At 36.1% G+C, this 54,867-nt stretch carries 72 protein-coding genes, 1 pseudogene and 2 riboswitches (2 of these 75 only partly in view); of the genes and pseudogenes, 60 read left to right on the plus strand and 13 right to left on the minus strand.

Translation table 11 applies throughout. From position 1 onward, the window contains the following. The 5 genes from trmL to yhbH form a co-directional block, all read left to right on the plus strand. Positions 1-308: the 3' portion of a tRNA (uridine(34)/cytosine(34)/5-carboxymethylaminomethyluridine(34)-2'-O)-methyltransferase TrmL gene (gene trmL, locus MHH73_RS06820; RefSeq protein WP_191814573.1), read on the plus strand. The gene continues 166 nt to the left of window position 1, outside the view; only the last 308 of its 474 coding nucleotides appear in the window; its start codon lies off the left edge, out of view; it ends in the stop codon at positions 306-308. A 76-nt stretch (positions 309-384) separates the two neighbouring features. Further along, complete coding sequence (gene nfsA / locus MHH73_RS06825; protein ID WP_191814576.1) at positions 385-1,134, plus strand: oxygen-insensitive NADPH nitroreductase; 750 nt, start codon at positions 385-387, stop codon at positions 1,132-1,134. Between the two features lie 455 nt (positions 1,135-1,589). Next, entirely contained in the window at positions 1,590-3,485 is a 1,896-nt protein-coding gene (locus MHH73_RS06830) for a PrkA family serine protein kinase (protein WP_191814578.1), read from the plus strand. 64 nt (positions 3,486-3,549) lie between these two features. After that, entirely contained in the window at positions 3,550-3,714 is a 165-nt protein-coding gene (locus MHH73_RS06835; protein WP_191814581.1) for a hypothetical protein, read from the plus strand. Positions 3,715-4,026: 312 nt separating this feature from the next. Further along, complete coding sequence (gene yhbH / locus MHH73_RS06840; RefSeq protein ID WP_341065688.1) at positions 4,027-5,205, plus strand: sporulation protein YhbH; 1,179 nt, start codon at positions 4,027-4,029, stop codon at positions 5,203-5,205. A gap of 6 nt (positions 5,206-5,211) precedes the next feature. Here the strand turns inward: yhbH and MHH73_RS06845 are convergent, their stop codons facing one another. Genes MHH73_RS06845 through MHH73_RS06855 form a run of 3 tightly spaced genes read right to left on the minus strand, consistent with a single transcriptional unit; the run spans position 5,212 to position 7,619 of the window. Then, positions 5,212-6,756, minus strand: coding sequence for a recombinase family protein (locus MHH73_RS06845; protein WP_341065690.1), 1,545 nt, complete (start codon positions 6,754-6,756; stop codon positions 5,212-5,214). Next, on the minus strand, positions 6,749-7,216 hold the full coding sequence (locus tag MHH73_RS06850; RefSeq protein ID WP_341065693.1) for an ImmA/IrrE family metallo-endopeptidase: 468 nt from the start codon (positions 7,214-7,216) through the stop codon (positions 6,749-6,751). The genes MHH73_RS06845 and MHH73_RS06850 overlap by 8 nt, the downstream gene beginning before the upstream one ends. Before the next feature lie 22 nt (positions 7,217-7,238). Further along, the gene (locus MHH73_RS06855) at positions 7,239-7,619 is read right to left on the minus strand and encodes a helix-turn-helix domain-containing protein (RefSeq protein ID WP_341065695.1); all 381 of its coding nucleotides are present in this window, start codon (positions 7,617-7,619) and stop codon (positions 7,239-7,241) included. Between the two features lie 167 nt (positions 7,620-7,786). Between MHH73_RS06855 and MHH73_RS06860 the strand changes: the two genes are divergently transcribed. From MHH73_RS06860 to MHH73_RS06925, 14 genes are all read left to right on the plus strand, one after another. Further along, positions 7,787-8,014, plus strand: coding sequence for a helix-turn-helix transcriptional regulator (locus MHH73_RS06860; protein ID WP_341065697.1), 228 nt, complete (start codon positions 7,787-7,789; stop codon positions 8,012-8,014). A gap of 71 nt (positions 8,015-8,085) precedes the next feature. After that, positions 8,086-8,256 carry a hypothetical protein gene (locus MHH73_RS06865; protein WP_341065698.1) on the plus strand — a complete coding sequence of 57 codons (171 nt, stop codon included), beginning with the start codon at positions 8,086-8,088 and terminating at the stop codon, positions 8,254-8,256. Positions 8,257-8,427: 171 nt separating this feature from the next. Further along, a complete protein-coding gene (locus MHH73_RS06870) occupies positions 8,428-8,568 on the plus strand; it encodes a hypothetical protein (protein WP_341065700.1) in 141 nt (46 codons plus the stop codon). 2 nt (positions 8,569-8,570) lie between these two features. Continuing rightward, positions 8,571-9,188 carry a sigma-70 family RNA polymerase sigma factor gene (locus tag MHH73_RS06875; protein WP_341065701.1) on the plus strand — a complete coding sequence of 206 codons (618 nt, stop codon included), beginning with the start codon at positions 8,571-8,573 and terminating at the stop codon, positions 9,186-9,188. Beyond that, positions 9,163-9,333: a YqaI family protein gene (locus MHH73_RS06880; protein WP_341065702.1), complete on the plus strand. Its 171-nt coding sequence runs from the start codon at positions 9,163-9,165 to the stop codon at positions 9,331-9,333. Before MHH73_RS06875 ends, MHH73_RS06880 begins: the two co-directional genes overlap by 26 nt. Positions 9,334-9,342: 9 nt before the next feature. Beyond that, on the plus strand, positions 9,343-9,633 hold the full coding sequence (locus tag MHH73_RS06885; RefSeq protein ID WP_341065704.1) for a hypothetical protein: 291 nt from the start codon (positions 9,343-9,345) through the stop codon (positions 9,631-9,633). A gap of 42 nt (positions 9,634-9,675) precedes the next feature. After that, positions 9,676-10,098, plus strand: a complete 423-nt coding sequence (locus tag MHH73_RS06890) for a replication terminator protein (protein WP_341065706.1) — start codon at positions 9,676-9,678, stop codon at positions 10,096-10,098. A 7-nt stretch (positions 10,099-10,105) separates the two neighbouring features. Continuing rightward, positions 10,106-10,858: a hypothetical protein gene (locus tag MHH73_RS06895; RefSeq protein ID WP_341065707.1), complete on the plus strand. Its 753-nt coding sequence runs from the start codon at positions 10,106-10,108 to the stop codon at positions 10,856-10,858. 14 nt (positions 10,859-10,872) lie between these two features. Next, positions 10,873-12,171, plus strand: a complete 1,299-nt coding sequence (locus MHH73_RS06900) for an AAA family ATPase (protein ID WP_341065709.1) — start codon at positions 10,873-10,875, stop codon at positions 12,169-12,171. Then, the gene (locus MHH73_RS06905; RefSeq protein ID WP_341065711.1) at positions 12,171-13,259 is read left to right on the plus strand and encodes an ATP-binding protein; all 1,089 of its coding nucleotides are present in this window, start codon (positions 12,171-12,173) and stop codon (positions 13,257-13,259) included. The genes MHH73_RS06900 and MHH73_RS06905 overlap by 1 nt, the downstream gene beginning before the upstream one ends. Positions 13,260-13,279: 20 nt before the next feature. Then, positions 13,280-13,870: a hypothetical protein gene (locus tag MHH73_RS06910; protein WP_341065713.1), complete on the plus strand. Its 591-nt coding sequence runs from the start codon at positions 13,280-13,282 to the stop codon at positions 13,868-13,870. Positions 13,871-13,880: 10 nt separating this feature from the next. After that, positions 13,881-15,464, plus strand: coding sequence for a DEAD/DEAH box helicase (locus tag MHH73_RS06915; RefSeq protein ID WP_341065716.1), 1,584 nt, complete (start codon positions 13,881-13,883; stop codon positions 15,462-15,464). Between the two features lie 34 nt (positions 15,465-15,498). Continuing rightward, positions 15,499-15,687 (plus strand): hypothetical protein, encoded by a 189-nt coding sequence (locus MHH73_RS06920; RefSeq protein ID WP_341069695.1) that lies wholly within the window; start codon positions 15,499-15,501, stop codon positions 15,685-15,687. 21 nt (positions 15,688-15,708) lie between these two features. Next, positions 15,709-17,922, plus strand: coding sequence for an AAA family ATPase (locus tag MHH73_RS06925; protein WP_341065717.1), 2,214 nt, complete (start codon positions 15,709-15,711; stop codon positions 17,920-17,922). Positions 17,923-18,410: 488 nt separating this feature from the next. On the opposite strand, the gene MHH73_RS06930 is transcribed toward MHH73_RS06925, so the two are convergent. Beyond that, on the minus strand, positions 18,411-18,602 hold the full coding sequence (locus MHH73_RS06930) for a hypothetical protein (protein ID WP_341065720.1): 192 nt from the start codon (positions 18,600-18,602) through the stop codon (positions 18,411-18,413). A 124-nt stretch (positions 18,603-18,726) separates the two neighbouring features. Between MHH73_RS06930 and MHH73_RS06935 the strand changes: the two genes are divergently transcribed. Together MHH73_RS06935 and MHH73_RS06940 are read left to right on the plus strand one after the other, a co-directional pair. Further along, positions 18,727-18,906, plus strand: coding sequence for a hypothetical protein (locus tag MHH73_RS06935; RefSeq protein ID WP_341065723.1), 180 nt, complete (start codon positions 18,727-18,729; stop codon positions 18,904-18,906). Between the two features lie 45 nt (positions 18,907-18,951). After that, positions 18,952-19,341, plus strand: a complete 390-nt coding sequence (locus MHH73_RS06940) for a hypothetical protein (protein WP_341065725.1) — start codon at positions 18,952-18,954, stop codon at positions 19,339-19,341. Positions 19,342-19,353: 12 nt separating this feature from the next. Here the strand turns inward: MHH73_RS06940 and MHH73_RS06945 are convergent, their stop codons facing one another. Beyond that, complete coding sequence (locus MHH73_RS06945; protein WP_341065728.1) at positions 19,354-19,527, minus strand: hypothetical protein; 174 nt, start codon at positions 19,525-19,527, stop codon at positions 19,354-19,356. A 157-nt stretch (positions 19,528-19,684) separates the two neighbouring features. Further along, positions 19,685-19,834 (minus strand): hypothetical protein, encoded by a 150-nt coding sequence (locus MHH73_RS06950; RefSeq protein WP_251163169.1) that lies wholly within the window; start codon positions 19,832-19,834, stop codon positions 19,685-19,687. A 227-nt stretch (positions 19,835-20,061) separates the two neighbouring features. Here MHH73_RS06950 and MHH73_RS06955 point away from each other — a divergent pair, with 227 nt between their 5' ends. From MHH73_RS06955 to MHH73_RS07065, 23 genes are all read left to right on the plus strand, one after another. After that, the gene (locus tag MHH73_RS06955) at positions 20,062-20,319 is read left to right on the plus strand and encodes a hypothetical protein (RefSeq protein WP_341065733.1); all 258 of its coding nucleotides are present in this window, start codon (positions 20,062-20,064) and stop codon (positions 20,317-20,319) included. Between the two features lie 1,230 nt (positions 20,320-21,549). Further along, positions 21,550-21,831 (plus strand): hypothetical protein, encoded by a 282-nt coding sequence (locus tag MHH73_RS06960; RefSeq protein ID WP_341065736.1) that lies wholly within the window; start codon positions 21,550-21,552, stop codon positions 21,829-21,831. Next, entirely contained in the window at positions 21,819-22,217 is a 399-nt protein-coding gene (locus MHH73_RS06965) for a RusA family crossover junction endodeoxyribonuclease (RefSeq protein ID WP_341065738.1), read from the plus strand. Before MHH73_RS06960 ends, MHH73_RS06965 begins: the two co-directional genes overlap by 13 nt. After that, on the plus strand, positions 22,217-22,444 hold the full coding sequence (locus MHH73_RS06970; protein WP_341065740.1) for a hypothetical protein: 228 nt from the start codon (positions 22,217-22,219) through the stop codon (positions 22,442-22,444). Before MHH73_RS06965 ends, MHH73_RS06970 begins: the two co-directional genes overlap by 1 nt. A gap of 13 nt (positions 22,445-22,457) precedes the next feature. After that, positions 22,458-22,985, plus strand: coding sequence for a hypothetical protein (locus tag MHH73_RS06975; protein WP_341065742.1), 528 nt, complete (start codon positions 22,458-22,460; stop codon positions 22,983-22,985). A 550-nt stretch (positions 22,986-23,535) separates the two neighbouring features. Continuing rightward, positions 23,536-23,916, plus strand: coding sequence for an HNH endonuclease signature motif containing protein (locus MHH73_RS06980; protein WP_341065744.1), 381 nt, complete (start codon positions 23,536-23,538; stop codon positions 23,914-23,916). Between the two features lie 91 nt (positions 23,917-24,007). Further along, the gene (locus MHH73_RS06985) at positions 24,008-24,514 is read left to right on the plus strand and encodes a phage terminase small subunit P27 family (protein ID WP_341065748.1); all 507 of its coding nucleotides are present in this window, start codon (positions 24,008-24,010) and stop codon (positions 24,512-24,514) included. Then, the gene (locus tag MHH73_RS06990) at positions 24,511-26,205 is read left to right on the plus strand and encodes a terminase large subunit (protein ID WP_341065751.1); all 1,695 of its coding nucleotides are present in this window, start codon (positions 24,511-24,513) and stop codon (positions 26,203-26,205) included. The genes MHH73_RS06985 and MHH73_RS06990 overlap by 4 nt, the downstream gene beginning before the upstream one ends. Next, positions 26,206-26,412: a hypothetical protein gene (locus MHH73_RS06995; protein ID WP_341065754.1), complete on the plus strand. Its 207-nt coding sequence runs from the start codon at positions 26,206-26,208 to the stop codon at positions 26,410-26,412. Positions 26,413-26,427: 15 nt separating this feature from the next. Further along, a complete protein-coding gene (locus MHH73_RS07000; RefSeq protein ID WP_341065756.1) occupies positions 26,428-27,675 on the plus strand; it encodes a phage portal protein in 1,248 nt (415 codons plus the stop codon). Beyond that, positions 27,665-28,378 (plus strand): head maturation protease, ClpP-related, encoded by a 714-nt coding sequence (locus MHH73_RS07005; protein WP_341065759.1) that lies wholly within the window; start codon positions 27,665-27,667, stop codon positions 28,376-28,378. Before MHH73_RS07000 ends, MHH73_RS07005 begins: the two co-directional genes overlap by 11 nt. A gap of 109 nt (positions 28,379-28,487) precedes the next feature. Continuing rightward, positions 28,488-29,681 carry a phage major capsid protein gene (locus MHH73_RS07010; protein ID WP_341069698.1) on the plus strand — a complete coding sequence of 398 codons (1,194 nt, stop codon included), beginning with the start codon at positions 28,488-28,490 and terminating at the stop codon, positions 29,679-29,681. A gap of 10 nt (positions 29,682-29,691) precedes the next feature. Continuing rightward, on the plus strand, positions 29,692-30,039 hold the full coding sequence (locus tag MHH73_RS07015) for a hypothetical protein (protein ID WP_341065761.1): 348 nt from the start codon (positions 29,692-29,694) through the stop codon (positions 30,037-30,039). A 26-nt stretch (positions 30,040-30,065) separates the two neighbouring features. Then, on the plus strand, positions 30,066-30,368 hold the full coding sequence (locus MHH73_RS07020) for a head-tail connector protein (protein WP_341065763.1): 303 nt from the start codon (positions 30,066-30,068) through the stop codon (positions 30,366-30,368). Continuing rightward, a complete protein-coding gene (locus MHH73_RS07025) occupies positions 30,365-30,694 on the plus strand; it encodes a phage head closure protein (protein ID WP_341065765.1) in 330 nt (109 codons plus the stop codon). Before MHH73_RS07020 ends, MHH73_RS07025 begins: the two co-directional genes overlap by 4 nt. Next, positions 30,694-31,050 carry an HK97-gp10 family putative phage morphogenesis protein gene (locus MHH73_RS07030; protein WP_341065767.1) on the plus strand — a complete coding sequence of 119 codons (357 nt, stop codon included), beginning with the start codon at positions 30,694-30,696 and terminating at the stop codon, positions 31,048-31,050. Before MHH73_RS07025 ends, MHH73_RS07030 begins: the two co-directional genes overlap by 1 nt. A 6-nt stretch (positions 31,051-31,056) precedes the next feature. Next, positions 31,057-31,395, plus strand: coding sequence for a hypothetical protein (locus MHH73_RS07035; protein WP_341065770.1), 339 nt, complete (start codon positions 31,057-31,059; stop codon positions 31,393-31,395). Continuing rightward, positions 31,396-31,965 carry a major tail protein gene (locus MHH73_RS07040; RefSeq protein WP_341065773.1) on the plus strand — a complete coding sequence of 190 codons (570 nt, stop codon included), beginning with the start codon at positions 31,396-31,398 and terminating at the stop codon, positions 31,963-31,965. 3 nt (positions 31,966-31,968) lie between these two features. Beyond that, the gene (gene gpG, locus MHH73_RS07045) at positions 31,969-32,304 is read left to right on the plus strand and encodes a phage tail assembly chaperone G (protein WP_341065775.1); all 336 of its coding nucleotides are present in this window, start codon (positions 31,969-31,971) and stop codon (positions 32,302-32,304) included. 47 nt (positions 32,305-32,351) lie between these two features. Then, positions 32,352-32,498, plus strand: a complete 147-nt coding sequence (locus MHH73_RS07050; RefSeq protein ID WP_341065777.1) for a hypothetical protein — start codon at positions 32,352-32,354, stop codon at positions 32,496-32,498. An 11-nt stretch (positions 32,499-32,509) separates the two neighbouring features. After that, positions 32,510-35,923 (plus strand): phage tail tape measure protein, encoded by a 3,414-nt coding sequence (locus MHH73_RS07055; RefSeq protein WP_341065779.1) that lies wholly within the window; start codon positions 32,510-32,512, stop codon positions 35,921-35,923. Beyond that, a complete protein-coding gene (locus MHH73_RS07060; protein WP_341065782.1) occupies positions 35,916-36,632 on the plus strand; it encodes a distal tail protein Dit in 717 nt (238 codons plus the stop codon). Before MHH73_RS07055 ends, MHH73_RS07060 begins: the two co-directional genes overlap by 8 nt. An 11-nt stretch (positions 36,633-36,643) precedes the next feature. Next, a complete protein-coding gene (locus MHH73_RS07065) occupies positions 36,644-36,913 on the plus strand; it encodes a hypothetical protein (RefSeq protein ID WP_341065784.1) in 270 nt (89 codons plus the stop codon). Here MHH73_RS07065 and MHH73_RS07070 read toward each other — a convergent pair. Then, positions 36,897-37,073 carry a hypothetical protein gene (locus tag MHH73_RS07070; protein WP_341065787.1) on the minus strand — a complete coding sequence of 59 codons (177 nt, stop codon included), beginning with the start codon at positions 37,071-37,073 and terminating at the stop codon, positions 36,897-36,899. The genes MHH73_RS07065 and MHH73_RS07070 overlap by 17 nt on opposite strands. 71 nt (positions 37,074-37,144) lie before the next feature. Here MHH73_RS07070 and MHH73_RS07075 point away from each other — a divergent pair, with 71 nt between their 5' ends. The 6 genes from MHH73_RS07075 to MHH73_RS07100 all read left to right on the plus strand — a co-directional run bounded on the left by MHH73_RS07075 (position 37,145) and on the right by MHH73_RS07100 (position 43,996). After that, on the plus strand, positions 37,145-41,755 hold the full coding sequence (locus tag MHH73_RS07075; protein WP_341065789.1) for a phage tail spike protein: 4,611 nt from the start codon (positions 37,145-37,147) through the stop codon (positions 41,753-41,755). Between the two features lie 11 nt (positions 41,756-41,766). Beyond that, positions 41,767-42,198 carry a hypothetical protein gene (locus tag MHH73_RS07080; RefSeq protein WP_341065792.1) on the plus strand — a complete coding sequence of 144 codons (432 nt, stop codon included), beginning with the start codon at positions 41,767-41,769 and terminating at the stop codon, positions 42,196-42,198. Then, positions 42,198-42,419, plus strand: a complete 222-nt coding sequence (locus tag MHH73_RS07085; RefSeq protein WP_341065795.1) for a hypothetical protein — start codon at positions 42,198-42,200, stop codon at positions 42,417-42,419. Before MHH73_RS07080 ends, MHH73_RS07085 begins: the two co-directional genes overlap by 1 nt. Before the next feature lie 32 nt (positions 42,420-42,451). Continuing rightward, positions 42,452-42,718 (plus strand): hemolysin XhlA family protein, encoded by a 267-nt coding sequence (locus MHH73_RS07090; protein ID WP_341065797.1) that lies wholly within the window; start codon positions 42,452-42,454, stop codon positions 42,716-42,718. After that, complete coding sequence (locus tag MHH73_RS07095; RefSeq protein WP_445662516.1) at positions 42,715-42,963, plus strand: phage holin; 249 nt, start codon at positions 42,715-42,717, stop codon at positions 42,961-42,963. The genes MHH73_RS07090 and MHH73_RS07095 overlap by 4 nt, the downstream gene beginning before the upstream one ends. Positions 42,964-43,024: 61 nt before the next feature. Continuing rightward, positions 43,025-43,996, plus strand: a complete 972-nt coding sequence (locus MHH73_RS07100) for an N-acetylmuramoyl-L-alanine amidase (protein WP_341065800.1) — start codon at positions 43,025-43,027, stop codon at positions 43,994-43,996. A gap of 12 nt (positions 43,997-44,008) precedes the next feature. On the opposite strand, the gene MHH73_RS07105 is transcribed toward MHH73_RS07100, so the two are convergent. From MHH73_RS07105 to MHH73_RS07115, 3 genes are read right to left on the minus strand one after another with little or no spacing between them, the layout of a single operon-like run. Continuing rightward, positions 44,009-44,536, minus strand: coding sequence for a hypothetical protein (locus MHH73_RS07105; RefSeq protein WP_341065802.1), 528 nt, complete (start codon positions 44,534-44,536; stop codon positions 44,009-44,011). A 35-nt stretch (positions 44,537-44,571) separates the two neighbouring features. After that, complete coding sequence (locus MHH73_RS07110; protein ID WP_341065804.1) at positions 44,572-44,955, minus strand: hypothetical protein; 384 nt, start codon at positions 44,953-44,955, stop codon at positions 44,572-44,574. Between the two features lie 4 nt (positions 44,956-44,959). After that, on the minus strand, positions 44,960-45,289 hold the full coding sequence (locus MHH73_RS07115) for a YolD-like family protein (RefSeq protein ID WP_341065806.1): 330 nt from the start codon (positions 45,287-45,289) through the stop codon (positions 44,960-44,962). A 124-nt stretch (positions 45,290-45,413) separates the two neighbouring features. Here MHH73_RS07115 and MHH73_RS07120 point away from each other — a divergent pair, with 124 nt between their 5' ends. Beyond that, on the plus strand, positions 45,414-45,635 hold the full coding sequence (locus tag MHH73_RS07120; protein WP_341065808.1) for a LexA family protein: 222 nt from the start codon (positions 45,414-45,416) through the stop codon (positions 45,633-45,635). Between the two features lie 8 nt (positions 45,636-45,643). On the opposite strand, the gene MHH73_RS07125 is transcribed toward MHH73_RS07120, so the two are convergent. Both MHH73_RS07125 and MHH73_RS07130 read right to left on the minus strand, forming a co-directional pair. After that, positions 45,644-46,189 carry a hypothetical protein gene (locus MHH73_RS07125; RefSeq protein ID WP_341065810.1) on the minus strand — a complete coding sequence of 182 codons (546 nt, stop codon included), beginning with the start codon at positions 46,187-46,189 and terminating at the stop codon, positions 45,644-45,646. Further along, a complete protein-coding gene (locus tag MHH73_RS07130; RefSeq protein ID WP_341065812.1) occupies positions 46,186-46,392 on the minus strand; it encodes a helix-turn-helix domain-containing protein in 207 nt (68 codons plus the stop codon). Before MHH73_RS07130 ends, MHH73_RS07125 begins: the two co-directional genes overlap by 4 nt. A 157-nt stretch (positions 46,393-46,549) precedes the next feature. Between MHH73_RS07130 and MHH73_RS07135 the strand changes: the two genes are divergently transcribed. From MHH73_RS07135 to MHH73_RS07145, 3 genes are all read left to right on the plus strand, one after another. Continuing rightward, positions 46,550-46,732, plus strand: a complete 183-nt coding sequence (locus MHH73_RS07135; RefSeq protein WP_341065815.1) for a hypothetical protein — start codon at positions 46,550-46,552, stop codon at positions 46,730-46,732. Between the two features lie 174 nt (positions 46,733-46,906). Beyond that, positions 46,907-47,773, plus strand: coding sequence for an FtsK/SpoIIIE domain-containing protein (locus tag MHH73_RS07140; protein ID WP_341065818.1), 867 nt, complete (start codon positions 46,907-46,909; stop codon positions 47,771-47,773). Beyond that, positions 47,733-48,362: a replication-relaxation family protein gene (locus MHH73_RS07145; protein WP_341065821.1), complete on the plus strand. Its 630-nt coding sequence runs from the start codon at positions 47,733-47,735 to the stop codon at positions 48,360-48,362. Before MHH73_RS07140 ends, MHH73_RS07145 begins: the two co-directional genes overlap by 41 nt. Here the strand turns inward: MHH73_RS07145 and MHH73_RS07150 are convergent. After that, a complete protein-coding gene (locus tag MHH73_RS07150) occupies positions 48,349-49,155 on the minus strand; it encodes a helix-turn-helix domain-containing protein (RefSeq protein WP_341065823.1) in 807 nt (268 codons plus the stop codon). The genes MHH73_RS07145 and MHH73_RS07150 overlap by 14 nt on opposite strands. A 190-nt stretch (positions 49,156-49,345) precedes the next feature. Here MHH73_RS07150 and MHH73_RS07155 point away from each other — a divergent pair. From MHH73_RS07155 to MHH73_RS07180, 6 genes and pseudogenes are all read left to right on the plus strand, one after another. After that, positions 49,346-49,504: pseudogene (locus MHH73_RS07155) on the plus strand (sporulation protein YhbH); the annotation flags it as partial. Positions 49,505-49,755: 251 nt separating this feature from the next. Further along, positions 49,756-50,706: an MBL fold metallo-hydrolase gene (locus tag MHH73_RS07160; RefSeq protein ID WP_191814585.1), complete on the plus strand. Its 951-nt coding sequence runs from the start codon at positions 49,756-49,758 to the stop codon at positions 50,704-50,706. A gap of 32 nt (positions 50,707-50,738) precedes the next feature. Next, the gene (locus tag MHH73_RS07165; protein WP_341065828.1) at positions 50,739-51,365 is read left to right on the plus strand and encodes an NUDIX hydrolase; all 627 of its coding nucleotides are present in this window, start codon (positions 50,739-50,741) and stop codon (positions 51,363-51,365) included. Between the two features lie 66 nt (positions 51,366-51,431). Continuing rightward, a riboswitch (SAM riboswitch) is annotated at positions 51,432-51,532 on the plus strand. 180 nt (positions 51,533-51,712) lie between these two features. After that, positions 51,713-51,823, plus strand: a riboswitch (SAM riboswitch). A 77-nt stretch (positions 51,824-51,900) separates the two neighbouring features. Continuing rightward, on the plus strand, positions 51,901-53,700 hold the full coding sequence (locus MHH73_RS07170; protein ID WP_341065830.1) for a PLP-dependent aspartate aminotransferase family protein: 1,800 nt from the start codon (positions 51,901-51,903) through the stop codon (positions 53,698-53,700). A gap of 25 nt (positions 53,701-53,725) precedes the next feature. Then, positions 53,726-54,721 carry an aliphatic sulfonate ABC transporter substrate-binding protein gene (locus MHH73_RS07175; RefSeq protein ID WP_341065832.1) on the plus strand — a complete coding sequence of 332 codons (996 nt, stop codon included), beginning with the start codon at positions 53,726-53,728 and terminating at the stop codon, positions 54,719-54,721. 21 nt (positions 54,722-54,742) lie between these two features. Next, positions 54,743-54,867, plus strand: the beginning of a protein-coding gene (locus tag MHH73_RS07180; protein ID WP_225230628.1) for an ABC transporter permease. Its footprint extends 703 nt past the window's final position; only the first 125 of its 828 coding nucleotides appear in the window; the start codon lies at positions 54,743-54,745; the stop codon falls past the right edge of the window.

The following is a 54,867-nucleotide window of genomic DNA, read 5'->3' on the forward strand; positions in this document are numbered from 1 at the left end:
TAGATATTGTTTATTATGATTCGTTAGAAGAATTTTTAGAGAAAAATAAAGACGGCGAATTTTTCTTGTTAACAAAACATGGAAAACAACCGCATACGACTTTTGATTATAGTGATCAATCAAAAAATTATTTCTTTATCTTTGGAAGAGAAACAACGGGGTTACCAGATGAATTTATTCAAGCGAATCTGGAGCGCGCTTTAAGAATTCCAATGAATGAGCATATGCGCTCACTAAATTTATCAAACACAGCAGCTATTTTGATTTATGAAGCTCTGCGTCAGCAAGGATATCCACGAATGAACTAGCATGAATAAGAAGGTCTGCTCTAAATATGGCAAGATCTTCTTTTTAATAATGTTTTTACATAGGGGAGATGAGAAGATGAATGAAATGATTCAATTGATGAAAGACCATCGTTCAGTGCGCCATTTTGAGGATAAACGTTTAACGAAAGAGCAAATTGAGGAGATTGTGACAGCCGCTCAGTCTGCTTCTACTTCAAGTTTTGTACAAGCGTATTCTATTATAGGTGTTTCCGATCAACAGAAGAAGGAAAAGTTGGCCGAATTGGCAGGGAACCAAGGGTTTGTGGCAGACAGTGGCCATTTCTTTGTGTTTTGTGCAGACCTTCATCGACATGAAGTCATTGCAGAACTAGAGGGGGTAGATTTAACCGAGTCCATTGAAAGTACGGAAAAGTTTATGGTCGCTTTAATCGATGCAGCCTTAGCGGCAGAAAACGCAAGCTTAGCAGCTGAATCCATGGGTCTTGGCATTTGTTATGTTGGTGGATTACGGAATCAACTTCAAGATGTAAGCGAAGTATTAAAGACACCGAATCATGTGATACCACTATTTGGGCTAGCAGTAGGGTACCCATCAAAAAGAAATGCGCAAAAGCCGCGACTACCAATGAACCATATCTATCATGAAAATGAATATGAACAAGATAGGGACCTATATATTCAAGAGTTACAAGCGTACAATGAGGTGATCTCCGCTTATTATAAAGAGCGAACAGCAGGTAAGCGTGATGATACTTGGACAAGTCAGATTGCCGGTATGTTTGAGCGGAAAAAGAGAATGTACATGAAGCAATTTGTTCAAGAAAAAGGATTAGATAAACGATGAAAAAAACTGCGGGAGTTAGACTCTCGCAGTTTTTTTGTCTTAGCCTATTACTTAATGTGCTTACCAGGCTTATCATCATAGCCCGCTGTGAAAATAGAAACTAAAAATGCCACCATCACACCTAAAATTAGGACTGTACCCATTATGTATGGCCTCCTTTTTCCTAAAAATAGAAACACAACAATAACTTTATTATATCCTAATAAATTTAAATAGTGAATGCAAATCATGGATATTATTGGACAGTTCTGCATAGGAATGTGTATTAGATATTAGCGTTATTCAAGACCCTCTTTTTACAGTTCTTTGGGGATGGATAATCTAATGTTGTTTTTATTTGTAAAAGTTCTTAAACAACCAAATTTTTTGTCATTTGTTTTCGGTAAGCATGTTTGTTTTTCTTCAAGCATAGATTGTAATAATCGTCTCTGATAATGTGACAGGGGGAGGTCCATATGGATATTCTAAAAAAAGTGGAGTTGTATAGACGAGAAGAGGAAAAGTTGAAATGGGAAGGGACTTTTGGAGAGTACTTAGAAATCATAAAAGAAAAGCCATGGGTTGCCCAGTCCGCACATTCACGGGTTTATAATATGATCAAAGACGCTGGTGTTAATGATGTGAAAGGGCAGAAAACATATGAATTCTTTAGCAATCAATTATTTGGCCTAGAAGAGTCATTAGAACGACTTGTGGAAGAATATTTTCATCCGTCGGCAAAAAGATTAGATGTTAGAAAGCGGATATTATTATTAATGGGGCCGGTAAGCGGCGGGAAATCAACCCTTGTGACGATGTTAAAGAGAGGATTAGAAGCCTATTCATTAACAGATAGAGGAGCGGTATATGCCATTAAAGGCTGTCCGATGCATGAAGACCCACTTCATCTTATCCCTCATCATTTGCGCAAAGATTTCTTGGATGAATATGGCATTAGAATTGAAGGGAATTTATCACCACTTAATATGATGAGGCTTGAACAAGAATATAATGGGAAAATTGAAGATGTAATAGTCGAAAGAGTCATGTTTTCTGAAGATAAACGGGTAGGGATTGGTACATTTAGCCCTTCTGACCCTAAATCACAAGATATCGCTGATTTAACAGGAAGTATAGACTTTTCCACAATCGCCGAATATGGTTCCGAATCTGATCCGAGAGCTTATCGATTTGATGGGGAACTGAATAAGGCCAATCGGGGTATGATGGAATTCCAAGAAATGCTTAAATGCGACGAAAAATTCCTATGGCATCTCTTATCATTAACCCAAGAAGGAAATTTCAAAGCAGGCCGGTTTGCTTTGATATCAGCGGATGAATTAATTGTTGCTCATACAAACGAAACAGAATATCGTTCGTTTATAAGTAATAAGAAAAATGAGGCATTGCATTCACGGATTATTGTGATGCCAATTCCATATAATTTGAAGGTGACAGAGGAAGAGAAAATTTATGAGAAAATGATTTTTGAAAGTGATGTGTCAGATGTTCATATTGCTCCGCATACATTAAAAGTCGCTGCTATGTTTACAATTTTAACGAGAATGAAGGATCCGAAAAAAGGGGATATCGATTTAGTCAAGAAGATGCGTTTATACGATGGTGAAAGTGTAGAAGGTTTTAATCGGGCAGACGTAGAAGAAATGAAAAAAGAACATGCGGATGAGGGAATGAGCGGTATTGACCCACGTTACGTAATCAATCGTATTTCCTCTACCATCATTCGTAAAGAGATGACGTCAATCAATGCCTTAGATGTATTAAGGTCATTAAAAGAGGGATTAGATCAACATCCATCCATTACTGCTGAACTGAAAGAGCGTTATTTGAACTTTATTTCACTTGCTCGAAAAGAATACGATGAAATTGCGAAGAAAGAAGTGCAAAAGGCATTTGTCTACTCTTATGAAGAATCAGCGAAAACATTAATGGAGAACTACCTTGATAATGTTGAGGCTTATTGCAATAAGGCTAAACTTAGAGATCCACTTACTGGAGAAGAAATCAATCCAGATGAGAAACTAATGCGTTCGATTGAAGAGCAAATTGGGATCTCAGAAAATGCTAAAAAAGCGTTTCGTGAAGAAATTCTCATTCGTATTAGTGCTTATGCTAGAAAAGGTAAACGATTTGATTATAATTCTCATGATCGTCTGCGTGAAGCTATTCAAAAGAAATTATTCGCTGACTTAAAGGATGTAGTCAAAATTACGACTTCCTCAAAAACACCAGATGAACAACAATTGAAGAAAATTAATGAAGTTGTCGCACGTCTTATTGATGAACATGGCTATAATTCAACATCTGCGAATGAATTACTTCGTTATGTAGGTAGTCTATTAAATCGGTAAATCTCCTTAGTCTATTGTTTAAAAAAGACAGAAATAGGGTATTTAAACAATAGAGGTGACGCATATGTCAAATGAAGAAAAAGTACCGGAAAATAGCTCAATGGCAAGCAATGAAGCAGAAATAGAAACACTAGGAAAAGAAATGGAACAAATGAAATCGAAAGAAGAATTAAAAGAAATGCAGAAAACACCTGATCCAAAACAGGAAGTAGGTAAGCGAAAATCATAAAACTACGAACGATGAAAAAAGCGATGGAGATTGACCCCATTGCTTTTTTCATTCTATTCACTTCTTTATTGGTTGAACGATGTATTCTAAAGAGTAATTGCCCAACTTTACTAATTGTCTAAATAATGTGTAAATAATTCGGTTTTATAGCATAGGATAGAGTAATCAACATTTTTTGAACCTAGCTATAAGTAAACATTTATAGGTTGTGATGGATACTCGTCATATTGTATGTCTTTGGGTGAAATATGTGAATGAATTTTGTAAAATCCTTCAAGTTTTTTTATAAACAATAAAGGAGGGCAAATGAGAATGACCGAAAAAAATCAAAACCATCAGTTTGTCGTGTCACAGGAAGATTGGTCCCTCCATCGTAAAGGGCATGATGATCAACAACGCCATCAAGAAAAAGTACAGGATGCCATCAGAAACAATTTACCTGACCTGATTACAGAAGAAAACATTGTCATGTCCAATGGTCGTGACGTCGTTAAAATACCGATTCGTTCCTTAGATGAATATAAAATTCGCTATAATTATGATAAGAATAAGCATGTGGGTCAAGGGGATGGCGACAGCCAAGTTGGCGATGTTGTAGCGCGTGACGGATCAGGTCAAAAAGGTCAAGGAAAAGGTCAAGGTGCTGGTGACCAAGCGGGCGAAGATTACTTTGAAGCAGAAGTATCATTGATGGAAATTGAGGAAGCCCTTTTCAAGCAATTGGAGCTACCAAACTTAAAGAAAAAAGAACAAGATCAAATTGTTGTTGAAAATATCGAATTCAATGATATTCGGAAGACGGGTCTAATGGGAAACATAGACAAAAAAAGAACAATGATGTCAGCATTTAAACGGAATGCGATGCACGGGAAAGCAGCCTTTCACCCGATCTATCAGGAAGATTTAAAATTTAAAACATGGAATGAAGTCATTAAGCCTGAATCGAAAGCAGTTGTTTTGGCGATGATGGATACAAGCGGTTCGATGGGAATTTGGGAAAAATATATGGCAAGAAGTTTCTTTTTCTGGATGACTCGGTTTTTACGTACAAAATATGAAACGGTCGAAATCGAATTCATTGCCCATCATACAGAAGCAAAGGTTGTATCTGAAGAAGATTTCTTTTCAAAAGGGGAAAGTGGAGGGACAATCTGCTCGTCTGCTTATCGTAAGGCATTAGAATTAATTGATCAAAAATATAACCCTACAAGATATAATATATATCCCTTTCATTTTTCAGATGGAGATAATTTAACTTCAGATAATGCGAGATGTGTGAAGCTTGTCGAAGAGTTAATGAAAGTATCAAGTATGTTTGGTTATGGTGAAGTGAATCAATATAACCGTTCACCCTCTACACTTAATCGTGGATTTTCTAGTATAAGAAATCCACTATTCAAACACTATATACTAAAAGAAAAAATTGATGTCTTTAAATCTCTACAATATTTCTTTAAAAAAGAACGTGAGACCAACCATGCAGCAGTCTGATGGTGGTCATATTTTTAAATATACATTTAAAATAAACTCGTCTTTCTTTGTCATTTCAAGTGTTCTAATATATGTCACCTTTTCAAGAACTGACTTTAAGAGTTGGTTCTTTTTTTCTGCGTTATCTAATTCATAATACGTATCAATCAGATTGATTAATTTAGGAATAACTTTTTCTTTTTTATCGTGTTGTTGTTTCAATACTTGTATTTCAGAACAAATTACCTGTTTTTCTGTTTCTATTGTTTTAATTTTTTTACTTAAATGATTTTGTCTTTCTATAAAAGTATCAATCGAGTAAATTCCTTTTTCAAGAAGATCATGTTGATTGTTTTTTTGTTGTATAAGATTATCATGTTCTTTTGATTTACTAGTCAAGGCTTTTTCATATTCTTTAATTAACTCTAATGATAAAATGTCCTCTTTTTTATCTTCGAGCACATTGAAGTCCTTTAAATATTGTTTTAGAATTTCTAGCAAGTTTTTTTCAACTAAGTTAAAGCTTGCCCCTTTTTGCACACCTTTACATGATGGAGATGCGCACCGCAAGGAAGAACTTGGTCTGTTTTTACGCGGTTGATTCCACATAGTTTTACCACAAACACCGCACTTTAAAATTCCTGCTAAAGGATTGGATAATTTCCTTGAAGATACTGTTGATGGCCTGTACCTTCCAGTGTGGGCTATATTGGCTTTTTCAAAAACCTCTTGTGTTATTAATGGCTCGTGAGCATTGTAGGTTATATTCCATTCTTCTCTGGGTAATTTCTTTTTTTGATACTTGCCGTTTTTTTTCTTGTACTTTACTTTCCCCCAAATTATATGGCCAAGATATACCTCATTTTTAACTATTGCGGTTATAGTAGATGGAGACCAAAAATTACGATCTTTATTGGGTGGAGATACACCAATTTTATCTAGTTCCTCAGCGATAAAGTTTCTACCATGTCCATTGCACATCATATGGAAGATTTTTTTCACTACCCATTCAGTTTCTGGATCTGGGTATAATCTTAATTTATCATCTCTCAAATATCCGTAAGGTGGTTTTTTGGTAATGGATTTACCTTCTTTTGTTGAGTTAACTCTTCCATTTTGTAGTCTGCGTGTAATGGCTTTTAATTCTTGTCTAGCAACTAGTGACTTGATACTAAAAACGAGTTCCCATGATTCATCATCTGGATCATAGTAGTCATTTAAAGTAATTAATTTTGTACCCGAGTATCTAAAGGCCCTATCTAACAATCCTTGATCCAGCATATCACCACGACCTAAACGATCCATATCAATAACAACCACAGCTTCTATCATTCCATTTTCAATACGCCTTAATAAATTTTGTATTTTAGGTCTTTCAGATATATTTTCACCTGTGACAATTTCCTCGTGAATTTCTTGTATTTTATGTTGTTCATTTTTACATAGAGCAAGTAATTGGTTTCTATGCTTTGATAACGTATCATTTGAACCTGGATTATTTCTTTCTTCTTCAATATCTTTTCGGCTCTTTCTTAAATAAATATCAACATCAAGCCCAAACGGTCTACCCATTTATATCACGATTTCTTACAATATTTAATGGTTCAAAATAAATAGTATGATTATCAGTATGAACATATTTACCATATTTATTAAAATAAAATTGAATGGTTTCTTCATAGAATTCTTCAGTGATATTAAGAAAGTCAATTACTTCATATTTGGTTAAACACCCTGCTTCTTTTGCTTCTATAAGTTGTTCTAAAGAGAAAATTTTATTGTATCCCCATTCTCTTCCTCTGTTCTCTTGCTTGATATCATTTAATGTATTTTGCTTTACAATAACCCCAACTGTTTTAAAATGATGACCAATTTCTTCAGCTAGAATACAGTATTTGTTTACTTCAGTAATACTTTTATCAATTAAAATCTTCCCATCGTGATATAGTCCTTTTAAATCGTAATCAAGGTTTGTTTCCTTTATATGAATACTTTGTTCATACTCACTAAGAAGAATTTCGTAAGGTGACATTTATTAACCTCCTATAAACAAATTAAAATTCTTTTTTAAATACATCGTCAATGTATTTTAATATTTCATCCATTTTTTTGTCAGAAATTTCTCCTTGTTTTTCTAAGTGAGCTGCTATAGTACGTGCTTTTAAATCGTTTTCATTTTTATTACTCTCTATATCCTCATCCTTAATAATATCTCCAGACTCAATTTTTTGAGCTACAGTAAACAATGTTTGAGGGGTTACATTTAATGCGTTAGCATAATTATTTATGTCAATTTCATCTAATGATCTAATTTGATTTTCATGACCAGAAATAGAATTTTGTTTTAATCCTGTTTTTTTACTCAATTCAGTTTGGGTTAAGCGCCTATATTTTCTAATGTATTTAATTGCTGGACCAAGAATGTTATGGTTCATTTTTTTATATCCTCCTAAACATTGGTATCATGGGCTTATTGTATAATAAAATATCTCATACTGCAATCTTTTTATTGCACAGTGAGATATTTTTGTGGTTAATTGCTTGTTTAATATCTCACGGCGTGATATTATCATGTCATACAAACCAACGGAGGTGATAGAACATGACAAAAACGGAACTTAAAAAAATTCATCTTAAACCTAAAAAAATTCTTAAAAAGGAACGTCTCGCAAAAGATTATTCTGTTACTTCTATGGCCTTATTAATCGGCGTAAATCGAAATCAGTATAGAGCAAAGGAGTTAGGGGAAGTTCCTTTTACTGATTATGAAATAAAGATAATTTCAACCGAATTAGGCTTGCCAATAGAGTATCTTTTTTTTATAGACTAATATCTCGCAATGAGATAGTTATACTTTACCTGCACTAGAAAGCATATACATTTAACAAGGAGGTTGAATTAATGGATACACCTAAGAAAGAGCATAAGGTTAATAATTGCACAGTGATTATCCATTCGCCACTTGTTGAAATGAGTGATAAAGAGAGAAAAAATTGGTTTCAGAATGAACTAGAAAGAAAGGGTTCACTAGTAAATCAAATAATGGATACATTGCAAAGTGTAGCTCCATAAAAGCCAGATAGGCTTTCTCTTTTTACCCATTATGCGAAATTTGATGAACGAAATGAGTTCTAACTTAAAGGAGGTGAGCATAGTGAAAATTCAGCCTAAGCACTGGTTATCAATGTCGCCAGCTGATCGTTACATTGCCATCTGGATTAAAGCTAAAAGGAGCTGAAAGCATTGAGCATTCACAAAGCATTAATAGGTTCGGTTGTAGATGGGGATTTTCATACTACCCAAGATGGAATCGAGTATTCCACTAATATTCGTGAAATCGTCACAGTTGGTTACATGCTAGAAAATTGTATTGAGGAGGAATAAAAATGAGTGCAGTAGCTGTTCAGTTGTTCGAGGAAAATCAAGAGCTTATCTTTACAGCTATTAGAGTGAATTTTAAGGATTTTGGAAAGGCTCATAGAATTGCTGGTATTAACAATATGGAATTAGATGATCTTATTCAAGTCGGACAAGAGACCTTATGGAAGTTGTGCCTAAAAGAAGATGAAACGATGAAGGAAAAATTTAAAGGTTATGCCTATAAATCCATTCGTTGGATGATCTTCAATGAACTTCGTATTAGAGGACTTCCTATTAAAACTAATCTAAGAGTTTCAGTAGAAGATAGAAATAAGCTACAGTTTCATTCTATTGATCTCTACGTGAAAAAGGAATCAAAAGTAATAAACGATTACTTCGCTAATGATTATGCTACTGACGTTGAATATGAAGTGATGAACAGACTTGCCATAAAAGATTTACTAATATATCTAAGCGATTTAGAAAAGTTCATTTTTATCCACATAGCAGAAGGATATTCGGAACGTGAAATTGGCGAAAAGATTGGGAGAAGTACGACTTGGGTCAATAAGAAGAAGCGTGCTGCCATAGCAAAATTAAAAGAAAGGAGACATAAAAATGCCTACTGTGAAAAAAGTTACTGATTATCCACTTGAAGATGCTTATGGGTTGGAAATTCAAGAAGGTGATGTATATTGGCTCTTTGGAAAGACAATCGTCAGTGATTTGAATCTTAAAACTTACTTAATTGAAGAACACAATATGGAGTGCTTCCGTGCAATGGAATAGGAGGTTTTTATGAATCGAGAATTAGTTATGCCCAAGGATTTTGAACAAGCTTCAGCTCTAAATGAATGCTGCTTGAGTTGTTTAAGCAGAGCACGCTTAGAACTATCTAGAGATAACATCGTTGATGCTGAACGCTGGGTAACTGAATATCATCGCTGTAAAAGGGACTTGGATAAATTAATAGACAAAAGAAAGCACTATAACAAAATGAAAATTTTATCTGAGGACCTGAAGAGAAAAGGTATAAAAGTAGAAGTCATAAAAAAACTCACTGCTACCAACAGTGAGAAGAAAAAATAATAGATTCACATTTTACTATAACATGTTTTGGGGGTTAAGGGAATGCCAAACAAAAACATTGATTTTCCATTATCTGAATTAGCTAACGGTGCTATTCAAGAAAAGTTAGATCATGAATTAGAAAAAGTATTTAAAAATATTCATGACCTGAATACGAAAGCAGAGGACAAGCGCACTATCACGATAAAAATAGAGTTTGTTCCTGATGAAAACCGTCAAACAGTGAAAGTAAGTTCAAATATTTCTTTGAAGCTTGCAAATGTTAAAGATGTTTCGACTACTGTTCTTACTGGTGTAGACATCTCGAATGGAAAAATAGAAGCCAGAGAGCTTAAATCAGGTACACCTGGTCAAATGTACTTTGATGATGATTTAACTCAGAAAACAGATGTGGGCGTTCCCGTTGATGTTATTGAGCGCGAAGAAAATAGAAAAATCATTAACCTACAAAATAACAGGGGGTAAGTAAATCATGATTAAAGAAGCACTTCAATTTTTAGTGAATTTGTCCATTAAACCAAGTTCTCGTGTGGTAAACATTGTTGATTCCAACGGTAATGATCGTAAGTTTGTTATTGATAGTGAGGGTATATCTAGGGAAGTTAAGCCAGTAATTTCCCGTACAGATGAAGCATTGGAGATTAATACACTGACGGGTTTAATTGGTTATATCAAAGCGAATCTTGAAAGAAGCACTTCTAAATTTTATTTACAAGTTTTTGATGAGAAAAATGTCTTTCTAAAAGGAGTACTGGATAGCGAAGGTGAGAGAGAGACATTAGTACATGTAAGTGCAATTGTTCCAAAATTTTCTTATGGTTCATTCCATGACGCTGAAGAACTCATTATTGCATTTCAGTCTAAATTTACACAAACAGATGACAGAGATATTTTACTGAAAGTAATAGGTAATGTAAAAGAAGAAAATGTTCGTACTACTGGTGACACTGGTATTGCACAAGCAGTCACTATTAAAACCGGTGTTGCTTCTGCAAATGATGTAATCGTGCCAAACCCTGTTGGGTTAGCTCCATATCGAACGTTCTTAGAAGTAGAACAACCAACAAGTAGTTTTATATTCCGCATGAAAGATGGACCAAGAGGTGCAATCTTTGAAGCTGATGGAGGAGCGTGGAGAAATGCTGCCATCCATAATATTTGCGAGTTTTTAGCAGAGGAATTAGCAACCGAAATCGACAGTGGAAGAATCACAATAATTGCGTGATTGGGGATATGATGATGATAAAAATTAATAAACTCGAAATAGAAAATGTAAAGCGTGTCAAGGCAGTAAAGATTGAGCCGACTGCCAACGGACTTACTGTTATAGGCGGTAATAATGGACAGGGAAAAACAAGTGTACTAGATTCGATTGCTTGGGCATTGGGTGGTAATAAACACCGCCCTAGCCAAGCAGAACGGGAAGGAAGTGCTGTTCCTCCATATCTACACATTGTTTTATCCAATGGACTAGTTGTTGAAAGGAAGGGAAAGAATAGCGATTTAAAGGTCATTGATCCGAATGGTGAAAAGGGCGGGCAGCAATTATTGAATAGTTTTGTCGAAGAGCTTGCTATTGATTTACCTAAATTTATGAACTCTACAAGCACTGAAAAAGCAAAAATATTGCTTCAAATTATTGGTGTGGGTGACAAATTACATGAGTTAGAAAAGAACGAACAGGAAATTTACAACCGTCGTCATACTATTGGGCAGATTGCAGATCAAAAAAAGAAATATGCCAAAGAACAACCTTACTTTCCTGATGCACCAAAAGAACTTATATCTGCTTCAGATATGATTCGCCAACAACAGGAAATACTGGCAAGGAATGGTGAAAATCAACGTAAACGTGAACAGCTAACAAGCCTCGAATATAGATACACTCAACAAGCAGCTGAAATCGAGCGTATGAAGAAGCAACTGGCAAATGCTGAAATGGAACTTTCTAAAACAGCAAATGATCTAGAGATTGCTAAAAAATCTGCTTTAGATTTACATGATGAATCTACTGAAGAACTTGAAGCAAATATTCAACATATTGATGAAATCAATCGCAAGGTAAGAGCGAATCTTGATAAAGATAAAGCTGAATCAGATGCAAGTGATTACCGTATGCAGTATGAAAAGTTAACTAATGAGATTAATGAGGTAAGGAAGCAAAAATCTGATTTACTGCAAAAATCTAATTTACCATTAGAAGGCTTATCAGTTGCAGAAGGTGAGCTTATCTACAATGGTCAGAAATGGGACAACATGAGTGGTGCTGATCAGTTGCGTGTATCTACTGCAATTGTTCGTAAGTTAAAGCCTTCGTGTGGATTCATCCTTTTAGATAAGTTAGAACAAATGGATATGGTGACGTTGAATGAGTTTGGTCAATGGCTTGAGCAAGAAGGATTACAAGCTATTGCTACAAGAGTTTCAACGGGTGAAGAATGCAGTATCATCATTGAAGATGGCTATGTAGCAGGTCAAGAGAGGATCGCTTCACCTCCAGTTGAAACACCGAAAACTTGGAAAGCAGGTGAATTTTAATGGAAGTCATTAGTGGAAAGATTGAGAAAAAGAAAAAGGTTGTTCTATATGGACCAGAAGGAATAGGTAAGTCGTCATTGGCTTCCCAATTCCCTAAACCAATCTTTATAGATACAGAAGGTTCAACAACTGAACTCACTGTTGACCGGTTGCCTAAGCCAAATAGTTGGACAATGCTCAATCAGCAAGTAGATTGGGTGAAGCAACAAGTAGGGCGATTTGAAACGTTAATCATCGATACAGTCGATTGGGCAGAAATGCTGTGTATTGAATCCGTATGCTCTACCCATAACAAAAAGGGGATTGAGGATTTTGGTTATGGTAACGGTTATGTTTATGTAAAAGAAGAATTTGGTAGATTCCTAAATAAATTGAGTGATGTAATTGATATGGGTATTAACGTTGTTTTAACAGCTCATTCACAGATTGTGAAATTTGAGCAGCCTGATGAAATGGGTTCGTATGATCGGTATCAGTTGAAACTTGGTAAAAAGACAAGCTCGCAAACAGCTCCATTAGTAAAGGAATGGGCTGATATGGTTTTATTCATTAACTACAAAACTTATAGTGTTGCGACTGACGATAAAGGCAAAAAACATAAGGCGCAGGGTGGAGTTAGAACAATATTTACCACTCATCATCCTGCATGGGATGCAAAAAACAGACATGATCTACCTGAAGAAATGTCGTTGGATTATGCCAATATTGCTCATATTTTTAACTCTATGCAACAGCCGCAAGTTCAACAACAAACTGCACCTACAAGCCAATCTCAGCAACAGTCGCAACCGCAACAGGAACAGGCGTCACAAATTCCAGATCCATTAAGCGCAGCAATGCCGCCTGTTGTTGATACTTCTGGAACTACTATAGATCAAGCTATACCGCAAAGTTTAAGAGATTTAATGACAATGCATGGAGTATCTGAAGAAGAAATTCAGATTGTAGTTAGCCAAAAAGGATATTATCCGATGGGTACCCCTATCGCTAATTATGACCCGGGCTTTGTTAATGGTGTTCTTGTAGGTGCGTGGGAGCAAGTGCATGGCATGGTGCAAAATTTTAGAAATAGTATTCCATTTTCGTAATTTACTAGGAGGTTACAAACATGAATAACGAGAGAGAATTAGGTTGGGATGATGAAATAGAAAAGGATGGTAGTGATTTTATTTTACTACCTGAAGGTGATTACGATTTTACAGTTAAGAAATTTGAACGTGCTAGGTTCCAAGGTAGTGAAAAAATGCCTGCATGTAATCAAGCAAAGTTAGAATTAACAATACACTCGCCAGAGCATGGAGACGTAACTATATTTCATAATTTATTTCTTCATACCAAGACAGAAGGTTTACTTTCAAATTTCTTTGCCGGCATTGGTCAAAAGAAAAAAGGTGAAAGATTGCGTATGAACTGGAACGCTGTTATTGGTGCAAAGGGGCAGTGCTTTATTGAACATAACAAATATATGGTCAAAGGTGAGGAAAGAATAAATAACCAAGTGAAAAAGTTCTATCCATATGAAGAAGTGACGGGGCAACCGCAGCAAAATAATCTGCAACAACAAGGATACCAGCAACAGCAGCAAAACCAAGGATATCAGCAACAACAAAATTATCAACAACAGAGTACACAACAGCAACAGACACCATTTCCTATGAATAATCAACAACAGGGTAATTTTACACCCGGACAGTTTTAGGAGGTAGCTTATGAAATTAAGGGATTACCAACAGGAAGCAAGAGATGCAATCCAAGGTGAGTGGAAAAGTGGTGTAAAAAAGACTTTGTTAGTACTTCCTACAGGCTGTGGTAAAACCATCGTATTTTCAAAAGTAATTGAAGATCGTGTAAAAAAGGGCGAGAGAGTTCTCGTCCTTGCCCACAGGGGTGAACTGTTGGAACAAGCAGCTGATAAGTTAGAAAAGTCTACAGGACTTAAATGCGCTACGGAAAAAGCTGAACAAACTTCAATAGGTAGCTGGTACCGTGTTGTAGTTGGAAGCGTTCAAACGATGATGCGAGAAAAACGGCTAGAGAAATTTGATAAGGATTTCTTTGACACCATCATTATTGACGAAGCCCACCATTGTATTTCAGACAGTTATCAAAAGGTACTTAATTATTTTGAATCAGCAAATGTCCTTGGTGTTACAGCTACCCCAGATCGCGGAGATATGAAAAATTTAGGTTCATATTTTGAAAGTTTATCATTTGAATATACTCTACCTAAAGCAATTAAATCTGGTTATTTAAGTCCAATTAAAGCTTTAACAATCCCATTAGAATTAGACTTATCGACTGTTAGTCAACAGGCAGGGGATTTTAAGGCAAGTGATTTAGGTTCTGCATTGGACCCCTATCTTGAGTCAATAGCTGAGGAAATGTGGAAGAACGCGAAGGATAGAAAAATAGTTGTATTCCTTCCATTAGTAAAAACCAGTCAGAAGTTTACTGAGATACTTAATAAAAAAGGTTTTAAAGCAGCAGAAGTAAACGGAGAGTCAAACGACCGTGCAGAAGTGTTGGAAGATTTCGATAAGGACAAATACAATGTTTTGTGTAATTCCATGTTATTAACTGAAGGTTGGGATTGCCCTAGTGTAGATTGTGTAGTCGTTTTAAGACCTACAAAGGTAAGAAGTTTATATAGTCAGATGGTTGGGCGTGGTACCCGACTGCATCCCGGAAAAACTGAATTATTATTACTTGATTTCCTCTGGCATACAGAAAGGCATGAGTTGTGTCATCCTGCTCATTTAATTGCTGAAAATGAAGAAGTTGCCAAAGCGATGACCAAACAAATTGAAGAATCAGGAATCGCTATGGATTTAGAAGTAGTGGAAAAGCAAGCAGCTGAAGATGTCATTGCTGAAAGAGAAGAAGCCTTAGCTAAACAACTAGCTGAAATGAAAAAGCGCAAAAGAAAGCTAGTAGATCCACTTCAGTTTGAAATGAGCATACAGGCTGAGGATTTATCAAGTTATGTTCCTTCGTTTGGTTGGGAAATGGGACCGCTAAGTGAAAAACAGATAAATCATCTTGAGAAACTTGGGATTCTTCCTGATGAAATAGACAATGCTGGTAAAGCTACCAAACTTTTAGAACGATTAGACAGAAGACGAGAACAGGGGCTAACGACTCCAAAACAAATCCGTTTCCTTGAAAGTAAAGGATTCAAGCATGTTGGAACTTGGTCTTTTGAAGTTGGTAAAAAAATGATTGATCGAATTGCTGCAAATGGATGGAAAATCCCAACAGGTGTTAACCCTAAAGAATATAAGCCAGATTCATAAAAAGGAGGAAACATAATTGGCTGATTACAATGATATTTACAAGCCTATTGTTCCTAAATGGGTTGCAGAAATACTAGAGTTAGATAAGTTAAGACGACAAAACCAGTATAGTGGTTCCTTATGTAGTGGTCAGACTCGAAAGGATTGGGATGAATGGAAACGTCGATATTCAAGGAAATTAAAATACGCAAGAATGAATGGTTGGTTATTGGAGAAGGATTGAAGTTCAAAGTAGGTGAGATATTTGGAGAGAAAAATAGATTTAATTTTCTTACTAGATTATATTGATCCGTCATCACTAGATTATCAAGAGTGGTTAAATGTAGGAATGGCATTAAGACAAGAAGGATATACGGCAAGTGATTGGGATGATTGGAGTAAAGGTGATGGTCAACGATATCATCCAGGTGAATGTTTTAAGAAATGGACCACATTTGAAGGTAGTGGTATTACTGGTGCTACTATCACACAAATGGCAAAAGAAAACGGATGGATGCCAAAAGGAGGCAATACAGATCATCACGAGCTAGGATGGGAAGATGAGATTTCTGGTAATGATGATTACGTTGTTATTGATAAAAACTGGATTGAAGGAATGGAGATAAAAGAACCATCTAATTGGAATCCTGTGAGAGAAATAACCACTTATTTAGAAACTTTATTTGAAGCATCTGAAAATGTCGGCTATGTTGTTTCAACTTGGCAAAATGATGAAGGGAAACATTTGCCAACTAAGGGGAATTGGGATAGAACAGCCGGAGAACTAATCCAGTTGTTGAATGAATCGAATGGTGATATTGGTTCAATCCTTGGTGATTATAATCCTGAAGCTGGCGCTTGGATACGTTTTAACCCTCTTGATGGTAAGGGTGTAAAGAATGAGAATGTCACAGAATATAAATATGCCTTAGTTGAATCTGACACAATGGATTTAGAAAAACAAAATGCCATCATGCGTGAGCTTGATTTACCTATCGCTGCTCTTGTATACAGTGGTAAAAAATCTATTCATGCAATCGTTAAAGTAGATGCCGCCAATTATGAAGAATACCGAAAACGTGTAGATTACCTATATACCGTTTGTAAAAAGAATGGTCTAACTGTAGATAATCAAAATAGGAATCCATCCAGATTATCGAGGTTGCCGGGAGTAGAACGGAACGGAAAAAAACAGTTTCTAATTGACGTAAACATTGGAAAAAGCAGCTGGGAAGAATGGGAAAACTGGATTGAAGATGTAAATGATGATTTGCCGGATCCTGAAAGCTTAACCGACTATTGGGATAACATGCCGACTCTTGCACCACCATTAATTGAGGGTGTACTGAGACAAGGGCATAAAATGTTGATGGCTGGACCCTCAAAAGCTGGTAAATCGTTTGCCTTAATAGAATTAACTATAGCATTAGCTGAAGGTACAAAGTGGCTAGGTTGGCAGTGTGCAAGAGGACAGGTTTTATATGTCAATTTAGAGTTAGATAGACCTAGTGCTTTACACAGATTCAAAGATGTTTATCAGGCTCTTGGAATAGAGCCAAAGAACATTAATAACATAGATATTTGGAACTTGCGTGGTAAGTCTGTACCAATGGACAAACTAGCACCTAAATTAATTAGACGTGCTCAAAAGAAAGGTTATATTGCAGTTATCATTGACCCTATTTATAAAGTACTTACTGGTGATGAAAATAGCGCAGATCAGATGGCTCACTTTACAAATCAATTTGACAAAATTGCAACTGAATTGGGTTCTAGCGTTATCTACTGCCATCACCATTCAAAGGGAACACAGGGCGGTAAGAAGTCAATGGACCGCGCGAGTGGTTCAGGGGTATTTGCTAGGGATCCTGATGCACTTATTGATTTAGTTGAATTAGATATCACGGATACCTTGATTAAACAACAGGAAGCCGCTGCGGCATCAAAAATTTATTGTGATGCTATCAAACAAGTAAATTTCGACTTTTTCGATGAACATATAGGGCTTGATGATCAACAGAGTATTGCTCAGATGAGTAATCATGCGAAGCGTGTATTAAGCCCAGAACATCAAGCTCAAATAGAAAGAGAGATTAGTAGGGTAATCAAAGGCATTCGCATTAGATCAGCATGGCGAGTAGAAGGAACACTTCGAGAATATCCAAAGTTCAAACCGGTTAATATGTGGTTCCAATATCCAGTACACAAAATAGATGATGTTGGCGTATTAAAGGATATTCAACCTGAAGGTGATGGTCCAGCGTGGAAAAAGAATTTTGATAAGAAAAAGTCTCCTGAAGAATCGAAGAAAAAGAGAGCAGAAGCATTAGATACCGCTTTTGATGCATGCGGCATTGATGAAAAAGTTACAGTAGCAGCGATTGCTGAATACATGGGCATATCAGAAAAAACAGTACGAAATCGTGTGAAAGAGCATGGCGGTTATTGGGTTGCTGATGGTGAAATAGGGAGGAAATAAGAGTTAGTTGAATTTTGGATTAATTAATCAAGGAAAACAACAAAAAATGAAGAGCCCAGGCAGTGGCTCTTCGAAGAAATGATAAAAAAAGAGAAATCCATCGTATCCATTATATACTATGTGAATTTCGGTTTAATGATTGGGTGTTTTAATCACCTTTTGAATTAATTAAGAAAAAACAGTTAGAGGTTTACAAGAAATCCAAAAATAAACATTATAAAAATAATATTTACGTACATGGTTGCTATGACTACGCCATAATGAATTTTTTTAAAAAAGAATAGTGAAAACGGAGCTGAAAATAATACGAGAACCAACAATACAATAATAGCTTCATTTAAGTAAAGTAAGATAAGCACCACCTACAAACAAACAGTGTTTATAGTTTTTCCCAATAATTAGAGGTTATGCAACAAAAGAATTATTAAGTTTACTAGGATGGGTATGGACTTTTGAAAAAAGGAGCGCAAAGGCTCCAACGTTCATTTTTAACTTAGAAACTTTGATCCAAAGAGAAAATAAAGAATCATTGAAGCACCTAAGAAGGAAGAGAAAAATAAAATTTGCTGTGGTTTAGATTGGTTTTTAAGCCATTTCCATCTTTTGCTCTCCATATCCAGCCAAAGGAAATCGACAATTAGTGCTACAAAAATAATTACAAGGAATGTAATCAAATTCATGAATTGCTTTCTCCTTTCTTGTACAAGTAGATTATAACATATTATGGAAAAACAGAAGAGTTATGACAAGTTTAAATTATAAATAAACACAAGAGTAAAGGAATTTCCTAAGGGGGGATAGCAAATGAAAGTGAAAGAGTTAATTGAAGAGCTGCAAAAACTTCCTGAATATGCAACAGTTCGTGTCCTTAAGAAAGATGAGAAGGAAGTTCATTTTTTTTACAAAGGATCAGCAACTGAAGTTGTTTTGCAACCTTTTGACGATGATGACGATTACCTTGAAAGATACGTTGATATTAAATAAACAGGATAAGCAGGGAGTTTAATAAATATAAGGGAGGAAATGAACGTGGGAAAATTAAAATTATCACAATTAAATGATGATGTTGAGGTATCTATTGAAGAATCAAGCACTGTTTACACGGTTGCAGAACTTAAAGCAGAAATTCTTGACGGAGAACCACATCATGAATCGCCAAAATGGTACACGATAAAAAGGCGGAAATGGAGTCCAAATGCTCGATGGATGATAGAGAACTATATTGATAACGAACATGAAGATATGTATGAGGATTGGGATGAAAGAGCATGGGATTGTATAGAAAAGGAATCAGCAGTTACCAAGGTTCAAAAGGTCTTGGATGAGGTATTCAAAGGGGAATACGCCACTGCTTATTGGACGTATGAGGAGCCAGTTGAGATTGATATCTTACCAAACGTTGTTAACGAAACAAAATGATAGAAACGTTAATTAATTATTATCTTTCTTTTTAGTTTTATAGGCGAGAAAATTAGCTACTAATACACCTATAAGAATGGCAACTAAAGATTTCCAGTCAAAGTTATTACCAGAAAAAATGTAATAAAGTAATGATCCAGTTAGTGCACCTAGCATTGAGAATGATAAAAGTTTAAAAAATTCCATATGTAACACCACCAAGAAATATTTAACAATAACAATGCTAATATAAAATGGTTTTTTTGTAAACAAAAGGTAGATCAGTTTAGCAATTGAAAGGAGTAGGACAATATAGAAAGCCTACTTTTGTATAAAGAAGGCTTTTAGAACAACTAATTAGTGTTTATTCTGTATTACTTAATTTGCCTTTATAGTACAGGTAATCAACTTTGTTTTTTGTAGCCGTTAATTGGGAAGCTAATATTGCAGTATATATTGTTGTTAGAAGGACAGCTAATACACCAAGTCCTAATACAGAATCATTTTTTAACATAAAGTTACACCTCCTTCTAAATTTATCTTTTCTAAATAAGAAGAATTTATACGAAGGATAATTAGTTGATTAGGAGGGAAAGAGGATGCATTGGGAATGTCGATATTGTTATTTTCCAACTACAGTGGAAGGCGATAGGGTTTGTTCATCATGTGGCGCAGAATGGGAAGCAGCAAAAATTCTAGTTGAAGATGATGATTAAGAAACAAAAGGTAGGAGGAGTTAATTTGGAGGAAATAGATAACTTAATTTTAAGGCTTAGAGGAGAAATGTCCACTCGAATGTATGATGGGGATGTAGTAGAAATTTTAGAGGTTTTAGAAAGTGCTAACGAATATTTTGAGGCAATTTCTGAAACAGCAATTATCAATGGGAAGCTAGTTGTGCAACAGCAGCAGGAAATTGAAGAGTTGAAGAGAGAAAATACCAGCTCATATCATCATGGCTATAAGATAGGGCGCTATGATGAATTGATGGAAAAGTGACTTACGAAACACAAGATAGATTAAATAAAAAAGAGCCGGTTGGCTCTGAAGAATTCTATACACCTTCTCATTTATACGGATCGATATACTGCCACTTTTGAAATAAGTAAATTAACGAAGCGCAGATAATACAATTAATAAAAATTACAATATGAAAGTGATCATTCATTTTATAAATCCCGAAATATTCATAAAGGTTCATTATTCCAAAAGAAAAGATTGCATCGCTTATAGTGTTAAAGGTGAAATAAAGCCAAAAGTTCCCGAATGTAAAGTATAAAAATATTGTAGGTAAGACTATGTATATTCCATAGACGAAAGGAGTTGTATTAGTTAAAGGGAAAATTGTTTCAACAACTTCAACCAGATTATATCTTTGATATAACTGAAATAATATTGTCAGAAGCAAGGCACTCACTAATCCACCTGGAATGAAGGACTTCACTCTTTTAGTATCTAACAAAAGGAGAATAAACCAAGGTAAAATTAACATGGACCATAAAAGAATATGAGTTAGCATATAGACTATACCTCCTATAAAGGATAATAATAATCTAACCTATAGCTCTTTGGCCTATTCATAAAAAAGCTAGGAAGTTAAAATTCCTTGAGAGTCATTCGTCTGATAAGAAAACATTTATTGAAATTAGAAAAGAGCCCATTCAGGCTCTAATCTAATCGAGTTGCAATATTATGGGTTTTGGTAAGGAAATACATCTAAGTAGGTGATACGGAAGAATATGTAATTCCTTACCTAATAGTAATTTATCCATAATTAATAAAATATATGCAAATTGTTGGTAAATGAAAAATCTCTTACACATCTACAAATACAGTATGATGATGAAATGTAATTTAAATGACAAAAACAATAAAACACTTTAAAAATTATAAAGGGAAATTCTCGAAGGGAAAAACTTTCCCTCAGAGGGGAAAAACTCGAAAACTTTCCCTTCCTTCACTAGGGAAAAACTCGAAAACTTTCCCTTCCTTCACTAGGGAAAATCTCGAACAATTTCCCTAGTTTCCCTCAGAGGGAAAAACTCGAGGATTTTCGAGAATTTCCGAGGGAAGGAAAACCCATATATAAATATAACATTTCCGTTTCCCTCCCTGTCGGTCATAGAGAAAAAAGTGGTGGGCTCTGCTACGCCCGCCACACACCTTTCTCTTACTATGACAATGCAAAATTTCAAGAATTAAAAAGTAAAATTATGGAAGGTGTAGTAAATGCCAAAAAAGAAAAATAAACCAAAATTAAGGGTTGCTGCAAATATGCCACCTCTTTACCACACGTTACCAGGAGAATCTTATCACTATAAAAAAAGCGAAGTTTTGAAATGGTTAGCTGAACGACCTGCATTGCTTGAACAGATTTTTGCAGATGTTTCAGGAACTAAAGATATTATTTATAACCCTGTAACAGGTAAATGGCAGGGTGCTAACTTTGAAGAAGAAGATATATGCCCTCACGAGAATGAATGGGAGGGTTGTCCAGTATGCAGACATTAGAATTTTATATGCCAATGATTCCACCCACTACAACACACCAACAAAAACAAGTAACTGTACGAAACGGCAAACCTGTCTTTTATGAACCAGAGGAATTAAAGGCTGCACGATCTAAACTTACTGCACATCTGAGCAGGCACATACCAGAAGTTAAATATAAAAAGACTATCCGATTAATGACTAAATGGTGTTTCCCCATTACAGGTAAGCATCAACATGGTGAATATAAGTATACAAAGCCTGATACTGACAATCTTCAAAAGTTACTTAAAGATTGCATGACCGACTGTGGGTATTGGAAAGATGACGCTTTAGTAGCTTCAGAGATTGTTGAGAAGTTTTGGGCAAGTAATCCAGGCATCTATATTAGAATTGAGGAGATCTGATGGATTATAAAGCTTTCTTTGCAGAAGTAGCTGATTGGATTATACAAGCAAATCATATGGCTCTTAATTTTGGAATGGAGAGTGAGCCATTCTGGAAGTGGGTTATGGATTCTACTGCTGCTATTTGTGAAAAGTACGGTAATAATCAATTGGTGTTAAATCAGATGGTTATGTTATTTCATTGGCTTGAGGGATTTTATGCAGAGAGTGTAAAGAGAAGTAATTAAAGGGGGCTAACAGATGCAGCTTACAGAGCAACAGTTGAAAATAATTACCGATGTAGCTTCTCAGAATGCTATTAAAGCCTATCTTGAGTATTCGGAAAAACAAGTGCAAGAAAAACATGATAGACGATTACGAAATATAAAGCTACTTCTAAGAAATTACCGTAAATTTGTTAAGCATTGTGAAGACGTAAAAACGGATATAACAGAGCTTAAAGAAAAATTTGAAATAGATTACCTTGATACGGATGGATTTAAAATACAATCTGTATTGAGAAGCAAGAAACGCACACTCACAATGGTTGAATACATCAATAAATCGTTAAAGGTTTATAAGACTATGTGTGATGAATCAGATGATCCAGAGGACATAAGGAGATATAAGGTAGTATACGATTTATACATTTCAAAAGAAAAGATATTAGCAAAAGACATAGCCGCAAGGCACTCTGTACATCATCGAACGATTTATAAAGACATTGATAGTGCATGCAAAACCTTGGCAGTATTGATGTTTGGCGTTGATGGGGTTGAGTTTAAGTGAAGGCATAAATCGGGCAGTTCACGTGCACTTTAAATGTGGTATTATGATAGCATAAAATAATTGTGAACGTGCAAAGCATCCAAATCAGTTGGGTGCTTTTTATTATGTATAAAGGGTGATGCTAAATGAAATACATTAACATTATATTCCTGTCGTTCATCATAGCTTTATTCAACACACAACCAGGAATAGAGAATGACCCAATAAGAACAAGAGATTGGAAGTATATGTGTTAGAAAGGAGAACCATATGAATATCCAATGTGACAAATGCAATAAAGAGTTCCCAATATCCTCTATCGATACTGAGGACAAACAACTATTATCCAATAACGTAACGCGCCACTATATCACTTGCCCATCATGTGGTGAGCAATACACATCCTATTTCCTTGATGATTCAATGAGAGAAATCCAGGAGGAAATCAGGCGTATAAAAAACAAGCAACAATTAACAACTAAACAAAAGAACAAACTCATGCGACTTACTCAATCAATCTCATCCATGAACATAGAGTACATGAATACCTATAAGGATATCCTCCAAGACAATGCCTAAGAAACCACTCAGACCATGTGCTGAAATATCCTGTGGTAATCTCACAGAGAAAGCCTACTGTAAAACGCATGAGAAAATAGGTGAGGAAAACCGTAGAGATTTCACACGCAAGTACAATCGATATGGTCGCGATCCTGAGATCAATAGATTCTATCAATCATCAGCATGGAAGCAACTCAGATCATTGGCTTATAACCGAGACAATGGCTTATGTCAACGTTGCTTAAAGCAAGAAGTTATCCAACAAGCTCACATTGTCCATCATATTGTGGAGGTAAAGGAGGACTGGAACAGGCGATTAGACATAGACAATCTCGAGTCTGTCTGCCACGTCTGCCACAACCGAGAGCACAAGGGTACCCCCCGGGGCTGATAATTTATTTTTCTTTCTACCCAGAAGCGACCCGCCCTCTCGCGTGCACAAAAATCCGTTTATTCATATTTTTTAAAGGAGGTGAATGGACATGGCAGGGAGACCAAGACAACCATTAGAGGTTATAAAAGGTAAAGGGCGTTCTAATCACCTTACAAAGGCTGAAATGAAGACTCGTGAAGAACAAGAAAATGCTATTCGAGGAAGTACAGATAATATTGAAGCGCCATCTTATTTAACTAAAAAACAAAAAGATGAGTTTTATAAAATATCAAGCGAATTAGTTAAATTGAAAATATTTAGCAACCTTGATGTGGATGGACTTGCTCGCTACATCGACAGTAGGGATGAGTACATCAAAATAGTAAAGTTATTGAGGTCCATGAAACCAATTGTAATCGTAGATGGTATGAAATTGTTGGATGAAGGATATACAAAACTTCAAAAAACAAAGAATTTACTTTTTAACGAATGTAAAGCAGCAGCAAGCGAGCTTGGCTTGTCCATTACATCACGCCTTAAACTTGTGATACCAAAAGCAGAAGATGACAGAAAACCAAAAACTGAAGCTGAAAAACGGTTCGGTGGTAGGCTATGAGTTTATTAGAAAGAGTCTTTAAGTATTGTGAAGATATTATTGAAGGTGAAATAAAAGCGTGTCAGAAACATAAATGGTCAGTTCAACGATTCTTAAGCGATTATGAAGAATGTCATAAAGAAGACAGTCCTTATTATTTTGAAGAAGATGTTCTTGAAGATTTTTATTGGTTTGCGAAAGAGTTTAGGCACGTTGAGGGTATTTTAGCAGGAGAACCAATTGAATTAACCGATTTTCAACTTTATTTAGCAGTAAACATTTTGTGCTTCAAAAAGAAACGTAACGGTGCACGTAAAATTAGAAAAATTTACATTCAACTTGCTCGTAAAAATGCAAAGTCTCAATTCCTCGCTATTATTTCAGGATTCATTACATTCTTCGGAGATGAAAAGCAACGTGTTTTTATAGCTGGGTGGTTAAAAGAACAATCAGAAGAGGTTTATGAAGCAGTTCGTACTGGAATCGAATCAAGCGAGTTGTTAGAAGGGAAGTGGAAAGAAGCTTATCACAAAATTGAAATTAAACGAAATCGATCAGTAATTATACCTTTATCAAAAGAAGCACGTAAAAGTGGAGATGGAAAAAACCCATCTGTAGGAATAGTTGATGAATATCATAGACATGATACAAGTGAAATTTACGATGTTATCGCATCTGGAATGGTTGCTCGAAAAGAGCCTTTGATGTTTGTAATTACAACAGCAGGCTTTAACCTCTCTTCCCCTTGTTTTAAAGAGTACGAATATGTCAGCAAGATTTTAAACCCAGACATGCCTCAAGAAAACGATGAGTACTTCGCGATTATATGTGAGCTAGAAAAGGACGACGAAGGAAATCTTATCGATGATATCAAAGATGAATCAAATTGGGTAAAAGCTAATCCTATCGTAGCAACTTATGATGAGGGTATAGAAGCAATTCGTTCGGATTTAAAAGTAGCCTTGGAGCAACCGGAAAAAATGCGAAGCTTTATGACCAAAAACATGGATGTATGGTTAGACTCTAAACCACAAGGTTACATGAAAATGGATAAGTGGAAAGCAAGCATTGTAAAACCATATGAGTTAATACAATATCCTTTATATTTAGGTTTAGATTTATCTAGTACAACGGATTTAACAAGTGTGGGTGAAGTGTTTAAACTATCAGAGAAATACGCACTGAGACAACATTCGTTTATGCCTGAAGATAAGCTCCAGGAGAGGATGAATACAGATAATGTCCCTTTTGATTTATGGGAAAGACAGGGTTATGTGACAACAACACCTGGAAGTGTAGTTGATTATAGTTATGTCGAACGTTACATTCTTGATTTGAGAGATGCAGGATATAACATAGTTGAAATAGCTTATGATAAGTGGAATGCTACCCATTTGGTCCAAATCTTAGAGAATCATGGTTTTAAAATGGTCGAAATGCCTCAATTATTAAGGCATTTATCTTTTCCTACAAAAGAGTTACGAAGCGGAATATATAGAAAAACAGTAGAACATTTTGGAGATCCATTACTTTACTGGGCTATGAGTAATGCTGTTACTCGATTGGATGCAAACGAGAATATTATGTTGGATAAAGAGAAATCCACTGAACGAATTGATCCAGCTGCAGCAACTATTAATGGATTTGCTAGGGCGATAGTTGGTCAATCACAAGATTTAAGCAGTCACTTTTTGAATAATTGGAGGATGTAAATGGCTAAAACAATCAAAAATTTCATCATATCGTTTTTTACAGCATTCTTCACCAAATGGTTGGAGGATTTTTTTATTTTTGTTGGTGTTGCGGTGATTGTAATAAATACTTATTTGATAACAACTGTGGAAGTAAACATAATTGCTGGTAATTACTTATTGGGTTTAATTTTAATCATTCTAGGTGTAGTGTTGGCCAAGCAATAGAAAGGAGGTGATAAAGTGATTTTCAAAAATGCACTATCTCCTAGGGCTGAAACAACTGATTTGAAAAACCCCGCCCCATGGTTCTTGAAAGCTTTTGGGCACCAAGCATCAAGCGGTGAGACTGTTACTGTTAATTCAGCATTAGGCGTGCCAGCAGTTTATGCTTGTATTAACATTTTGGCTAATAGTATTGCAACCTTACCTTTTCAAGTATTTAGAAAAACTTCGACTGGGAGATCAAAAGAAAAAAATCATATTGTTGCTATGCTTTTAGAGAAGAGACCAAACCCCTATCAAAGCCCTTTTAAATTTAAGCATTTAATTGAAACGCATCGTAATTTGTGGGGGAATGCTTACATCAACATTGAGTGGGGGTTAGATGGAAGGCCAAAAGGTTATTGGTTGTTAGACCCATCAAAAACAGAGCCAATAATTGATAATACAACAAATGAACTTTGGTATCATACAGTTTTGCCTAATGGCGCTAACGTTAGGATATGGCATGAAGATATTATTCATTTAACTTCTTTATCTACTGACGGTATTAAAGGTAAATCACCTATTCAAGTAATTCGTGAGACCATAGGTAGTTCTCAGGCATCTCAAAAGTTTAAAGGTAAATTCTTTAAGAATGGTGTTTCTACAAATGGATTTTTAAAGATTCCTGGTATGCTTAACGCTGATGCAAAAGAAGTTGTTAGAAGTGAATGGGAAAAAGCTAACACTGGTATTGATAATGCTCAAAGAATAGCTATATTAGATGCTGGTCTTGAGTATCAAAGTATATCAATGCCCTTAAAAGACGCGCAATTTGTAGAAAGTATGAAGTTTGATAAGACTGAAATTGCTACGTTTTATAATATTCCAATGCACATGGTAAATGAGTTAGATAGGTCCACACATTCAAATATAGAACAACAAGCAATTGACTATATTCGAAACACTTTGAGTCCCATCTACACTCAGTATCAAGAAGAGTTTACTTATAAGTCTTTTTCATTTAAAGAACAAGCTAAACTTTACATTAAGGTAAATCTAGAAGCACTACTTCGAGCTGATAAGAAGACTCAAGCTGAGTTTTATGGAATTATGCTGGATAAAGGTGTGTTTAATATAAATAAGGTATTGGAGCTAGAAGATATGGATGCAATCGAGGGCGGGGAAAAACATCGTGTGGACCTTAATCATGTTTCCCTAGATATCGCTGATGAATATCAGCTTGCAAAAGCTGGTTTGAAAGGAGGTGAGGAGAATGAAGAATAAGAAGAAACAGTCATTTCTTACGGTGAAGAACCTCACCTCTACATCTGCTGATCTATACATTTATGGAGAAATTGTAAATAACACAGATTGGAAATGGGATGAATCCGAGGTAATGCCGGATGACGTGCTTAATACGCTTAATCAAGTAAATAATCTAAGTGAATTGAATATTTACGTTAATAGTCCGGGTGGATCAGTCTTTGCAGGTTTAGCTATTTACAACATGCTAATCCGTAACAAGGCAAGGAAAATTGTACATGTGGATGGCGTAGCTGCTTCAATCGCTTCAATTATTGCATTAGCTGGTGATGAAATTCATATTCCATCAAATGCCTTTATGATGATTCATAAGCCACTAGTTGTCACGTATGGAAATGCTACTGAATTGAGGAAGGCAGCTGATGATCTTGATGTATTAGAAGAAGGATTGATGAATGTCTACACAGAGAATCTTGTGGAAGGCATAGAAGCGGAAACTATTCGTGATATGCTCCAAAATGAAACTTGGCTTAATGGGAATGAGGTAGCAAAGTATTTTAATGTGACCGTTACAGAAGCCAAAAACTATGCTGCTTCTGCGGTAGATTTCTTAAACAGGTATGAAAAGACACCTAAATCACTGGTTAAACAAGAAGAGCAAGAAGAAAATGAAACTCTCGACAAAATAAAATTTCAAAATGAGCTGACCCTACTAGAATTGTAGAGTCTTTTTTTATGCTCAATAGGAGGAAACTATGAAAACATTATTTACAAACGCGTTATTAGCATTAATGCTTAACAAAAACATTTATTCTGTGCAAATGAATGGTGGCATGACGAAGCGAGAGCAGGAGTTGCGTCAATCTGTAGCTGATTTGAAGGATGAAGCAAAGGCTTTAATGGATGAAGGGAAAAATGAAGAAGCACAAACGAAATTGAAAGAAGCTAAGGCTGCTAAAACAAATCTTGATAATTTCTTGGCATTACAGAAAGACTTCGAAGGGTTGAACGTACCTTCTCCACAAAATAGTGGGGCAAAATTACAGCCACCTTCGCCAAAAGATGAAGAAAAACCAGAATACAAAGCATTATTCTTCAAAGCCTTAAAGGGGCAAAGCTTAACTTCTGAAGAATCGGAAGTAATTGGTGAATATTATGCTCGACTTTCTAAAGATAACGGAGAAGATGGCGGTTATATTATTCCTGAAGACATTTCCACACAAATCAATGAGTTAGTTCAAACGTCGGATGATCTTCGTCAATATGTAACTGTTGAGCCTGTGTCAACAAACAAAGGAGCACGTACACTTGAACGCCGTGCAGATCACACTCCACTTGCTCCTTTATCTGAATATGGAAATCCAAACGCAATGCAAGAAATTGCATCTCCTAAGTTCGATCGTCTACCTTATGAAATTGAAGATTATGCAGGGTTTTTACCGGTAGCAAATACTGTATTAGCTGATACAGACCAAGCTCTTTCATCTTATCTTGTGAAATGGATTGCGAAAAAGTCACGCGCTACAAGTAACCATTTAATTCTTCAAGTATTAGATGGGTTTAATAAAGTGGATTTAGTAGATTACAAAGGTATTAAAACTACCCTTAATGTAACACTTGATCCTGCATTTGCGGAGGGCGCGATTATCATCACAAATCAAGATGGTTTTAATTATCTTGACCAGCTTTATGACAAAAACGGACGGCCACTTCTTCAGCCGGATCCACAAGATGCAACGAAAAAGCTTTTATTCGGTCGTAGAATTGTCGTGTTATCAAATAAAACAATTGCTACATCAAGTGGAAAAGCGCCGTTTATCATTGGTGATTTGAAGGAAGCAATTGTGTATTGGGATCGTCAGCAAATGCTTCTTGATATGACAAAAGAAGGTGGAAATGCTTGGAGAACTAACACGACTGAATTCCGTGTTATCGAGCGTGAGGACGTTACGAAGTGGGATGAAGAAGCAGTTGTCTATGGTCAAATTAATATCACAGTGCAACCGGAAGTAATCCCAGAAGGGTAAGGTGATATAAATGAAAGCTAAAGTAATTATTAACCGTTTCCGTGATAAGCATACGAAAAAGGTCTATATATCAGGTAATATTTATGAAGGTTCAAAAGAACGTATAGAAGAACTCCAAGCGAAAAAATGGCTTGGAGAGGTGGAAGAGAGTCCATCAGAAGTTGATAAATATATACAAAAGTTAAACGGTACTGTGGAGGAGGTAAAAGCTTCTGTAGATGCGTTAAACACATCAGAATTTGATAAATTAATCTCATTAGAAAAAGAAGGTAAGAATCGTAGAAGCCTGGTTAAGTTCCTAGAAGAACAATCTAAGCTTGCAGGCTTAGCAGAAACACCAGCTGAAGAGGGCGAGTAATCGTCCTCCTTTTTTGAGGTGATGAAATGGAAATTGCCGAATTAAAAAGGTATTTGAGGATGGATTATCCTATGGAGCCTGAAGAAGAACAGGATCTCATGAAATTCTATTCGCGTGCTAAGATATACATTAAAAATCAAGGCGTCTATCTAGATGTGGAGAATGCGGATATGGTTGAACAATATAATCAGTCATGTGCTATGCTCACTCAACACTGGTTTGATAATCGTGAATCATTTCGTATCGGTAATCAATCATATGAAATTCCCTACTCCTTGGATAGTATTGTTAGACAATTAAAGTATTGTTATGGCGGTGTTAAAGAATGAATCCAGGTAAGTTTGACCAAAAATTATTGTTCCAAACATCAGCAGGGATTGACGATGATGGCTTTCCAACTGATTCGCCCTCCACAATTACAACAGCATGGGCAGAGTTGAAGACATTAAGAGGAAAAACTTTTTATTCTGCTGCTCAATCAAATATGGCCCATAATCGTATGTTTACTATTAGATATCAAAAAAGATTAATGGATGGATTCCGCCCACACGATCTAATCGTGGTTTGGAGAGGTATCCAGCATGACATAGTCTCTATTGAAAATGATGATGGACAAAATGCGACTATGACTGTTGTAGTAAAGGGGGTGTCATAATGGATTTTCAGATGGATGGTTTATCGGAAATGATGAATCGATTAGCATCACTAGAAAATATGGACGAAATAAAGAATGAAGCATTAAAAGAAGGTGCAAAGGCTCTTAAGGAAGAGACTGAGAGGACAGTTGTCAAACGAACTGGCAATCTTTCTAGAAATATCTTAGTCTCAGACATAAACAACGATGAAATATTTGTTCATGTAGATAATCAGGGAAAAGCATATTATGGCCATATGTTAGAGTTTGGTACATCTAAAATGTCTGCTCAACCATTCATGGGTCCTGCTTTCAACAGAAGTAAAATGAGTATTAACAATGCAATGGCTGAGAAAATAAGGCAGCATTTAAGGTGATAAATAATGAATTTAAACTCATTAATAATTGAATCCCTAAGTGATTTAAATGTACCTGTCGCATTTTTAAATTACACAGGAGACAAGAAAATCTATATTCGTTTTTTTGAGTATGATCAGGGTGCTGAATTGTCTGCTGATAACGAAGAATTATATATAGGGCATTATATTCAAGTAGATATTTTTTCCCCTTCAAACTATCTAGAGATTGTGGAAGGAGTTAAAAGGAATCTAAAAAGTGTAGGTTTTAGAAAGAATTTTGAGACAGAATTATATGAAGATGACACGAAGCTCTATCACAAGGTGCTTCGTTTTTATTTTATATCCGAAACGGAGGAAGATTAAATGGCAACTATTGGTTTAAGAGATGTGTATTTTGCACCTATTATTGAAGATACAGAAGCAACGACAACATATGATATACCATTTAGAGTAGGGAAAGCAATTACTGCAAATGTTCAACCTCAATATAACACTGGAGAATTGAGAGCTGATGATGGGGTTGCTGAGACAGCTGAATCTAGAGGGGTAACAAATGTTGCTCTAAATACTGACGATTTATCACCTACTGTCCAATCAAAATTGCTTGGGAAAAAAATTAATAGTGATGGAGTTTTAATGGATAGTGAGGATGATAGACCACCTTATGGAGCATTAATGTTTAGGTCGGAAAAAGCAAATGGAGCGTATCGATATACAGTTTTATATAAAGGGAAATTCACACCTCCAGAAACAAATTATGAAACAAAACAAGAAACACCGACATTCCAAACACCAACTGTTAATGGTCGTTTCTTACGCAGACAATCTGATAATCAAATTGGTGGACAGGTAGATGAAGATGGAGAAGGTGTATCTGCAGCTATTATCGATAATTGGTTTAAGTCAGTGTATGAAGAAACACCGGAGGGATAAAACATGGAGCTAGTTTTGCAAAGAATTACTGAAGAAAATGGAAGTCTTAGAGTTTCTGAGAATGTTTATACTATTCCTCACGCAACTGCCCAACATTACAGGCAATTAGTCAAATTTGACGAGGTTATCAATTACTCAGAAATGAGTGTGGAGGAATACGACAAAGTTGTTGGTTTTGTTTGTGATGTATTCCGAAATCAGTTTACTGTTGATGATTTCTATGAAGGGGTACCTTCCCACAAACTCATAGAAACAATTGTAGACGTATTTTCCTTTGTTCGTACTGGTAAAACTCCAGAAGAAATCAAATCATTGGAGAATAACGAGGGAAAGATATAACTCCTGAGGAAGCCTATCTTTCTCAGGTTAGACACGCAAGAAAACAGATGAATATGATCAAGCAAATGTATAGAAATTTATTAAAAAATGGATGGACACTCAATCAAATTGATGAGATGGACATCCATTTTTACTTTTCTTTAGAAGGTACTAATCAAGAAGAAACGTTTATCGATGAAATCAAATTATTCTAGGAGGTGGTAGCATGGCTGATGTCGGTACTTTAAGAACGAGAATATCCCTGGATTCTGCTCAGTTCGAGCAAGGAATGGCAGGGATAAATCGTCAATTGCGATCACTACAATACGAACAAAGAGCTGCCACCTCATCTGGAACTGGCTTTGCTCGTGGTATTACTGAATTACGCGCTAAATCGGAGATATTACAGAGAACCTTTGATGTGCAACAGGCGAAAGTAAGAGAACTCGCTAGGCGGTATGAAGAAGCTAGGCGATCTACATCAGAAAATTCTAGGGAAACTCAAAACGCTCAAATAGCATACCAACGAGCAGTTGCAGAAATGCGAAGCACTGAAAATGCACTGCGAGGTGTGACACAAGAGATTGAGAGACAAACAAATCCTTGGAATGTATTAAGTCGCAATATGAATACTGTCGGATCTCGAATGCAAGAAGTTGGTCGCACTATGGCTAGTACTGGTCGTACTATGACTATGTCAGTCACACTCCCAATCCTTGGTGTTGGAGGTGCGGCACTTAAGGCAGGCATGGATTTCGAAGCTGGTATGTCCAAGGTTGAAGCACTAACACAAGCTAGTAAATCCGATATGAAATTGTTAGAAGATCAAGCGAAAGAATTAGGTGCAACAACTAAGTTTAGTGCTACTCAGGCAGCTGAAGGTATGGCCTTTCTCGGTATGGCAGGATGGAAGACAAATGAAATTTTAGCTGGTATGCCTGGTTTGTTAAGTTTAGCAGCAGCGGAAAATATGGAGTTAGGTAGAGCGGCAGATATCACATCAAATATTATGTCTGCTTTTAGTATTGAAGCCTCAAAAGCTGGACATGTAGCAGATGTTCTTGCAATGGCCGCAACAAACTCTAATACCAATGTTGAACAGTTAGGGCAAGCCATGACTTATGTAGCTCCAGTTGCAAATACACTCGGGTGGAATATTGAAGAAACAGCTGCGGCAATTATGGCGATGTCAGATGCAGGAATACAGGGTGAAAAAGCAGGTGCAGCATTTGCTACATCACTCCAACGTTTGGCGAATCCTACAGCCGAAATGTCTAGGGTTATGGATGATCTCAACATCAAGTTTTTTGATGCAGAAGGTACCATTAAACCTATGCCAACATTAATAGGTGAATTAGAAAAAGCAACTAATGGGATGACATCAGAACAAAAAGCGGCTGCTTTATCCACACTCTTTGGAGCAGAGGCATATAAAAACTGGGCTGTAGTTTTAGAAGCTGGATCAAAGACTCTTGGTTCTAATACAAAAATGCTTGAGGAATCTGAAGGTGCAGCCAATAAAATGGCTGAAACAATGAATGATAATACCAAAGGCGCAATTGTGGAATTTAAGTCTGCTCTTGAAGGTGTAGGAATCGCCTTATCTGAACACCTCCTTCCAGTCACAACAGATCTTATCAATAAGGGTACTGAAATGGTACGCAAATTTGGTGAGTTGGATGAGAGTACCCAAAAAAATATCATCAAAATGGGTTTATTTGCTGTTGCTATTGGTCCTGCTGCTCTTGTTGCTGGTAATCTTACTACCGCAATTGGAGGATTAGTCAAAGTTGGTGGGACATTAACAGGATTACTTGGTAGAGCAGGTGGTACTGGATTATTAGGAAGAATAGGAATGATGGGAGTAGCTGGCGGTCCAGTTGGTTTAGCGGTTGCTGGTGTTGCAGCTCTAGCGATTGGTGTTGCTGTTGTTAGCAAAAAAATGAAAGAATCTAAAGAAGTTAATTTAGATCATGCAGAATCGTTGGTAAAACAGCAGACGGATTTACAGAACCTAACTAATGAGTTTGAAAAGTTAAGAGAAAAGAATAAGCTCACAACTGATGAAATGTTGAGATATCGTGATATTCAATCTGAGATGAAATTTGCTGAATCGGCAGAGCAAATGAAGGCTTTAACTGATGAACAGGAAAAACTTCTAAAAAAATCCGGTTTAACTAATGAAGAAATGGATAAGTATCTTTCTCTTAATGATGATTTGATTAAACTAGTACCCGATGTAGATACTGCATTATCTGCTCACGGTGATGCAGTGATAGGAAATGCTGATGCCTTATCTGAAGCAAATGAAAAATTAAGAGAGAATATAACTCTAGAATTAGAGAATCAGAGAATAAAAGCTGAAGCACAACTAGATAAACATATTAGAGATTATATTACTGCATTAGAAGAATTGAAGGAAAAAGAAACAGAAAGAGATGAAGCTGTCAAAGTAAGGGATGAACTTGAGAAAAAAGCAGCGGCATTAAGAATACAAGCCCAGGAAGAATTGAATGCTGGGAAAGATGCTGCATATGAAAAAACAATTGAAGAAATAGGAAAAACAGAATATCAATTGTTACAGCAGAATTCTAAAATTGAAAAAATCGCCGAAGAAGTCCAAGAAAAACTAAAATCCAAACAGATGACAGAGGAAGAAATTCAAAAGACACAAGCTTTATATGATGACATGATAAACCTTCGTCTCGCCCAAGTAGGGATTAATGAGGAAGGGGATAAAGGGTTAAAGAAATTAGATGAAGCCATAGAGAAAACTCAAACAAGAATTTCCGAGTTGAATAAAGCCAAAGAGGAACAAGGTGGACTAAACGAAAAGCAACAAGAAGAATTGGACAATTTGCTTACTGCCTTAGGTTTATATAGGGATACAAAAGGAGAGATTAAAAATCTTCAATCTGAACAACAAAATGTAAATAATAAAATCAATGAGGGTACTGGCAAAGCGAAAGACATGAACCGTGAACTTGGCAAAGATGTAAATAAAGACGTTGATGTTGATGATCACGGAACTGCTAAAAAAGTAACAAATGAAGCTAAGAAAAAAGTAAATAAATCAGTTAAAGCTACAGATGGTGGGACAGTAGCCAGAATAGATAGAGATGCTAAAAAAGAGGTAACAAAAAATGTTAATCTAAATGCTGTTTGGTCTGGTGTTCAATCAGGTTTAAGTATCGCTTTAAAAACTTTTATTCCTGGATTCGCAAAAGGTACTGACTACCACAAGGGTGGTCCTTTTATCGCAGGCGAAGAGGGATTCGAGTTAGGAAGGTTAGGTAATAGATGGGAGGTTCTTGATTATGGGTTGCACTCTCGTCCAGCAGGGTATGAAGTTTTTACACACAATGAATCAAAAAGAATACTTTCATCTATGAGTAAATTACCAGCATACGCTAACGGTGCAACTTCTTTAGGTACTGCTGAAAGAACGATCCAAAGTATGAATAATCAAGATACATCATTATCTTCAAGAGTTGTGGAGGGTTTATTAGGTCAATTAATAGTAGCTGTAAAAGAAGGTCAAACAATAGTTGTGGATGGAAAAGAACTTGGTGCTACTGTAGAACCTCATGTCACGCAAAGACAATTACTGAAGCAAGGGAGGAAAAGGAGATATGGCTAAAGGTTTAACTTTCAACGGTATAAGAAATTCAAAAATTATCTTATTAGAAGGTAGAAGTAAGCCTCCATTTGCTCAACGTAAACATGAGTTTAGAAAACAAGATTATGGATACCGATTAAAAAAAACAACTACCGAACCTTTACCTATTTCCCAACCTATAGGCTTTGTTGTAGATGGTGATTATAACGCACTTGAACTAAGAGATGAATTAACAAATTGGTTAATAACTGATGAACCAGCATCTTTACAATTTGATGATGAACCTGGTCGTACCTATTATGCCTTGATTGAAAATAGTATTGATGATTTTAGTCGTTTTGCATATCTAAGACAAGGCACTCTCCATTTTAGGTGTCCTGATCCATATGCACATGGAGATACAAAAGAATTAGATGTTGAAGTTCCTGAAAGGTCCTTTATTATTACCGGACAAACTTTTACACCTTGGACAGTGAATGTCAATTTTACTATTGCAACCAATAAATTTGAATTTACGGGAAGTAACGGCCTATATCTTCTACTTAACTATACATTTGTTGCAGGAGATAGATTGCAGATTGATTATGTTGGTCGTAAGGTATTTTTAAACGGCAACGATCTAAGACCAGCAGTAAGTATGTCATCTAACTATGTGTTATTAAAACCCGGTGAAATTATATTAAAAGCAAGTCATGATTGTGAATTGGTTTATGATGAAAGATATTATTAGGAGGGATAATGATGAGTGGACAAAAATATGAGCCTGTAAGGGTCAGTGATATTCATTTTTCTGATATTACAATAGCGCAGGTGAAACAAAGAAATTTAGAAGTGAAAGAAAATCAACTTGATAGAATCGAACAGAAGATGGACAGAATCCTTGAAGTTTTGGAAAGTGGAAAACTGTCCACCTCTTTTGAATTGGATTTTAAAAACTCTACAAAGGTAATCAATGATCAATTAGATCAAATGCTTGAAGTTAGAAAACGGAATGCTAGGAATTTACGTTAAATTCTTCATGATATTTTTGTAATGCAATTGCGGTCATCTCAGCATTAAGTTTTACCATTGTTTCGTATAATTGTTTCATGTGTGGACTTTCCATATCTTCAAATTCTTTTAAGTAATGATGTTGTATTTCTTTTTGTATTTTCATTATCTTGATGTCCAAATAAATCACCTCCTTCAATAGACCTACTTCGACAGGAAGTGACAAATCCCTTGTAGAAAGGATGTGAAAAATTGAAAGAGCTATATTTATTTAACCAAGACGACAAACCTTTGACCATTATCTCTGAGGATAGTGGTCTTATTAGTGCTCCTTATCGGATTGAAATTAACAAGGTTCCTGAAACTCCTTTTTCTTTTACTATTGAAGCAGATGCAGAAGATGCTAAGTATGTACTCGAAGAAAATAAAGTTGTTTTTCGAGATCATGAAGGTGATTTAAGGCTATTTGTCATTAAGGAGTTAGATGACTCTGACGGCATGGATGGACCATTAACTACAGCTACCTGTGAACCAGAGTTTTTAGAACTCGCCGAGCATATCATCTTAGATAAGCGATTTTCTGATAAGACTGCACAAGTCGCATTAGATGCGGCTTTAGAAGGTACTGGTTGGATAGGAGAAGTTGAAGTTGACTTAGGACTTGCCTCCACAAACTTTTATCGCATGCGGTCGGTTGATGCTATTTGGGAGATTATCAAAGTTTGGGGCGGCGAATTTAAAGATGTCGTTGAGTTTGACGAGGAAAATAATATTGTCGCTCGTAAGATTAAAATTATCCAACGGCTTGGCAAAGATACAGGTCAGCGCTTTGAAATAGACCATAATACATCTGAAATTGGTAGACAAGTCTTAAGCTATCCTGTAACTGCTATGTATGGTTGGGGGGCATCGCTTGAAACAGAGGGCGGTGGCAACACTCGTTACATTGATTTCGGCGATGTTGAAATGTCAATTGCTAATGGAGATCTATTCGACAAACCTAAAGGGCAAAAATGGGTTGGTGATCCAGAAGCGTTTGCAAGTTATCGCCGCATTCGTGATGGTGTAGCTTTACATCGTTTTGGTCAGTTTAGCAATCAAGACTATGAGGACCCTGAGGAACTATTGTGGGCAACGTGGGATAATCTCCAAAATAATAATAAACCAGTAGTTAATTATCGTTTATCCGTTGATTTATTTGACGATAAAGTAAATTTGGGTGATACCGCCATTGCAATAGATCGTAAGTTTGCTAGACCAATAGAAATACAATCTCGTATCATCGCCATGGAATATGACCTTTTAGATATTGATGGCACCATGGTTGTTGAGATGGGGCAATTTCTAGAGTTAGATGATAATCGGCTTGAAGAGTTAAAAGAAGAAGTTGAGAAACTACGTGACCGCCCACAACAAGTCACTGAAGGTAGTTTTCCGGACATCAAACCGGGTACTCCTGTTAATCTTGCAGCAACTGGTGGCATTGGTGTTATACAGCTATATTGGGATTATGCAAGTAACATTTATCTTAAGCATTATGAGGTTTATGGATCTCAAATAAAAGATTTTGTACCAGACACACAGCATTTATTGTGGAGGGGGGACACTAGCGCCTTTGCTCATACAGTTGGCACTGATCAAGTTTGGTATTACCGAGTACGCGCAGTTAATCATCATGGTACACCTAGTGATTGGTCAGTACAAATAATGGGGGCTACTCATCGAGTAATTAGCGATGATATTTTATTTGGTCCCGACATTGCTGCTGAATTGAGGGAGTTATCTAAAACTGCTGAGTTGCTTGCTGATCAATCTATCTATGCAGATATGATTCGTCAAGACGTATATGATCAAATCCAAACGGATTCGAGACAGTATACTGATGCTGAGATAAAAGCTACTGAAGTTAGCTTAATGTCTGAACTTGCCAATAAAGCTGGTTTTGATTATGTGGATGGAAAAGTCTATTTAATTAATGAGGAATTATTGAGCAAGGTAGACAATGGTGTATATCAAAATAAAATGCTTGATATTGATTCATCATTAGATGGGTTGTCTTTACGAGCGCAAAATGTGGAAGCTAATGTTAATGAATTAAGTGGTGAGGTTGGTAATGCTTTAAGTCAAATTGCTGCGGTTGATATTAAGGCTAATAAGATTTCTACTAGTGTCAATGAGCTTAGGTCTGATTTTAATAATTTGGAGATTGGTGGTAAGAATTTATTAAAAAACTCTGATTTTCGAAATACAACAAGTTTAGGAGTGACAGATAAACACCAAAACTTATACCCTGCAGGGTGGGGAGGATACAACAGCGGAATACCAAATCCTACAACATCCTATCATGCCCATCTTGACACAAATACATTTGATGAACCAGTTATTGAATATAATGAATCAGATGGAAATAAAAACTGGAAAGCTGTATCGCCAGCCGTAAATATAAAAGAAAACGGTGAGTATACCGTTTCATTTGATGCTTATGTGACGGGTGGGACAGCGAAGTTAAACAGTGGTTTACATCATGTAAAAAATGGTGGGGAAACACCAAGCTTTGGTGACAGGCTCGATATGATTATAGATGATACGGGGGGGACATGGAAAAGAATGTCTGGAAGGGTTAGTATAAACGATGCGGACTTTTCCAAACCAATAAGACTCTATATCTATGGGTATAATTTTCCTTCTAATGCGATTCTCTTCATTAAGCGAGTAAAATTAGAAAAAGGTAATAAAGCAACCGACTGGACACCAGCACCCGAGGATATAGAAACCCGTGTCTCATCAGCCGAAACACTCATTGACCAAACAGCATATGACTTAACATTTAAAGCATCCACTCAAGAAGTCAACTCATTAACCGGTAGAATGACTTCGGCAGAATCTTCTATTAGGCTCTTATCTGATGACATTGAGTTGAAAGTGGACAAAGACGGCATTATCGGTGCAATTAATGTACAGCCGGGCACGGTAAAAATACAAACTAGACTTCTTGATATAGGAGACTTTACCAACCTTGTAGACAATGGCACTTTCGAAGGTGATTCTATCGGAGCAGAGCCAGCTGATTGGACAGCCACAAACTCAGCAATATCATTTCTTGTTTATGATCAGACAACCTGGGGCAACCAAAATAATTCAAAACAAACATTAGGTATTCAAGGTAATCCAACAATTGATGCTGATATTTATCAAGAAAGAAGAATCCCAGTCGTTCAAGGTGATCAATTCTATATGGAAACGGAATATAGAAATCAAAATAACCTTGGGTCTGGCGCTATGAGGATAGGTATTCGTCTTTACGATAAAAATGATGTAGCAATTGGGTTCGCATGGGCTGCATCCACAACAAGCAAAGTCACCTCATGGTCGAAAATGTCAGGTTCAGTGACCATCCCGTCAGGAGTTGCTTTTATTAGACCTACAATTTCTTTGACCAGAGATGGAGTTGAAGGGAATAGAGCATATTACGACAATGTAGTTATGCGTAGGAAAAATAATTCGGCTATGATAGTTGACGGTTCAATTACAGCAAATTTAATGGCGGCTAATTCAATTACCGCACAAAACGGAGCTATAGCTAATGCTTCAATAACAAGATTGAATCTTCAAGATGGGATAGTAGGCAATTTACAGATTGAAAATGGAGCAATAACCAATGTGAAAATTGCCAATGCTGCAATTGATGATGCGAAGATTGCCAATGTCTCAGTAAACAAGTTATTAGCTGGAACAATTGATGCAAGTAAAGTAAAGATTCGCGGAGGGTCTAGTATTGATTACACTTTAATTGATGGAAGTCTTTTTGAATCAAGAGGTCGATTTACTCGTACTTGGAGAGGGGAAACTAAAACTCATGATGTTACCCTTACTATGCGTAACGGCTATTTTAGAGCTGAAAACCCTACTGAGGATAGAGCGCTATCCATTTCTGATTTTGGAATATCTACTTTTGCAGATGGTAATGGAGGCGGAACCTCATCTGGTACAATCGAATTTTTTAGCAGGAGATATAGTAATGTAAACGGACTTACTATGTATTCGTCAGGAACATATGGCATAGATGCTTCTGAAATCGTATCACAATCAAGATATAGTCAAACGATTGAATCAAATGAGTCTCAGATTTACTTTAGACCTAATCGAACCAACAGACCTGGAAATAACACTTTCACAATGTCGGTATTAAACGAGTCACAAGAACACCTCACAGATGGATTTTTAGCTTACGGTTCAACAGCAACTGGATATACAAGTGGATTAAGGTTTAGTAAAAGAACATCAGAGCCTGTTGTATGGGTTGTAAATGGGAATCTTGCAAGATATGATACTACCAAAATTGGCGCAGGATATTTTATGGGTTACATGGCTATGTCTCACACAGGAGAAAACTTCTATATTGGTTCATCAGTAGAAACAAGAAGTGTAAATTCAACAGCATATCAAAATGGAACTATAAATTATATTCCGCACCGTGCATCATCATTTCCTGCAGGCTCATTGGCAGAATTCAAACAAGATATAAAAGCATATGAGGGAAGTGCTCTTGATGTAATTAACAAAAACACATTTTATCAATATAGGTTAAAAACAGATGTTGAAAACGGCAACTATCGTTTGAGAATTGGATTAGTTATAGGTGAAGGATATCAAATAGCTTCGGAATTGATTGATGGCGATGGTGTGGAGCAATATCTTATGAACAGTATCAACATGAAAGGTATTCAAGAGCTTGATAAAAGAACTCTTGGACACGCTGATGAGATCAACTGGCTTAAGATAGAGAATCAGCTTTTAAAACAAACACTTGTAAATCAAGTAAAAAGGATTGCACATTTAGAAAATTTACTAAATGTAGCTTAGGAGGAAATGGAATGGAACTCAAAATTCAACATAAACACTTAAACAATGTAGCAGATTTCTTGAAAAATCAAGTTAGTGCCAAAGGAAAGAAAAATATTCATCGCATGCGTATTGTTAATGCACTTGCAACAAAAAGTAAGTTAGTAGGGGATGAAGAATTAGCTCTTCTGAAAGAATACGGAAAAACTGATGATGATAATGAACTGGTTTTAAATGATCAGGGTGGCATTCAAATGGAAGATGCCAAAGAGTTCAAGAAGCAGCAAGAGGCATTATATGAAGAATATTTTGTTGTAGATGATAAAAATCTTGAACCAGCATTAAAGACAGTAGGAAAATTAGTAAATGAATATGACAAAGAGCTTTCGGGGAAATTTGCGGAAGCTCATTTTATTTTATGTGAAGCATTTGAAAATGAAGAAGAAAAAGGAGATGAAGAATAATGTTTGATATTCAAATCACTGGTACCAATATTCGTTATGCTGATGGTGATATTTCCGTAGTTCATGTACAATTCCAAGGCCATGATCCTGAAAGAACTGTTAGTCTAAGCGGATATGTCCCACTAACTTCAGAAGAGTATCAAGGAAATGAGTCCATTCCAGTATTGAAAAATATCATTAGAACTAAATTAACAGAGAGATTACAACCGGAAGCCGAGTAAGGCTTTTTTATTTTGCATAAGGGGGAGAGACATTGGAGGCGGTCGAGGTGAATACTCACGATAAAGACATTACGCAAATGAAGCAAGATATCAAACTACTAGAGAAAGATGTCGCTGATCTAAAGAATAAAACATCTGTACATGAGGAACAAATCAAAGCAATTAATAAAACTTTAGATAGTATTAATGACAATACGACTTGGATTAAACGCGCCTTAATAGGTGCTATTATTACAGCGGTTAGCACTGGCTTAATAGGCGGGGCAATCGCTCTTTTTTATAACGTGATAGGAGGATGAATAGATTGAAAATGGATAAAGGTACAGTAATTAGAACAGCGGTATTATTGGTGGCAATCGTTAATCAGTTCTTGGTAGCAACTGGCTTGAATCCAATCCCTGGAAGTGAACAACTATGGGGTGAAGTTTTATGCACAGCATTTACTGGTGCGGCCGCAACATGGGCTTGGTTTAAAAATAATTATGTAACTGCAAAAGGTAAACGTCAAAAAGCTGCTTTAAAAATGAAAGGTTTGACTAAATAAGGCTGCCCCAAAGGGTGGTCTTTTTTTATATCCAAATACAAATAAAAGGAGTGTTATTAAAATGGCAGGATTATTAGATATACCAAAATTTGTGGACTTTAGAAACAAAGTGAAAAGGCATCCTGTTTTAAAGTTCCCTGTACTAAGTCTAAAAGGTAAAACAACATTAGCCATTCATCATAGTTTAACAAAACAAGGTCTTGGGGGTTCAAATGCTGAAGGCTATGCGAGATATCATGTAGATACACATGGTTGGCCGAGCATTGGTTATAGTTATGTAATTGAGCCAGATGGGACAATTAAATTTTGTAATGATATCGAATTGCGCACGTATCACGTTGGTGATCATAACAATTATGCCATTGGTATTTGTTTAACTGGTGATTTTAGATACGAGGAGCCTACTAAAGAGCAAGAGGAAAGTTTACGTAACTTAGTTGCAGCGTTACAAAAGGCATACCCTACTATTAAGTATATAAAGGGGCACAATGAATTCAGTGGATATTCGTGGAAACAATGTCCTGTATTTGATTATAAAGCAGTGCTGAACAAAAAGGTTACACCATCTAAGCCGAGTGTTGCCAAACCAGTTGAAAAACCTTCAACAAAAGAATATAAAGGCACTAGTATTATAGATTATCTAAAATCCATCAATGTGGATTCTTCCTTGGCTAATAGAAAAAAACTGGCTGCGAAGTACGGTATTGAAAATTATTCTGGCAAAGCGGCTCAAAACACAAAACTCTTGAATTTAATGAGAGGCAATACCAAACCAGCAACTAAGCCAAAACCGAAGCCGAAAAAAGAATATGTTACTCTACCAGCTTCAGCAAAGACATGGAGGACTTATAAGCTCAATGTAGCTCCAGTTACTAAGAACTCTGATTGGTCACTCACTCCTGCGGCGTTTGGGGGATTGACATATGAAGTATTAGATCGCCCGCAAGCAAATGTCGTGACGATTAAGACTTCTAGAGGTAAACGTAATATATATGTTGGTTCTGATACTAGTGCTAAGATTTTTAAGAAATAATAAAAAGCCCCTTCATTTGAGGGGCTTAAATTCTTTTACTTTTTCCTTAACCTTGATTTCTCCATACAATAGGTATTCCCATTTAATTTTTTCATTTGTATTTAATCTATAAAAATCCTCATAAAGTTCTCCGGTCCAATATTTATGTGCATAAATTGACATATCTAAGAAATTATCTGGAGATTTTAATAAATTCATATCTGCTCGAAATGAATGTTCAGCCTCTATTTTGTATACGTCACCGTATGTCTCTCCAAATATATCATCAATTTCGTCTAGACAATCTACTGCAAAGAAAGAAGTAAATCTTGAAGGTTTGCTATTAAAATGGCTCCGACGAACGTATTCATAAAACCATTCAATTTTAGCATCAGGAGAATTTGAATTTAATAGATATGTTCTACCGTGGCTACTAAATCCCTTTGGAAACAAGAAATCGGCATGGTCCTCTAAGTAATTTGTAACACTGTTTAAATTATAGTTTTTTAGAACTTTTCCTTCAATTAGAGAAGAAGTTCTATCCAAATGATAAAAAATCATTATATCAATACCTTTCTGATGGTTAAAGTAATTTGTTAGTCATTAGTTCTATAGATATTCTTAATGTCCTCTTTATTTAAATATAACTCCAACAATTCCTCACATTTATTTCTAATTCTTGGATTAAAATAATTATGCTGCTCATCATAGCCTTTGTAGTGGAACTCATACATAGTAAACGACTCATCGTGTCCAATCTGAGTTACTCTCATATTCCCTTTCCTCATCTTATCTTTAACTTCTTTTAGGTCACTTCGGACTTTCCTTATTGTATTTTCCATCAAGGTAATATAAGGCTGCTTAATCTTAAACGGGGACTTCTCAATGATCTTTAAATCTCTTTCAAGGATAATAATAATCATTGGTAAGTATATTGCTTGCTCTAGCACATCACGATCAGCTTCATTAATCCTAGTCATAAATTTAAATCCTTTCAATCGAAATCACTTCATGAATATGAAACTTCAAAATATTAGATTCAGTTGTCTCTAGATAGATGTACATGTTAATATGATCGATTTTATCAACAATCCCCTCATAAGTTTTTGTGAAGCCATCAATCCATATAGTTAATTTGATTGTAGTTGTATAGTTTAGCGACTCCATAGTTATTATCTGTATATCCTCAAGTTCTTGCTCATCCAATTCTGGCTTCTTCATTTTTTCATATTCAACTGGTATTTGTTTAAGTAATTCGGTGTGTTCGCTCATAAAGAATCCTTGCCATTTCATTTTTCCACGGTCTCGTATCATTTAGAATCACTCCTTATGAACTGATTTTATACAAACATTTGTTCGAAAACAAGTTGAAATAGAACGAATGTTCCTGTAAAATTATGTTTAAAGGAATACAAAAATAAGAAAAAAGGGGTCAATTATGCGTAAACTAACAACTAGACAAAGAGAAGTGTTAGAAACATTAGAAAAATACGTTGCAACAAATCATTATCCACCTACATATAGGGAATTAAGTGAATTAACAGGAATACCTTCTTCCTCCACAATAAGCAGGATATTGCACAGTTTAAGGGATTACGGCTATGTTAGTTGGAATGAGGGTCAACCAAGAACGCTAAGAATAACAAAAACCGCCAGTTAAGAGGCGGTTTAATTGTATCGTTCTTCTTCAAGATTACCTAATGTTTCTTTGATTAATGATTCTTGTTCTTCTAATCTAGTATAAATATCTTCAAAAAGACGTTTGTCGTATAAATTTAAGGCTTCTTCTGTATCGGAGTAAATTGAATCTGCAAGTTCTATGGCTGATTGATTAGATGCCAAAGTCATCTTATACTTTTCCTTTTGTTCCTCATTTAGAAACCCAGTGCTTACATTATTGTGGACGACACTACTAGAATCTGTAATAAATTGAATATCCAATCTCCAGTTATCATCTTGTTCTTGAATATCAGATAACAAAAACTCTAATTCTTCCATATCTTCTTGAATTGTATTCAAGTGTTCAATTGTTGAGACAATAAATTTTTCTTCATATTCCTCCGGATCAATTTCTTCCACACTGTTATATCCTTCATTCTCTTGGGATTCTCCTGAAACTCCTTGAACACTTTCATTTCCCATAGACATATAAGTTCCTATTCCGATAAAGATTAATACGCAAACAAATAGTATGATTTTATAAATATTCTTCAATCCTTTTCTTCCTCCTCAGTTATTAGTTGATCAATGTTTATTCCTAAGATACGAGCGATGGCAGCAGATTGTTTCAAATCTGGTTGAGTTTTATTGTTTACCCATCTAGAAAATGTTTGAATAGTTACTCCGCATTCTGCTGCAATGTACTTATGTTTGACTCCTTTTTTATCGGCCCAATATCCAATTCTGTTATTAAACATATCCATTCACCTTCTTTAAGATACTGATTCTACACCTTTTTGTTAACTCCTGTTAATTAAAATGATAAAAAAAGTTATCAAAAATGTTAATAGACAGGCAAGTTTTTAGGCAGTGGCCCATACACTGTACTAGACACTGACGAAAGGGTGATGACAAATGGACCCGGTGACATTTGGGTTAGTAGCGATTGGAGTAGCTGGAGGTAGCTTGGTAGGGGTAACAATTATGGAGGGTTACGGTATTAAGATTAATCAAACAGCAATTAACTTGGCATTAGAGGTGACTAAATACGGGGGAATGCTCTATCTATTGAAGCACTTGTGGGCAATTTTTATTTGAGCCTCAACGAGAGAAACGAGGAAGAGGAAGAATACGATAAGTATTCTTAGTTGCTCTACAAATGACAAGAAAAATTAACTATGAAACATTGATAAATAAAAAAATGACATGTCACTGACCAGGAGACCCGATGACAAAGTGAGTGACAATGACACTGAATAGGAGAGTGACCTAATGTTAGAGTGGTTTATTCCGCCAGTCCTTGTGACTGCAGCAGCACTAATCCCATACAAAACTCTATCCAACTGGACATATGATAAAAAGAATTTATATGAAAATTCATGGCTCGTGCCAATAGGAAAAAAACGAAAAGTGATCTATCACCATTTTGACCATTATCCGCATTTGCTAGTAGGTGGGGCAACTAGGATGGGAAAAACAATATTTTTGAAAAGCATTTTTTCGTCATTAATACTTGGGAATCCTGACAGAGTGAAAATAATTATATTGGATTTAAAAGGAGGATTAGAGTTTTACAAATACCGCAACCTTCCACAAGTTAAGACTGTGGCAACTAGTTTAATTGACTCATGTAAGGTGCTGGATCATGTTTATAAACTTATCAAATTAGAGGAAGAACGCTATTTAAAGAATAACTGGACTAATGTCGCTGAGACACCAATTAAAGAACGTACATTTATTATTGTGGATGAATCAGCAGAACTTTCACCCAAATTAGTACCTAAAGAATTTAAAAAGCATGCCGAACTCGCACAAATATATCTCAGTGAAATTGCACGTATTGGTGGGGGATTAGGCTTTCGATTAATCTTGGCCACTCAATACCCTTCAAAGGAATCAGTCAGCATGAGCATAAAAATGAACATGATGGCACGTGTTGCGTTTCGGATGCCAGATATGGTAGGTAGTCGTGTAATCCTTGATGAAAAAGGCGCTGAAGAATTAGAACCGATACCAGGCAGGGCCATTTATAAATTAGCCCAATCACATGAGATTCAATGCCCTTATATCAATGACATACAAATAGGAGGTTTTCTGCATGAACTTCAACAAGCAAGAAAAGATTCTGATGACAATTGATAAATTAGGTGCAGTAACAGTTAAGCAACTTCATGATATATTACAACCTGGATCATATCGTCATACCTGTAGGTTAATTAATCAGTTAGAAGAGTATCTTCATGTTGTACGCTCTAATCAAAAAATAGTGTATCTCAATAAAGATGGCCGTAATTTAATTGGCTCTGATAAGGAAGTTAAAAAGTCTGTCTTGTTTGACCACATGCTTTTGTGCAACCAGGCTTATGTCCATTTTAATTGCCCTCTGGATTGGAAAAGGGAATATATTATTGAGACATCACAAGAGCCAGAATATAGTTTTGGAATTCAGATAAAAGGATTAACTGTGGTTAACAAGCAAACACTTATCCCTGACGCTGTATTTAGCCGTAATGGGTATGTTTATTTAATCGAGATAGATAACACCAGGTCTATGCAAGACAACCGTAAAAAGATAAATAAGTATCGAGAGATGTGGCAAGAAATCGGCAAGCATTTTGGGCTGATGCCTAAATTAAGCATTTTTACTTTAAGTGATCAACGGAAACACGAGTTTGAGAAATTATGTACTAAGATGCCAGTAGAGATACTAACCTTTAACGAGACATAAATGCGTCATCAAAATAAAGCTTATCCATAAGATTATTAACAATGCCGTTAAAATAAGCAAATTCCCCTTTAATCATTTTTGCACCAGACTTTATTTTCATTACAAATTCCTTAAATGCTTGTACACCAATTTCAAGCTCTTGATCTTCAGTAAAGGCTCTTAAACCGTTCATATGGTCTACTACTCTATTACATTGTTTAACTACTTTCCAAAATTCTTCAATAGCTTTTGCTTCAGAATAAAAGTACCTTGTTAACTCAGCGAAGCTTTTTGGTACCCAATGAGCAATAAAATTTGCAGATGACAACTTAACGCTGTTATTACGTTTAGTATTATTAATAAGTTGTTTTAAAGAACTAGAAGTTGTTTTAATGGTAGGACACTTCTTGGACTTTTTAGCAGGTTGCTTGTTGGTCACTTCTTCTTTTATAGGCAAAATAATAACTGCATTAGCAGTTTGTAACATGTTCTTTTTACGCTTCATTTCTACCTGGCGGATCATGCCCAAGTCAACTAACTTTTTCATTAATCTTTGTACAGTCTTATAGGATAATTCTAATTTTTTGGCAATCGTATTTTTAGACATATAGCTCACGCCAATTTGCTTGCAGCTATGACGTTTTAAAATCTCTAATAAAGCAATTAGTCTCTTCTGTACGTCAGCTCGCTTAACAGACACAGTTATGAGTTCTCTATATTTACGTACTGCCTTGTTCATTAGTTCTATATCATTAAATGACGCAAGGTTACTATATGATTCTTCTTGTGCAATTACATCAATACGGTTTTTCATTTCCCTGGCTCCTTTGAATACAAAAAAGCAACGGCCATCATCAGACAAACCGTTGCTATGGGACCTGGAATGTAATAAAATACATCTAAAGGTACAGCAAATGTTTGCCTATCGTGAGTAGGCGGACGATGTAAGAGTGTGGGGACACTACTTACATACGCTGTGCTTTTTATTTTGGATATAGGGTATACAGTTAAACCAATATAACCGCCATTCCACTCTTATGTCAGCATACAAAAATATAAAAAATGATTTATTCCGCTATTATATTTTAAAGCAAAAAGTTGATGTGTTTCATGCGATGAAAAGCTTTTTTAAAGAACAAGAGCAGAAGGAAATGTTAGCTTAATATGGCCTGTTCTGAAAGAATCGCAACTAAGTTCTGAAGTGCCACAATTTACTTACGAGCGTTTCGGAGGCAGGTTTTGAAAATGAAGTGAACAAAGTAAAAGTATTTTCTTGGGTGTATCACAGCGATTGATGCTGTGGTTCTTTTTTTGCTCAAGTGACCAGGCACTATGATAATTTGAGCATATTAAGTAGCTCTCTTCATCTACTTATGTCATAATTTTCATAAAGAGCAATATGGAGGGGATTACTTTGCACAAAGTTCGTGATTTAGGAAATGACATTCAACTCATTGATTTAATGGATTTACAAACACCTGAGCGTACGGGGGCGTATATATTAGGTGCTGAAGAATTAACAGTGATTGAAACAAGTGCTAGTCCTTCTATTCCCCATCTTATAGAAGGGTTGCAAGAATTGAACATTAACCTTGAAGACATCAAGCATATTATTGTCACCCATGTACATTTAGACCATGCGGGTGGAGCCGGTTTGTTCTTAGAGCAATGTCCAAAGGCAAAAGTATATGTTCACCCAAGAGGTAAACGGCATTTAGCTGATCCTAGTAAATTAATTGCTGGTGCTAGAATGGTATATGGTGATGAATTTGATCAACTATTTAATCCGATTATGCCAATTGATGAGAAGAGACTAGTCACGATGGAAGAGGGACAATCATTGGATATCGGTGGTCGCTTGTTAACATTTTATGATACTCCTGGACATGCAAAGCACCATTACTCTATCCATGATTCGAAAAGTAATGGCTTTTTTACTGGCGATACGATTGGCGTATTTTATCCGGGCATAGCAAGAAAAGGTTATCCATTAGTACTGCCATCGACGTCTCCTAATCAGTTTGATCCAGAGGCGATGTTATCATCTGTTGAAAAAATCGAATCACTTCAACCACAACATATCTTTTTTGGGCATTATGGTGAAGGCCCTGAACCAAAGGATGTTTATACACAAATCCGCTATTGGTTACCTATATTTACTTCAATTGCAGATGAAGTTTTTCAACAAGGAAATGACATAATAAAAATGCAAGAAGCCATACAATCGGAACTGTTGGATCAAGTAAAACATTATTTATTATCAGAGCATGAAGTTGTAATAAGTGCAGAGGATGAGAAGTTAATAGGCTTAGATTTAAATGTCTGTACAATGGGAATGATTGATAGGTTACAGAAATTGAAATAGAGATTTTAGTCGTGTGTTTGGAGGTATTTAACATGGATTTGGAGGAAATAAGATCAGAAATACAGCATCGTCAATCAGATATATTAGGCAGCCCCACATTGGTTAAATTTGCTGTTCTTCTTCCCCTAATAGAAAAAGATGGAGAAATACATATTTTGTTTGAAGTACGATCTTTATCTATGAGAAGACAGCCTGGGGAAATTTGTTTTCCTGGAGGGAAGATGGATCAAGAAGATGTGGATTTAATTGAGACGGCAAAAAGAGAGACGAGTGAGGAGTTAGGTATTCCCATTGGCGAAGTCTCTGTTTTTTCCGAACTTGATTATGTAGTCACACCTTATAATACAGTGGTTTATCCGTTTGTAGGCACAATAGAAAGCATCAGAGATCTTAAGCTAAATCCAGAAGAAGTGGATCAAATTTTCACCGTACCACTTGCTTATTTTTTGAAAGAGGGTCCATCAATTCATTATATTGAGATGAAACCAGAGCCTAATAGTAGCTTCCCTTATCATCTCATTCCTAATGGGGAAAAATATAAATGGCAAACTCGGAGGATGCAAGAAATTTTTTATACTTATGAAGGTCATGTGATATGGGGGTTAACAGCTAAGATACTGTATCATTTTTTGACACTTATCCAAGGGGGAAATAAATAAATTTTCAAAATGTTATTGACGATTCCCTATGAATGGGTATATGATGTTAAACAAATAAATAGGAACTTCTTATCCAGAGAGGCGGAGGGACTGACCCGGTGAAGCCTCGGCAACCAACAATCTTTTGTATGGTGCCAATTTCAGAGGATACTATCCAAAGATAAGGAGAAGGTAAGCTCTTAATTTAAAGCCCTTCTGCCTCTTCTTGGTAGAAGGGCTTTTTATGTCATAGAGCGAATATTTTATCGGAATATAAAATATATTCAGATTTTATATTGACGATAAATCGTTTTTTGGATATAATTCTATTTGTAATTAAAGTATTAACGCTTTAAAAAATAAAATATTTCTTATCGAGAGTGACGGAGGGATCAGGCCCTATGAAGTCCGGCAACCTTCAAGCAAATGCTTGAAAAGGTGCTAAATCCTGCAGGCAGTAAATGTCTGGAAGATAAGATGAGGCAACCCCCTCTTCTTATGAAGAGGGGGTTTATTTATTTTAATCATCCGACTAAAAAGTAGAGGAGAGTATATAATGACGAATCAATTTAACACTTACGATGACGAGACGATTTTATTACATGGAGGTCAATCACCAGACCCGACTACGGGATCTCGTGCAGTTCCTATCTATCAAACGAGTTCATATGTTTTCCATAATACAGACCATGCCCAAAGTCTATTTTCATTGGATGAGACGGGAAATATCTATTCACGAATCGGTAATCCAACCGTTGATGTATTAGAAAAACGTATTGCGTTGTTAGAAGATGGTGTAGCGGCAGTAGCGACTTCATCTGGAATGGCAGCTATTGCTCTTTCAATTATGAATATTGCTCAAGCTGGTGATGAGATTGTCGCAGCTTCCAACCTTTATGGTGGAACATATAATCTTTTTGCCATTACCCTTCCGAAATATGGGATTAAAGTTCATTTTGTTGATGGTTCTGACCCAGAGAATTACCGTAAAGCGATTACACCAAAAACAAAGGCTTTATATGGAGAGATTATTGGTAACCCAAGTCTTCATGTCCTAGATGTAGAGGCAGTTGCAAATATTGCTCATGAAAATGATATTCCTCTTATTATTGATAATACTTTCGCCTCTCCTTATCTTTGCAAACCAATCCAATGGGGAGCAGATATTGTAATACATTCGGCAACAAAATGGATTGGTGGTCATGGAACAACTATAGGTGGACTTGTAGTTGATGGGGGACGATTTAATTGGAATCATGATAAGTTTCCCGGTTTTACTCAACCAGACCCAAGTTATAACGGTATTGTTTATGCCAATGAGTTTGGTACACTCGCTTTCAGTACAAAGCTTCGTGTCCAGTTGCTACGCGATTTTGGGTCATCATTAAGCCCGCATAGTGCATTTCTTTTACTTCAAGGATTGGAAACACTTCATTTACGAATAGAGAAACATACGGAAAATGCAGCGAAGATTGCCCATTTCTTAAACGACCATCCAGCTGTCGATTGGGTCGCATATCCAGGTTTAGCAGAGCATCCAGCGCATGAATTAGCGAAAAAATATTTAAACACTGGTTTCGGTTCTATTGTGAACTTCGGTATTAAAGGTGGCAGAGATGCGGGTAAGAAAGTAATCGATACAATTGCATTGTGGTCTCATGTAGCCAATGTAGGTGATGCAAAGTCACTCATTATTCATCCAGCTTCAACAACACATCAACAGTTAAGCGCAGAAGATTTAATTAAAAGCGGTGTAAGTGAGGAACTCATACGTTTATCAGTTGGGATTGAATCGGTTAGAGATTTAACGAATGACTTAGATCAAGCCTTCTATGAAGCGACTGGTATTTCTTCCAAGGGAGAAAAAAAAGGGGAGACAGCAGTCAATGATGAAGGTGTAATTCGTTGGGCATTACAATCATCCTCATTAAAAGAAGCTGTGGATAGCAATGAGCTAGTAAGAGCAAAAAGGATTGCTGTAGTTGGTTTAAGTGGAAACCCAGCTAGACCAAGTTACCGTTTAGCAAGAAAAATGCAAAGATTAGGTTATCAAATTGTGCCAGTCAATCCAAAGGAAACAGAAGTATTAGGTGAACAGGCATATCCAAATTTAAAATCCATTCCTTATACCATTGATATTGTGCAAGTATTTAGAAGTCCTGAGGCAGCGATAGAAGTTGCGAAAGAGGCAGTAGAAATCCAACCAAAAGTGTTCTGGCTACAAGAAGGTGTCATTTCACCAAAAGCAGTTGAAATAGCAAAAGAAGCTGGACTTGAAGCGGTACAAAATCGCTGCACATATAAAGAGGCGCAGAGGTTAAGAGGTTCTATTGTAACCTTTGCTTGTGAAATCTAAAACCGAGATTGAGGAGAGTAATCTAATGAAGAAATGGTTCGTTTTTTTAATCGTCGTTTTATCAGTTGGATTCATTAGTGCTTGCGGTGATAGTGAGGCAAGCACTGATGGTGGCAGTGGAGAAGAAAGAAAGCCAGAAAAAATTGTTTTAGACTATGCGTATTATTCCCCAACAAGTGTCATTTTGAAGAAATTCGGCTGGGCAGAAGAAGCGTTTGCCGAAGATAAGATAGATGTTGAGTTTGTCCTCAGTCAAGGAAGTAATAAGGCACTTGAGTTTCTTAATAGTAGCAGTGTTGATTTCGGCTCAACTGCAGGTGCAGCGGCATTAATTGCAAAAGCAAATGGAGCTCCAATTGAATCAGTCTATATATACTCAAAACCAGAATGGACGGCATTAGTTGCCCCTGAGGGATCAGCTATTAAATCAGTTGGAGATTTGAAAGGAAAGAAAGTAGCAGCAACGATTGGAACAGATCCATATATCTTTTTACTACGCTCTTTAAATGAAGCCGGATTGACTTCAGCGGATGTAGAAATCGTTAATTTGCAACACGCTGACGGTGGAACGGCATTAACAACAGGCCAAGTAGACGCTTGGGCTGGTTTAGATCCACATATGGCGAAATTAGAGCTTGAAGCTGGTACAGAATTTATTTATCGAAATATCGATTTTAACACTTATGGCACTTTAAATGTGAGAAGCGAATTTGCTGAGAAATATCCTGAACAAGTGAAAAAGGTAATTGAGCTTTATGAAAAAGCCCGTACATGGGTATTAGAAAATCCTGAAGAAGCGGCAGAGATACTGGCAGAAGAAGCACAAATCACCCTTGATGTGGCGAAAAAAGAATTAGAGAGAAATGACTTTAATGAGCCAATTCCAGGTGAAGTACAAATAGAAGCATTAAATGCTGCTGGTAAAGTTTTAAAAGAAGAAGGCATTATTAAGAGTGATGACGTAGGTAAAGTGGTTGATGAATTAATAAACCCAGATTTCTCAACAGAGGTCATTCAATAGGGTTGGTAAAGGAGAATGAATATGAAGGAAGTCATAGCGATCCCAAATGTAAATGAGGGTAAGGAGAAGCATAGAAAAATTAATCCTAGTATTCAAAGGGTATTACTCGGAAGTATCGTGCCAGTCTTACTTATTCTTGCATGGGA

The organism is Cytobacillus sp. FSL K6-0265 (genome assembly GCF_038003465.1).
Lineage (GTDB): Bacteria > Bacillota > Bacilli > Bacillales > Cytobacillaceae > Cytobacillus > Cytobacillus stercorigallinarum.

What these genes read in the sequence shown, in the direction of transcription:
- nfsA (WP_191814576.1), top strand. Translation starts at nt 385, where the DNA reads ATGAATGAAATGATTCAATTGATGAAAGACCATCGTTCAGTGCGCCAT.
- MHH73_RS06830 (WP_191814578.1), top strand. Translation starts at nt 1,590, where the DNA reads ATGGATATTCTAAAAAAAGTGGAGTTGTATAGACGAGAAGAGGAAAAG.
- MHH73_RS06835 (WP_191814581.1), top strand. Translation starts at nt 3,550, where the DNA reads ATGTCAAATGAAGAAAAAGTACCGGAAAATAGCTCAATGGCAAGCAAT.
- yhbH (WP_341065688.1), top strand. Translation starts at nt 4,027, where the DNA reads ATGACCGAAAAAAATCAAAACCATCAGTTTGTCGTGTCACAGGAAGAT.
- MHH73_RS06845 (WP_341065690.1), bottom strand. Translation starts at nt 6,756, where the DNA reads ATGGGTAGACCGTTTGGGCTTGATGTTGATATTTATTTAAGAAAGAGC.
- MHH73_RS06850 (WP_341065693.1), bottom strand. Translation starts at nt 7,216, where the DNA reads ATGTCACCTTACGAAATTCTTCTTAGTGAGTATGAACAAAGTATTCAT.
- MHH73_RS06855 (WP_341065695.1), bottom strand. Translation starts at nt 7,619, where the DNA reads ATGAACCATAACATTCTTGGTCCAGCAATTAAATACATTAGAAAATAT.
- MHH73_RS06860 (WP_341065697.1), top strand. Translation starts at nt 7,787, where the DNA reads ATGACAAAAACGGAACTTAAAAAAATTCATCTTAAACCTAAAAAAATT.
- MHH73_RS06865 (WP_341065698.1), top strand. Translation starts at nt 8,086, where the DNA reads ATGGATACACCTAAGAAAGAGCATAAGGTTAATAATTGCACAGTGATT.
- MHH73_RS06875 (WP_341065701.1), top strand. Translation starts at nt 8,571, where the DNA reads ATGAGTGCAGTAGCTGTTCAGTTGTTCGAGGAAAATCAAGAGCTTATC.
- MHH73_RS06880 (WP_341065702.1), top strand. Translation starts at nt 9,163, where the DNA reads ATGCCTACTGTGAAAAAAGTTACTGATTATCCACTTGAAGATGCTTAT.
- MHH73_RS06885 (WP_341065704.1), top strand. Translation starts at nt 9,343, where the DNA reads ATGAATCGAGAATTAGTTATGCCCAAGGATTTTGAACAAGCTTCAGCT.
- MHH73_RS06890 (WP_341065706.1), top strand. Translation starts at nt 9,676, where the DNA reads ATGCCAAACAAAAACATTGATTTTCCATTATCTGAATTAGCTAACGGT.
- MHH73_RS06895 (WP_341065707.1), top strand. Translation starts at nt 10,106, where the DNA reads ATGATTAAAGAAGCACTTCAATTTTTAGTGAATTTGTCCATTAAACCA.
- MHH73_RS06900 (WP_341065709.1), top strand. Translation starts at nt 10,873, where the DNA reads ATGATAAAAATTAATAAACTCGAAATAGAAAATGTAAAGCGTGTCAAG.
- MHH73_RS06905 (WP_341065711.1), top strand. Translation starts at nt 12,171, where the DNA reads ATGGAAGTCATTAGTGGAAAGATTGAGAAAAAGAAAAAGGTTGTTCTA.
- MHH73_RS06910 (WP_341065713.1), top strand. Translation starts at nt 13,280, where the DNA reads ATGAATAACGAGAGAGAATTAGGTTGGGATGATGAAATAGAAAAGGAT.
- MHH73_RS06915 (WP_341065716.1), top strand. Translation starts at nt 13,881, where the DNA reads ATGAAATTAAGGGATTACCAACAGGAAGCAAGAGATGCAATCCAAGGT.
- MHH73_RS06930 (WP_341065720.1), bottom strand. Translation starts at nt 18,602, where the DNA reads ATGAATTTGATTACATTCCTTGTAATTATTTTTGTAGCACTAATTGTC.
- MHH73_RS06935 (WP_341065723.1), top strand. Translation starts at nt 18,727, where the DNA reads ATGAAAGTGAAAGAGTTAATTGAAGAGCTGCAAAAACTTCCTGAATAT.
- MHH73_RS06945 (WP_341065728.1), bottom strand. Translation starts at nt 19,527, where the DNA reads ATGGAATTTTTTAAACTTTTATCATTCTCAATGCTAGGTGCACTAACT.
- MHH73_RS06950 (WP_251163169.1), bottom strand. Translation starts at nt 19,834, where the DNA reads ATGTTAAAAAATGATTCTGTATTAGGACTTGGTGTATTAGCTGTCCTT.
- MHH73_RS06960 (WP_341065736.1), top strand. Translation starts at nt 21,550, where the DNA reads ATGCCAAAAAAGAAAAATAAACCAAAATTAAGGGTTGCTGCAAATATG.
- MHH73_RS06965 (WP_341065738.1), top strand. Translation starts at nt 21,819, where the DNA reads ATGCAGACATTAGAATTTTATATGCCAATGATTCCACCCACTACAACA.
- MHH73_RS06970 (WP_341065740.1), top strand. Translation starts at nt 22,217, where the DNA reads ATGGATTATAAAGCTTTCTTTGCAGAAGTAGCTGATTGGATTATACAA.
- MHH73_RS06975 (WP_341065742.1), top strand. Translation starts at nt 22,458, where the DNA reads ATGCAGCTTACAGAGCAACAGTTGAAAATAATTACCGATGTAGCTTCT.
- MHH73_RS06980 (WP_341065744.1), top strand. Translation starts at nt 23,536, where the DNA reads ATGCCTAAGAAACCACTCAGACCATGTGCTGAAATATCCTGTGGTAAT.
- MHH73_RS06985 (WP_341065748.1), top strand. Translation starts at nt 24,008, where the DNA reads ATGGCAGGGAGACCAAGACAACCATTAGAGGTTATAAAAGGTAAAGGG.
- MHH73_RS06990 (WP_341065751.1), top strand. Translation starts at nt 24,511, where the DNA reads ATGAGTTTATTAGAAAGAGTCTTTAAGTATTGTGAAGATATTATTGAA.
- MHH73_RS06995 (WP_341065754.1), top strand. Translation starts at nt 26,206, where the DNA reads ATGGCTAAAACAATCAAAAATTTCATCATATCGTTTTTTACAGCATTC.
- MHH73_RS07005 (WP_341065759.1), top strand. Translation starts at nt 27,665, where the DNA reads ATGAAGAATAAGAAGAAACAGTCATTTCTTACGGTGAAGAACCTCACC.
- MHH73_RS07010 (WP_341069698.1), top strand. Translation starts at nt 28,488, where the DNA reads ATGACGAAGCGAGAGCAGGAGTTGCGTCAATCTGTAGCTGATTTGAAG.
- MHH73_RS07015 (WP_341065761.1), top strand. Translation starts at nt 29,692, where the DNA reads ATGAAAGCTAAAGTAATTATTAACCGTTTCCGTGATAAGCATACGAAA.
- MHH73_RS07020 (WP_341065763.1), top strand. Translation starts at nt 30,066, where the DNA reads ATGGAAATTGCCGAATTAAAAAGGTATTTGAGGATGGATTATCCTATG.
- MHH73_RS07025 (WP_341065765.1), top strand. Translation starts at nt 30,365, where the DNA reads ATGAATCCAGGTAAGTTTGACCAAAAATTATTGTTCCAAACATCAGCA.
- MHH73_RS07030 (WP_341065767.1), top strand. Translation starts at nt 30,694, where the DNA reads ATGGATTTTCAGATGGATGGTTTATCGGAAATGATGAATCGATTAGCA.
- MHH73_RS07035 (WP_341065770.1), top strand. Translation starts at nt 31,057, where the DNA reads ATGAATTTAAACTCATTAATAATTGAATCCCTAAGTGATTTAAATGTA.
- MHH73_RS07040 (WP_341065773.1), top strand. Translation starts at nt 31,396, where the DNA reads ATGGCAACTATTGGTTTAAGAGATGTGTATTTTGCACCTATTATTGAA.
- gpG (WP_341065775.1), top strand. Translation starts at nt 31,969, where the DNA reads ATGGAGCTAGTTTTGCAAAGAATTACTGAAGAAAATGGAAGTCTTAGA.
- MHH73_RS07050 (WP_341065777.1), top strand. Translation starts at nt 32,352, where the DNA reads ATGAATATGATCAAGCAAATGTATAGAAATTTATTAAAAAATGGATGG.
- MHH73_RS07055 (WP_341065779.1), top strand. Translation starts at nt 32,510, where the DNA reads ATGGCTGATGTCGGTACTTTAAGAACGAGAATATCCCTGGATTCTGCT.
- MHH73_RS07060 (WP_341065782.1), top strand. Translation starts at nt 35,916, where the DNA reads ATGGCTAAAGGTTTAACTTTCAACGGTATAAGAAATTCAAAAATTATC.
- MHH73_RS07065 (WP_341065784.1), top strand. Translation starts at nt 36,644, where the DNA reads ATGAGTGGACAAAAATATGAGCCTGTAAGGGTCAGTGATATTCATTTT.
- MHH73_RS07080 (WP_341065792.1), top strand. Translation starts at nt 41,767, where the DNA reads ATGGAACTCAAAATTCAACATAAACACTTAAACAATGTAGCAGATTTC.
- MHH73_RS07085 (WP_341065795.1), top strand. Translation starts at nt 42,198, where the DNA reads ATGTTTGATATTCAAATCACTGGTACCAATATTCGTTATGCTGATGGT.
- MHH73_RS07095 (WP_445662516.1), top strand. Translation starts at nt 42,715, where the DNA reads ATGAATAGATTGAAAATGGATAAAGGTACAGTAATTAGAACAGCGGTA.
- MHH73_RS07100 (WP_341065800.1), top strand. Translation starts at nt 43,025, where the DNA reads ATGGCAGGATTATTAGATATACCAAAATTTGTGGACTTTAGAAACAAA.
- MHH73_RS07105 (WP_341065802.1), bottom strand. Translation starts at nt 44,536, where the DNA reads ATGATTTTTTATCATTTGGATAGAACTTCTTCTCTAATTGAAGGAAAA.
- MHH73_RS07110 (WP_341065804.1), bottom strand. Translation starts at nt 44,955, where the DNA reads ATGACTAGGATTAATGAAGCTGATCGTGATGTGCTAGAGCAAGCAATA.
- MHH73_RS07115 (WP_341065806.1), bottom strand. Translation starts at nt 45,289, where the DNA reads ATGATACGAGACCGTGGAAAAATGAAATGGCAAGGATTCTTTATGAGC.
- MHH73_RS07120 (WP_341065808.1), top strand. Translation starts at nt 45,414, where the DNA reads ATGCGTAAACTAACAACTAGACAAAGAGAAGTGTTAGAAACATTAGAA.
- MHH73_RS07130 (WP_341065812.1), bottom strand. Translation starts at nt 46,392, where the DNA reads ATGTTTAATAACAGAATTGGATATTGGGCCGATAAAAAAGGAGTCAAA.
- MHH73_RS07135 (WP_341065815.1), top strand. Translation starts at nt 46,550, where the DNA reads ATGGACCCGGTGACATTTGGGTTAGTAGCGATTGGAGTAGCTGGAGGT.
- MHH73_RS07140 (WP_341065818.1), top strand. Translation starts at nt 46,907, where the DNA reads ATGTTAGAGTGGTTTATTCCGCCAGTCCTTGTGACTGCAGCAGCACTA.
- MHH73_RS07145 (WP_341065821.1), top strand. Translation starts at nt 47,733, where the DNA reads ATGAACTTCAACAAGCAAGAAAAGATTCTGATGACAATTGATAAATTA.
- MHH73_RS07150 (WP_341065823.1), bottom strand. Translation starts at nt 49,155, where the DNA reads ATGAAAAACCGTATTGATGTAATTGCACAAGAAGAATCATATAGTAAC.
- MHH73_RS07165 (WP_341065828.1), top strand. Translation starts at nt 50,739, where the DNA reads ATGGATTTGGAGGAAATAAGATCAGAAATACAGCATCGTCAATCAGAT.
- MHH73_RS07170 (WP_341065830.1), top strand. Translation starts at nt 51,901, where the DNA reads ATGACGAATCAATTTAACACTTACGATGACGAGACGATTTTATTACAT.
- MHH73_RS07175 (WP_341065832.1), top strand. Translation starts at nt 53,726, where the DNA reads ATGAAGAAATGGTTCGTTTTTTTAATCGTCGTTTTATCAGTTGGATTC.